The following is a 57671-nucleotide window of genomic DNA, read 5'->3' as shown; positions in this document are numbered from 1 at the left end:
GCGACCGGAGAGCGTGAAGAACGCTCAGACGACTCGGATCTTGGTGGCACCATGCGACTGGGTGCTCAGGATTGTGTGCTGACAGAGGGCTCGAACATTGCCAACTGCTACGGCAGAAGAACTATCCGCGAACGTCATCGCCACAGATATGAGGTGAACAATCACTTCCTGCCACAGCTCGAAGCCGCAGGTTTGGTTGTTTCCGGTCGTTCGACTGATGGTAAGTTGGTAGAAGTGGTAGAGGTGGCTGACCATCCCTGGTTTGTTGCTTGTCAGTTCCACCCGGAATTCACTTCGACACCCCGCGATGGCCATCCGTTGTTCAAGGGGTTCATTGAAGCAGCGCTGGCGAACCGCAAGGAATCCTGATCATGGCTCAGAGCACCGTTACTGTTGCTGATATCGACATCGCCAACGACAAGCCGTTCGTGCTGTTTGGTGGTATGAACGTTCTGGAATCCCGCGACCTGGCGTTTGAGGTTGCTGAAAAATACGTTGAGGTGTGCACCAAGCTGGGCATTCCTTATGTGTTCAAGGCCTCCTTTGATAAAGCTAACCGCTCTTCGGTTAACTCCTTCCGGGGGCCGGGTCTTGAGAAAGGCCTGCAGATTCTGGCCGATATCAAAAGCAAGTACGGTGTTCCGATTATTTCTGATGTTCACGAGCCAGAGCAGGCGGCGCCTGCTGCTGAGGTGTGTGACATCATTCAGCTGCCGGCTTTTTTGAGCCGTCAGACTGACCTGGTTGTTGCTATGGCAAAAACCGGTGCTGCAATTAACGTCAAGAAAGCTCAGTTTCTTGCGCCTCAGGAAATGAAGCACATCATCACCAAGTGTGCGGAAGCCGGAAACGACCGGGTTATCTTGTGCGAGCGGGGCAGCAGCTTCGGGTACAACAACCTTGTGGTCGATATGCTTGGCTTTGGCATCATGAAGTCGCTGAACGTGCCTGTGATGTTTGATGTGACTCATTCGCTTCAAATGCCAGGCGGCCGTTCAGATTCCGCCGGTGGTCGTCGTGCTCAGGTTACTGATCTGGCGTTGGCTGGCATGACTCAGGGCTTGGCGGGGCTGTTTCTTGAGGCTCACCCGAACCCGGACGAAGCCAAGTGCGATGGCCCTTGTGCGCTGCGCTTGAGCCAACTTGAGCCGTTCCTGCAGCGAGTTAAGGCTGTTGACGACCTTGTGAAGAGTTTTAAACCTATCGACACCGCCTGAATGGCGGTGTTCGTGTTTTAGCCTTGGTGGCACGAGCAAGCCTTTATAAATGACCTTTGAAATTGTAAATCTGGAGACTTCCGAGAATGACCAAGATTGCCAACATTAAAGCCCGTGAGGTTATGGACTCCCGTGGGAACCCTACTGTCGAAGCAGACGTGATTCTGGAAGACGGTACCCTTGGCCGCGCTTGTGCACCCTCGGGCGCTTCCACCGGTTCTCGCGAAGCGCTGGAATTGCGCGATGGTGATGCGTCTCGTTACCTGGGTAAGGGCGTACTGAAGGCAGTTGCGGCTATTAACGGCAAGATCAACGATGCTCTGAAAGGCAAAGATGCTGCAGACCAGCGCGGGCTGGATAACGTCATGTTGGAACTCGACGGTACTGAAAACAAAGCCAATCTGGGTGCGAATGCCATTCTGGCGGTGTCGCTGGCAGCGGCAAAAGCGGCGGCTGAGTCTCTGGGCAAGCCACTATATGAGCATATTGCAGACATCAACGGTACTTCCGGCAAGTTCAGCATGCCTGTGCCTATGATGAATATTCTGAACGGCGGCGAGCACGCGGATAACAACGTCGATATTCAGGAGTTTATGATTCAGCCAGTTACCGCCAAGAGTTTTTCAGAAGCTCTGCGCATCGGTGCTGAGATTTTCCATAGCCTGAAAAAGGTTCTGCAGGCCCAGGGCCTGAACACGGCTGTAGGCGATGAGGGCGGTTTTGCTCCTGACCTGCCGTCGAACGAAGCAGCCCTGGCTGTGATTAAAGAAGCCATTGAAAAGGCGGGCTACAAGCTGGGCACCGATATTACTCTTGCTCTGGACTGTGCTGCGTCTGAATTTTACAAGGATGGCCAGTACGTTCTGGCTGGAGAAGGCAAGAGCTTTGATTCTGAAGGCTTTGCTGACTATCTTGCTGGCCTGGCTGAGCGCTATCCCATCGTATCCATCGAAGATGGTATGGATGAGAGTGACTGGGACGGCTGGAAAGTGCTGACCGACAAGATCGGTGACAAGGTACAGCTGGTGGGTGATGATCTTTTTGTTACCAACACCAAGATTCTGAAGCGAGGCATCGACACAGGCGTAGGCAACTCCATCCTGATCAAGTTCAACCAGATTGGTAGCTTGAGCGAAACCCTGGATGCCATCAAAATGGCTCAGGATGCCGGCTTTACGGCGGTTATTTCTCACCGTTCTGGTGAAACCGAAGATACGACAATTGCGGATCTTGCAGTTGCTACCTGTGCCGGTCAGATCAAAACTGGCTCGCTTTGCCGTTCAGACCGGGTCGCCAAGTACAATCAGTTGCTGCGCATTGAGGAGGCCCTGGAAGGTAAGGCGCCTTATCGCGGGCTGGTAGAAATCAAAGGGCAAGGCTGAGCTATAGCCGCTTTTGGTTGTGTGTAGCATCCTCGTAGTTTGAGGTGGCGAAAAGTTTAAGGCCGTCGTGTTTTGAATGAAAATTCAGTCACGATGGCCTTTTTGCCCAATCGGTTAGAAGAACTTGTTGCGAATTTGCTCTAAGGTCTATACTTATCGTCCGGTGTCTGATTTTTGATCGTATAACTCCTGAACGGAATCGGTATTAATGAAGTTGCTTTGGGCCCTCATGGTTGTTCTCATTCTCCTGCTGCAGGTGCGCCTGTGGGTCGGGGAGGGCAGCTTTGCGCAGGTATGGGCGCTAGAGCATTCTATTGCCGAGCAGCGTGAGGAGAATGCTGAGCTATCTTCCCGTAATGAGCGTCTTTATGCGGAGGTGCGCAACCTTCGCAATGAGCAGGGTGCTGTTGAAGAGCGGGCCCGGATGAATCTTGGGTTGATTCGTGATGATGAGACCTTTTTTCTTGTTGTTGAGCAGTAATTTTCGGGTTTGGAGTTCAGAGCGTCGGATAGACCTTTTCCGGGAAACGCTACGAGCACATCCATGTGCGCTTGACGGTGGCCATCCTTGGCCACCGACATTCCCGGAAAAGGCCTATCCGCCACTCTCCAGGCATTGTGCGAAATTTCTATGACTTCTCCAAAACTCTGGTTGATTGTTCCCGCCGCAGGCATTGGTCAGCGCATGCAGGCTGAATGTCCCAAGCAGTACCTCCGTATTAACAATCGCTTTATTCTGGATATCACCTTGTCTCGCATGCTGAATTCCGGTCTTTTTGCCGGGTGCATGGTGCCGTTGAACTCAACGGATAGTTGGTGGCCAGAGTCTGATGCCAGTAATGATGACCGTATTCAGACCTGTGGCGGCGGTGCTGAGCGGGCGGATTCTGTGCTCTCGGCACTGCACGCCCTCAAAGAGCAGGTGGCAGCCGACGACTGGGTGCTGGTTCATGATGCGGCTCGTCCTTGTGTGCATCCGGCCGATCTTGCGAATCTTGTTTCAACACTGGCGGATCATCCAGTGGGTGGCCTGCTGGCAGCTCCGGTTGCGGATACGCTTAAAAAAGCGGAGTCACGAGATTTGCCAGAGGTTGTCGAAACGGTGGATCGCAGTCAGCTTTGGCGAGCGTTAACGCCTCAGATGTTCCGTTATTCCATGCTGGTTTCGGCATTGGAGAGGGCACTGAAGGATAAACAGCCGGTTACGGATGAGTCCTCGGCTATGGAGTTTTCCGGTAATATGCCGGTTCTTGTGGAAGGTCGGCCGGATAATATCAAGATTACCGTGCCTGCTGACCTGGATCTTGCTGGCTTTATTCTCAGCCGGTTCTGAGTTTCTGGATTTTCCCGGAGTTGATTATGCGAATTGGTCAGGGCTTTGATGTTCATGCCTTCGGCGAGGGCGATGCCGTTATTATTGGTGGTGTTTCCATTCCTTACAGTCAGGGCCTGAAAGCCCATTCGGATGGGGATGTGTTGCTGCATGCTTTGGCAGATGCCCTGTTAGGAGCGGTTGCTCTGGGCGATATCGGGCATTTGTTTCCGGACACCAGTGCTGAGTGGGCGGGCGCAGATAGCCGCGATCTTTTGCGTCAGGTTATGGCTCGTGTCGCGGAGGAGGGGTTTAGTGTGCTTAACGTAGATACCACGATTATTGCGCAGGCACCCAAAATGGCGCCGCACATTGAGGCAATGCGTCTGAATATTGCGGATGACCTGGGCATCCCGGCCAGTCGTGTAAGCGTAAAGGCAACCACCAGTGAGAAGTTGGGATTTACCGGTCGGGGCGAAGGGATTGCTTGTCAGGCAGTGTGTCTGCTCGAGCCGGTGACGGTGTGAGTAAACCTGAAGCTAATGTAAAAAACTGGCGGCTGGACTGGCCAGTATCCGGTGGCGTGCGGGTAGCCCGTGCTCAGTTGAAAACCGTGCCGGAGGATTTTCGGGTTAGTGAGGTTTTGGAGGAGTTCCCGGAACAGGCGGAATCATCCGGTGTTTTAAGCGTTACTGGCGAAGGCGAGCACCTGTGTTTGCGTATCGAAAAAGTCGGTGACAACACGGAGTTTGTAGCAGGGGAGCTGGCCGCTCTCGCGGGCTGCCGTTCCTTCGATGTGGGGTTTTGCGGGCTTAAAGATCGCCACGCGGTAACCAGTCAATGGTTCAGCCTTTATCGTCCCGGTATGATGAGTGATGACATGGCTCTGATCGAACAGGTTTCAGAGCGCTGGTTGGTGAAATCGGCTCATCGCAGTGTGCGCAAGCTGCGCCGTGGTGATCATCAAGGTAACCACTTTGTGATTACACTCCGGCAGGTTAATGCTGATCGCGAGTGTGTTGAAGATGCGCTTGGCCGCCTGAAAGTTCAGGGCGCGCCAAACTACTTTGGGCCCCAGCGGTTTGGCTTTGCCGGCGGTAATCTGGATCGGGCGGTTCATATTGACCCTGCAGCATTGAATCGTGGTGGCGGGCAGGGTAAGCGCAGAGGTCGGGGGCGCGGCGCGGGCAAGTCAGGCGGTGGCAGAGACGACCGGAAAAACGTATTGTACTTTTCGGCCGCCCGATCCTGGTTGTTCAATGAAGTGCTCGCGGACCGGGTAGCAGAGGGAAGCTGGACAGTGCCTTTGCCAGGCGAGCCTTCGGAACACCCAACGGGCCCGTTGTGGGGCGATGGCGGAACTGGCGCCGGTGGTGAGGCAGAGCAGCGCGAGCGGGAAACCGTGGCCCAAACTCCTGAGTTGGCGTCTTTGTTTCTGGCCACTCGTATGAAGCCCGAGCGTCGACCGCTGGTCGCCATGGCAAAAGATTTGAGTTGGAACTGGCTCGATGATGGTGATTTGGAGCTGGATTTCTTTCTTGAACCGGGCCAGTACGCCACCACGGTTTTAGGTGATATTTTTGAGCTTGAGGACATGAGCCTCGGCCAACATAACAAACAACACGGCTAACCGTTGACGGTTGGTTAGTGTGCAGCTGGCAAATATCTGGAGTGTACTTTGCGTATTCTGTTGTCTAACGATGATGGTGTTCATTCACCGGGGCTTATTGCCCTGTATGAAGGCCTCAAAGGCTTGGGTGATCTTGCGGTAGTTGCACCGGACAGGGACCACAGTGGGGCGAGTAACGCTTTGACACTCAATCGCCCCCTTACGGTTGAGCGCCACCCCAATGGTTTTCGGTCAATCGATGGGACGCCCACAGATTGTGTGCATCTGGCGGTAAACGGGTTGTTCGATGAGCCTTTCGACCGGGTGGTTTCAGGTATAAACACCCACGCCAACCTGGGTGACGATATTATCTATTCAGGTACCGTGGCTGCCGCTACTGAAGGCCGTCATCTCGGTTTGCCTGCTATTGCGGTCTCTCTGGTTAGTGAGGGGCGTAATCATTACGACACAGCCGCCAGAGTCGTGCGCATGCTCCTTGAAAGCGAACGTCCTTTTGTTTTGGGGCCGCGCTCCATTCTGAATGTGAACGTGCCGGATCTGCCATGGGAAGAACTCTCGGGTTTCCGAGTCACCCGCCTGGGCGATCGGGAGCGAGCTGAGGGCGCTGTACCTATGACTTGCCCAAGGGGCAAGGAGCGTTACTGGATTGGTGCTGCGGGGAAGGGTGGTGATGCCGGGCCGGGAACCGATTTTTATGCCGTTGCGCAAGGTTACGTTTCTCTTACGCCAGTCCATATTGATATGACTCGCCATGAAACACTTGTGTCGCTCCGAACCTGGGTAGATTCGCTCCAGGCATCCATGGGGGATGATGTGTGAGTGGTGAGCTTCAGGGTATAGGGATGACGTCCCGGCGCACACGCATGCGTCTGGTTCAGCGCCTCAAGGAATCAGGTATCAGTTCTGATCGTGTGCTGGAAATAATGGGGCAGGTACCCCGTCATATCTTTCTCGATGAGGCATTGTCCCATCGTGCGTATGAAGACACAGCCCTGCCTATCGGCTATGGGCAAACGCTGTCGCAGCCCTACATCGTTGCTCGAATGACCGAGCTGCTTCTACGGCATGAGCCAGCCAGAGTGTTGGAACTGGGTACAGGGTCGGGCTATCAAACGGCGGTCTTGTCGCAATTGTTTGACCAGATTTACAGCGTTGAGCGGATCAAGCCGCTCCAGGATCGTGCCCGCGATCGGTTGCGGCAACTCAATATCCGGAATGTCATGCTCAAGCATGCAGACGGAGGTATGGGGTGGCCAGACAGGGGGCCATTTGACGGCATTATTGTAACCGCTGCCCCTGTTGAGATCCCCACAGAGCTTTTGGACCAGCTTGCTGACGGGGGAGTGCTGATAGCACCTGTCGGTGAAGAGCACCAGGTACTGGTTGAGGTGATACGCAAGGGGGATCAGTTTGAGCGGCGAGAGTTAGAACCTGTTCGCTTCGTGCCCTTGTTGGGTGGGGTTGTCCGTTGATCGATCAGCAACAGGAAGGCCAAGTAAAATGTTCGGCCCACACGCAACACCCCGCCTCAGTGTTTCTCAGAGGCATGGCGATGGGAGCGGCGGATATTGTTCCTGGTGTATCCGGGGGCACCGTGGCATTCATAACCGGCATTTACTTCCGGCTTTTGGAGGCGATCAATGCTGTTCCGGGAGCTGTGTTCAAGGATCTGCTCCGGGGCAATGCAAGGTCCTTCTGGCAGGCTTGTGATGGCACTTTTCTCGCTACGCTGCTGCTGGGCATTCTTGTCAGCATTGTGACTCTGGCCTCCGGGATCAGCTACATGCTGGCCGAGTATCCAATCCTGATCTGGAGCTTTTTCTTTGGGCTGATCGTTGCGTCTGTCTGGCACGTTGGGCGTCAGGCGAGGCATTATCGGGCATCGCTGGTCTGGCCTCTTGTGTTTGGTATTGCCGCCGCATGGTGGATCACAACCTTGTCTGCAGGCCAGGTTAATCCATCGGCGCTGACGTTTTTCGCTGCTGGCGCTGTCGCGATATGCGCGATGATTCTGCCCGGCATTTCTGGCAGTTTCATTCTGGTTATTATCGGTATGTACGCTCCGGTTCTTGCAGCCATTAAATCCCTTGAGATCACCGTGTTGCTCTTGTTTATGGCAGGTTGTCTGGTGGGGCTCCTGTCTGTTGCAAGGCTCATCACATGGGCTTTCCACAAGTACCACGACCATGTTTTGGCCTTGCTTACCGGTTTTATGATCGGCGCATTGAACAAAGTCTGGCCCTGGAAAGAAACGCTTAGCTGGCGAACCAACAGCTCGGGTGAGCAGGTGCCCCTGACCGAGGTCAGTATCAGCCCTTGGGAATTTCTTGATCTGACTGGCACAGACCCGCAGATTTTCATGGCTTTGGCAGCAGCCGCAACAGGCCTGGCGCTTGTTCTTCTGATTGAGTGGCTTGGAGGGCGTAAGCCGAAAACTGAACAAGTGTCAGGCGATCGCAGTTGTTAAGTCGTGTTACCTTTTCAGGCATGCTGTTGTTCCCAGCCGTAACAAAGGGCGGAGCAGGTAACAGAGATAGCCGGTAAGTAACTTGGAATTGATTTTAAAATGTGTAATAAATTAGCGAGTTACTTTTGAAACTTCAGGATCTTCTTTGATCAGATTCAGAGCCTGTAAAGATTATTCCTAACCGAGCTGGTGCTATTCCTGTGAGATCATTTCGTGGGTCAGCTAAAGCCGCACAGTCGGCTTCCCCGCGGTTCCTCGTTGGTGCCCAGTTAACCTTGTGGGTTTCTCAAAACAGTCGAACCTGCCTGTTCCTGTTAGGGCTCTTGTTGCTCTCGGGTTCCTTGTCTGGTTGTAATACCCAAGCCATTCATCAGGATGATATCTATAATCCCCCGGTGTATTGGGGGCGCCATGTGGTGCGCCCGGGCGAGACCTTGTACGGGATTGCCTGGACTTATGGTCGCGATTACCGCGAACTGGGAAGCGCCAATGGCATCAGTTCGCCCTGGACTATCCGCGCTGGGCAGGTGCTTCGCCTGGACCTTCGCGGTACAGCCCAACCCAGCAGCAATTCACGGGTAGCAACACAGCCAGCCAGACCAACTGCGACTACCTCGGCTGGGGCTTCTCGGGCAAAGCCCCCTGTGCCAACTCCTGCAAATACCCGGAAGCCTGCAGTTACTCGAAAGCCTGATACCTCTGCACCATTAGCGACACGAACCCAAACTGTGGCAGGTGTTTCATGGCGCTGGCCACACTCTGGCACCGTAATTGCAAGCTATTCAGCATCCGGAAAAGTCAACAAAGGCGTTGATATTGCGGGGAAAGCCGGGGATGCTGTTAGAGCTGCCGCAGATGGAAGTGTGGTCTATGCCGGCAATGGTTTGCTCGGATACGGCAATTTGATTATTGTGAATCATAACGAGCGTTATCTGAGTGCTTATGCTCACAACCGGAAAATACTGGTCAGCGAAGGAGAAGGTGTAAAAGCCGGGCAAGTCATAGCAGAGCTTGGTAGTAGTGGTGTAGATAGGCCCAAGTTACATTTTGAAATTCGTAAAAATGGAAACCCGGTTGATCCAGCACACTACCTTCCGCCGCGCTAGTGACAAATTCGGTGCGACAAATAACAAGAAAAGGTGGCTGTAGCTCATACAGGCCATTGAAGAAGTCCTGAAGAAATGCGAAGTATCCAATGCCCGCAATAAAAAGAAGTATCGGGCGAAAACCAGGATTGTTGAAAGGCGGGGTAAGAGATATGTCAGCAGAACAAGAAGATATCATTATTGATCGCATAACAGATGTTGATGGCTCTACAGACGTTGAAGACTCTGAGGAACAGCTTCTCGCAGAAGAAGAAAACGATAAGGTAGCTCCAGAAGCTACTGAAGTTGAAGGGAAGTTCTCTACCAAAGGTAGTTACTACAGTAATGCCTCCAAGCAGCTGGATCCTACACAGCTCTATCTTAACGAAATTGGTTTTTCACCACTCCTGACCCCGGAAGAAGAGGTCTACTTTGCACGCCTTGCGCGCAAAGGGGAGGAGTCCGGCCGTAAGCGAATGATTGAAAGTAACCTTCGGCTGGTTGTGAAAATAGCACGGCGCTATGTGAATCGCGGCCTGACCCTGCTTGACCTGATTGAGGAGGGTAACCTCGGCCTGATTCGTGCGGTTGAGAAGTTTGACCCAGAGCGAGGCTTCCGTTTCTCTACCTATGCAACATGGTGGATCCGTCAGACCATTGAGCGGGCCATTATGAATCAGACCCGCACCATCCGGTTGCCTATTCACGTGGTTAAAGAGCTAAACCTTTACCTGCGGGCGGCTCGAGAACTGACACAGAAGCTTGATCATGAGCCTACGGCTGAAGAAGTTGCCCAGTTGGTCGGCAAACCAGTCAATGATGTAAAACGAATGCTTGGCCTGAATGAACGTGTTGCCTCCATGGATACACCCATTGGCCCTGGTGGCGAGAAATCCCTACTTGATACGGTTGCAGACGAAGGCGCGACTGACCCTGCTGATGTGTTGCAGGAAAATAACATGACCGCCTGCATTGGAAAGTGGATAGACCAGCTAAGCGAAAAGCAGCAGGAAGTGCTGTCCCGGCGATTTGGTCTTCGGGGTTACCCGGTTAGCACGTTGGAAGAGGTTGGTCAGGAAATTGGTCTGACCCGGGAGCGGGTTCGCCAGATTCAGGTAGAAGCATTGAGGCGTCTACGTGAAATCCTGGAAAAAGAAGGGCTCACAGGAAATCTGCTATTTAAATAGCCTTTCTGACGCAGCACCCTGAACGCCGGCCATGCATCATGGTCGGCGTTTTGTGTTTTACTGGCGCTGAAAAGTAGTTCTGCAAAAATAGCTCGCAAAAAGTAACCCTGCAAATGAGAACCAGGTGGCGCTTCACCTCGCGCGGTCGTTGGTAGAATAGCTGCGCCGGGGCTAAGGATTTGTACTTGGTGACGAATGAATTCTCATAATAATGACTGAAAAGGAAAGGACTATGAAAAAAGCGTTTTTGACAGGCTTTGCATCTCTTATGTTGGCGGCCACACTCTCAACACCTGTTGCAGCACTGACGGTTGGCGGTGTTGATGTTCCGGATACTTATACCGCTGGCAGTACTGAGCTGCAGTTGAACGGCGCGGGTACCCGGTCCAAGTTTTTCATGGATCTGTATGTAGGCAGCCTTTATGTGCCCCAGGCGCAGAATGATGGTACTGCCGTTGTTGAAGCGGATGAACCCCAGGCTATCACGCTGCACATTATCTCTGGCATGATCACCAGCGACCGCATGACTGAAGCAACCATGGAAGGCTTTGAGGCCTCAACAGATGGTGATATGTCATCGGTTAAAGCCGATATTGATCAGTTCATGTCTGTGTTCAAAGAAGAGATCAAAGAAGGTGATGTGTTTGATCTTGTCTATGTGCCTGGGGAAGGCGTTAAGGTACTGAAAAACGGCGAGCAAAAAGATACTGTGGGTGATCTGGCGTTCAAAAAGGCGTTGTTCGGTATCTGGTTATCGGATGCTCCCGCACAGAAGAGTCTGAAAAAAGAGATGCTCGGCAAGTAAGAGCAGAGCTACTTCAGCATCCCACTAAAAAGCCGGCAACTGCCGGCTTTTTTGCACAAAACGATTGTTTACTGGTAATCGTTTTTATCCTTGAACTCGCATAGATCCTCAATAATGCAGGCACCGCATCTGGGCTTTCGAGCTACGCACGTGTAACGTCCATGCAGAATCAGCCAATGGTGGGCATCCAACAGGAACTCCTTGGGTACAAGCCGCATTAAACGCTTTTCCACTTCTAATACGTTTTTACCCGGAGCGATACCCGTGCGATTGGATACCCGGAATATATGGGTATCGACAGCCATAGCCGGCTGCCCAAAAGCCGTGTTCAAAACTACGTTTGCCGTTTTTCGGCCAACACCTGGGAGGGCTTCAAGGTCCTCCCGGTTATCAGGGACAACGCTGTTGTGCTTCTCAACCAGTATGCGGCATGTCTTGATTACGTTTTCAGCTTTGGTGTTGAAGAGCCCGATGGTCTTGATGTATTCCTTCAAGCCATCCACGCCAAGCGCAAGTATCGCTTCGGGTGTATTGGCAACAGGGTAGAGTTTGTCTGTGGCCTTGTTTACGCCGACATCCGTTGCCTGGGCCGACAGAATGACGGCAATGAGCAGCTCAAACGGGTTGCTGTAGTTCAGCTCAGTTTCTGGTTTGGGGTTGGCATCCCGAAAGCGAGAGAATATTTCAATACGTTTTTCTTTATTCATGGTGTTTCGTTACGACTCCGATGATAAATCATGAGACGTTTCCGGTTACGCGCACGCGTTTGCTGCCGGGTGTTGCTGCAGGCTGGAGCGTCTTTTGACGTTCCTTGAGATGGTGGTCAATGCCATTTTTCATGGCGATCAACAGACCGAGACCGACGAATGCGCCGGGCGGCAGTACCATGAATAGCATGTCCGGATAGTTTGCAAAGGGCTTTATAACCCAGTCTGACGCCATGGGGCCCAGTAGCAGGTGCATATCAACAAACAGTGTGCCTTGGCCGATCAGTTCGCGCATACCGCCGAGAATGATAAGCACGACAAGAAAGCCTGCGCCCATCATTGCACCGTCAAGCAGTGCAGGGCCTGGCGCATTGCGTGAGGCAAAAGCATCGGCCCGGCCAAGGATGGCGCAGTTGGTGACTATGAGAGGGATAAAAATACCCAGAATCTGGTATAGCTCGTAGGTGTAGGCCTGCATCAGCAATTCCGCACAGGTTACGAACGACGCAATAATCATCACGAATGCAGGTAGCCGCACGGACTCACCAACGAAGTTCCGGATCAGCGATACTGCGAGGTTCGAACCCATCAGCACCATCAGAGTGGCAAGCCCCAGGCCAATCGCATTAACGACAGTGCTGGTAACTGCAAGAAGCGGGCACAGCCCCAGTACCTGAACCAGGGCAGGGTTGTTGTCCCAAAGCCCATCGCGAATGATCTCACTGGAGGTTTTAGTTGCCATGATCAGAATTGCTCCACGTTCAGGGATTCATCTGTCAGATCTCCGGGCGTAACCACCGGGCCTTGTCCGGAGGGGGCACTGTTCAGTTGCGCCTGGATTGCCTGCTGGTTCTGCCGGAAGTAAATCAAGGATTTCTGTACGGCTTTCACCACGGCTCTTGGCGTGATGGTGGCTCCGGTAAATTGGTCAAAAACACCGCCGTTCTTTTTCACGTTCCATTGCTTTGGTGCGGGGTTTCCAATGGAGCGCCCTTCAAAATCTTTAACCCAATCGGATTTCCGGGTTTCTATCCGGTCGCCCAGCCCCGGGGTTTCCTTGTGTGCTATAACCCGAACACCCAGAACCTTTCCTTCAAGATCGATACCGACCAGCAGCTTGATAGTGCCTGAATAGCCGTCTGGTGCAACCGCTGGCATGATCATACCGACTGGCTCTCCGTCCTGGCGAGCTACCCATACTGTGACCGGCCCTTCGGTGGCCAAGCGATCACTGGCAGGCAGGACCAGAGTATCCCGGAGCAGATCGTTGTTGTGGTCACTCTCCGGGATAATCTCAAACAGTGCTTTGGCTTCTGCTCTGGCAGCCTGCTCCTTGATACGTTCACTGGTCAACGCCTGAGTAAACGCAATAGTACCGCCAGTAATGACTGCAAATATGCCAAGGCCAATGGCGCTGCGACGAATTGATTGAATCATGGTCGCCATGGTCAGCTCCTGTCTCCGCCAGAAAAGCCCCTGCGGGCCTTGTGATGGCCGTAGGTCCGTGGCGGCGTGTAATGATCGATAAAGGGCACGGCAAAGTTCATAAGCAACACGCTGAATGCAACGGCATCCGGATAGTTACCCCAGCTACGGATCAGATAGACAAGTATTCCAATACCCGCGCCATAACTCAGTTTTCCCTGGTGGCTGGTTGCTGCAGAAACCGGGTCGGTGGCGATGAAAAATGCGCCAAGCATGGTGCCGCCGGCCAACAGGTGCAGTGGAAGTGGCGCAAACTCATCAGCATTGCTCCCAAAGGCCAGGCTCATAACAATCAGTGAACCCAAAAACGCAACTGGAATGTGCCAGCTGATTATTCTGAGGCCGATCAGCACAAGCCCACCCGCCAGGAAGGCGGCATTAACCCACTCCCAGCCCCTGGCAAAACCATTGCCGAACGTGGGGTGGGCAAGAACTTCCTCCGCAGTGTGGGTCGCAATTTTATGTTTGTATTCGTCAAGTGGGGTGGCCATGGTCCAGCCGTCAACCGCGGTTTGCTGTCCTGAGGCAATGGTTGCCAGCGTATCTCCGAAGCCAGGAGCCTTGTCCCAGAGCAGCGCCGGTTCAGCCCAGTTGGTGGTCATGGCCACCGGGAACGAGATCAGCACCAGCGCGTAACCCACCATGGCGGGATTGAAAGGGTTAGAACCCAGCCCACCATAAAGCTGTTTGGCAATCACGATTGCGGAAATGACCGCCACAGCAGATACCCACCAGGGTGCAAACTGTGGCAGGGAAAGCCCCAGCAGCAGCCCGGTTACGGCGGCTGTGTTGTCCTTGAGAACAAACGTAATCGGTTTGCTGCGCAATTTGAGAACAGCTGCTTCCGAAGCCAGAGCGATGGCGATGCACCAGACAACGTTGATGAGGTTGCCCCAGCCGAAAAACAGGGTTTGTGCCAGCAACCCGGGCAAGGCCGCGAGTATGACCCACAGCATCACCTTAGAGGTTGGGCGAGCCTTGTGAGCATGGGGTGAAGACTGTTGAACAAACGCCATGAAAATCGGGCCTGATTCAGATTATTTGATGGATTGTGGTTCAGTTTGGGCTGCCAGCGTTTTGCGTGCATCCGCAAGGGCTTCTTCTGCCCGCTTGACCCGGTCGTGGTTCTTGGCAACAGCTCGTTCAAGCTTGTCCACGTTGTCTGCTTGTTGTGCTTTTGCATCTTCAAGCATGGCCTGCATGGTTTCCAATTTGGACTGCGCCTGAGAGAACTGTTTTTCCAGTGCATCCAAATCGGGCGCTTCCTGCTCTGCCTCTGAGGGAGGAGCTGCCTTTGCATTGCTGGCTTCAGCGCTGGCTTTTTTGCGTGCCAGGGCCTGCTCCACCAAAGCAGATTTCGCTGCTCGCTCGTCGACAGCCTCTCCGCTCGCTGCAGACTGCTCCGCTTCTGCTTTCTTTAAGGCCTGAGCTTCCGCAGCGGCTTTGGCGCGCTCTTTGCGGCGCAGTTCTTTCTCCTGCTGTTCGCGCTCAAGCCTTTGCTGGCGGGCTTCGAAACGCTCCCGAGCTCTATCTGCTTTCAGCTGTTCTGCCCGCTGTACGCGGATCTCGCCCTTGGCGTAGCGATAGTACTGCACCAGCGGGATGGAGCTGGGGCAAACGTAAGAGCAGGCACCGCACTCTATGCAGTCGAACAGATTCAAATGCTCTGCTTTTTCGAACTCTGCAGCTTTGGAATGCCAGAACAATTGCTGCGGTAGCAGTTCCATTGGGCAAACCTCTGCGCATTGGCCGCAGCGTATGCACGCTTGCTCCGGTGGCGGTGCAGGAAGCTCACTGACGGTCGCAGCAATGATGCAGTTACTGGTCTTGATAACCGGCACCGCTGTGGTGTTCAGGGTGTAGCCCATCATGGGGCCACCAAGTACCAGGCGACTGACCCGGTCTTGCTGCAAGCCTGCCTGTTCCAGTAGGTAAGCAATGGGTGTGCCCAGCAATACCTCAAAATTGCCCGGGCTTTCAGCGGCTTCACCGCTCACAGTGACCACCCGGCTAATAAGCGGCGAACCCTCGAAGACAGCATCAGACACGGCTACGGCGGTACCAACGTTCTGGCACATGACACCTATATCTGCCGGAATGCCGCCACTGGGCACTTCCATGCCGGTGAGGACCTGGATTAGCTGCTTTTCGCCTCCAGAGGGGTATTTGGTCGGGATAACCGCAATTTCAATTTGCGTGCCTTGAATGGCTTCGCGCAGCGCTGCGATAGCTTCCGGTTTGTTGTCCTCTATGCCGATCACGCAACGCTCGGGTCGCAGTATCCAGGCCATTATCTTTAGCCCGGCAACGACCTTGTCGGCTCGCTCGCGCATGGTCATGTCGTCGGCAGTAATGTAGGGCTCGCATTCCGCGCCGTTGAGAATCAGCGTGTCAACCTTGCGGTCCCTGGGTGGTTTCAGTTTGATATCTGTAGGGAATCCCGCGCCGCCCATGCCGGCGACACCGGCTGAGTGAATCACGCCAAGCACCTGATTCCGCTCAAGAGTGCGGTAGTCGCTGATCGGGAAGCGCTCGCACCACTCGTCCTTGCCGTCTGGCTTCAAAACGATGCATTGGTCTGTCATGCCGGAAGGGTGAGGTACCGGGTAGTCACCAATGCTCTCGATCACGCCAGATGTAGGTGCGTGCACTGGAACGCCCATGCCATGGCTTACGTCGGCTATTTTCTGGCCTTTCAGGACAACATCGCCAACCGCCACTACAGGCTCCGCGGGCTCACCGATATGCTGCTGCAGTGGCAACACCAGTTGCCCGGGAATACCTGCGGTTTGAATGGGTCGGCGGGTTGAAACCTGCTTGTTCTCTGCGGGGTGAATGCCGCCGCTAAAGTCCCAAAGCTTGATAGTTGAGGGCATCAGGAGTTGGCCTCCTGTTTGTCTGTAGTGATAATCCGGGGCTGCGACCAGGTCCATCCACGAATATCAGGCTCGATAGTGATCATGTCGATGCAATCAACCGGGCAGGGCTCCACGCATAGATCACAGCCTGTGCATTCACTTTCGATAACCGTGTGCATGTGTTTTGCAGCACCCAGAATCGCATCCACCGGGCAGGCCTGAATGCACTTGGTGCAACCTATACATTCATCCTCCCGTATCACAGCAACCCTGCGCGCCTGTTCCACTCCGTGTTCTGCATCCAGCGGTTGGGGGTCAACATCGAGCAGGTCGGCCAGCGCTTTGATAGTGGATTCGCCGCCGGGAGGGCATTTATTGATGGCACCACCCTCTGCAATGGATTCGGCATAGGGGCGGCAGCCGGGGAATCCGCACTGGCCACACTGGGTTTGCGGCAGCATTGCGTCGATCTGTTCCACCAGTGGATTGCCTTCTACCCGAAAGCGCTCCGAGGCAAAACCCAGCAAAGCGCCAAACGCCAGGGCAAGGCTCAGCAGAACCAGAACGGCGATAAGAATGCCTGTCCACATAATACTGCGTCTCCGTTAAACGCTGACCAGGCCGGTAAAGCCCAAGAACGCCAGTGACATCAACCCTGCGGTAACCATGCCAATCGCGGCGCCCTGAAAGGACACAGGGACATCAGACACGGCAATGCGCTCGCGCATTGCGGCAAAGAGCACCAGCACCAGCGAGAAACCGGCGGCAGCGCCAAAACCGTAGAGCACTGATTCAACGAAGTTGTTGTTTTTGTTCAGGTTAAGAAGTGCCACGCCGAGTACGGCGCAGTTAGTGGTAATCAGCGGCAGGAAAATACCCAGCACGCGGTAGAGCAGAGGGCTGGTTTTACGTACAACCATTTCGGTGAACTGAACCACCACGGCAATCACCAGAATGAAGGTGATGGTTTTCAGAAACACCAGATCCAGAGGCGCCAGCAGGTAGGTATAGGCAAGATAGCTGCATACCGATGACAGAGTCAGCACAAACGTGGTGGCCAAAGACATGCCCATGGCTGTTTCCAGTTTGCCTGAAACCCCCATGAAGGGGCACAGGCCAAGAAACTGCACCAGCACGAAGTTGTTCACCAGAATGGTGCTGACCAAGATCAGTAAGTATTCTGTCATTGTTGCATCACCGGATCGCTCTGCCTCGACCTTTGTTTACATCACACGCATGCCGGGCGTGGCACCCGAATCAGGAGACAGGATAAAAATATCCTTGCCGCCCGGGCCAGCCGCCAGAACCATGCCTTCGGACATGCCGAACTTCATTTTACGGGGTTTGAGGTTGGCTACCATGACCGTAAGACGGCCCTCCAGATCCTCAGGCTTGTAAGCAGACTTGATACCAGCAAACACGTTGCGCTCGCCTTGCCCCAGGTCAAGCGTCAGGCGAAGTAGCTTGTCTGCGCCTTCCACATGCTCGGCTTTGACTATTTTAACGACCCGCAGATCCACCTTGGCGAAATCATCAAACTCGATTTCATCAGCAATAGCTTCGCTGGTGTCCTGCTTGTCTGCCTGAGTTGGTTTGCCGATGGCTGCAGGCATCTCTTCTTTTGACGCATCCAGCATTTTTTCGATCTGTGCCATGTCTACCCGGCTCATCAGAGGGCTGAACTTGTTGATGCTGTGGTTTTCCAGCCGCTCGCTGCGATTGTTCCAGTCCAGCTTCGCGTTGAGGAAGTCCTCCGAAGCCTTGGCCGTCTCTGGCAGCACCGGAGCGAGGTAGGTCATCAACAGGTGGAACATATTCAGGGCGTTGGTGCAGATGGCCTGCAGTTTTTCGTCCTGACCTTCCTGCTTGGCTACGACCCAAGGCTGCTCATCGTTAACATACTGGTTGGCAATGTCTGCCAGCTCCATGATGCGGCGCATGGCACGCCCAAACTCACGAGCCTCATAAAAGGCTTCCAGCTCTTCGCCCGCTTCAATAAATTTCTTCAGCTTGTCGTGCTCAGTTACCTGGCCAAGCTTGCCGTCAAAACGCTTGGTAATAAAACCGGCACTGCGGCTGGCAATGTTGACTACCTTGCCAACCAGATCTGAATTCACTCGTGCGGCAAAGTCCTCGAGATTCAGGTCCATATCGTCCACGCCGCCAGTCAGCTTGGCTGCAAAGTAGTAGCGCAGATATTCCGGGTTCAGGTGGTCCAGATAGGTGCGGGCCATAATGAACGTGCCCCGGGATTTGGACATCTTCTTGCCGTTAACCGTTACAAAACCGTGGGCCCAGACCGCTGTTGGCGTGCGGAAGCCTGCATCGTGCAGCATGGCCGGCCAGAACAGGGCGTGGAAGTTGATAATGTCCTTGCCGATAAAGTGATAGACCTCGGCAGTGGAATCTACCTTCCAGAAGTGTTCGAAATCCACGTCTTCCCGGTTGCAGAAGTTTTTGAAGCTTGCGAGGTAGCCGATAGGCGCATCCAGCCATACATAGAAAAACTTGCCAGGGGCATCGGGAATTTCAAAACCAAAATAGGGCGCATCGCGACTGATGTCCCATTCCTGGAGACCTGCATCCAGCCATTCAGCCAGCTTGTTGGCGACTTGAGGTTGCAAGGCGCCACTGCGAGTCCACTGAGTCAGGAATTCGGTGAATTCCGGCAGTTTGAAGAAGTAGTGCTCCGAGTCTTTCTCTACCGGCGTGGCACCGGACACAGCAGAGCGAGGGTTGATCAGCTCGGCCGGGGTGTAGGTTGCGCCGCAAGCTTCACAATTATCGCCATACTGATCGTCGGTTTTACACTTGGGGCAAGTGCCCTTGATGAAGCGATCCGCAAGAAACATGTTCTTCTCAGGATCGAAGAACTGGGTGATGTCACGAGTCGCGATATTGCCGTTTTTCTGTAACTGGCGGTAGATGTACTCAGAGAAGTACCGGTTTTCTTCCGAATGGGTGGTGTAGTAGTTATCAAAGCGGATGTGGAACCCGGAGAAATCCTGCTGATGTTCTTCACGGATCCGGTCAATCAGCTGCTCGGGCGTGATGCCTTCCCGCTCGGCACGGAGCATAATGGCGGTGCCGTGGGCATCATCGGCGCAAACGTAGTAGCAAGTGTGGCCTCGCATATTCTGATAGCGCACCCAGATATCGGTCTGAATGTATTCCAGCAGATGGCCCAGGTGAATGGGGCCGTTGGCGTAGGGCAGTGCGCTGGTAACCAGAATATCGCGCTGTTGCTTTGAACTCGCTTGCGTCATGGTGTATCCGAACCTTTCATCAGAGTAAGGGTTGTATGGTCAGAAACGGGCACAGATGATACCTTTTGAACAGATAATTTTCACCCGAAACACCTGTTTTCATGCTGAAAACCCGCATGAGCTTATTTCCGGAGAGCCAGATGACACAAATTTCAGAGCAGGCCCTGCAAGCGGCCGTGCGTGAATACCGAGATCCGTACCTGGAAAAGGATCTTTATGACCTGGGTGCCGTAAAGTCACTGGTAGCTGATGAAGCAGGCAAGGTTACGGTAATGATAGAGCTGCCATACCCGTCAAAAGGGATCGCAGGTGGCTTGAAGCAGTTAGTTGCCAATGCGCTGGAAAATGTTGACGGGGTTGAATCTGCTGAGGTTCATGTGGCTCAGAAAATTCACTCCTACAAGGTGCAAAAAGATCTGCCATCTGTTCCCGGTGTCAAAAACATCGTAGCTGTCGCATCGGGCAAAGGCGGCGTGGGTAAATCCACAACAGCCGTCAATCTGGCCCTCGCACTCCATGCCGAGGGTGCTCGTGTAGGCGTTCTTGATGCCGATATATACGGCCCCAGCATTGGCATGATGCTTGGGGTCCCCGAAGGCAAGCGCCCGGACGTGCGAGAAGAAAAGTATTTCGTACCCATGGATGCCCATGGCCTCCAATGCATGTCCATGGCCTTCGTGACCACCGACAAAACCCCTATGGTATGGCGCGGCCCGATGGTCAGTGGCGCTGTTATGCAACTCTTGCAGCAAACCCTGTGGGATGAACTTGACTATCTGATCGTCGACATGCCCCCAGGTACCGGCGACATTCAGCTCACCCTGGCACAGAAAGTCCCGGTTACCGGTGCGGTGATCGTCACCACTCCTCAGGACATAGCACTTCTCGACGGCAAGCGCGGTATAGAAATGTTCCGAAAAGTTGAAATCCCTGTGCTGGGTGTTGTGGAAAACATGAGCGTGCACATCTGCAGCAACTGTGGCCATGCAGAGCACCTCTTCGGAGCTGGCGGTGGTGAACGCATTGCTGATGAATACGAAACAACCCTGCTGGGCCAATTGCCCTTGCACATGACCATTCGCGAACAAACCGACGGCGGTATGCCCACTGTGGTTGCCGTACCTGAGTCCGAAGTGGCACTCCGTTATCGCGACATCGCCCGCCGGGTTGGGGCAGAGCTTTCCACAAGGGAGCGAAACCTGAGCGGGGCTATTTCTAGTGTGTCTGTGAAGTCACACTAGATAAGAGCTGGGGGCTGGTTTGCGCAGCGGACTGCTCGGTGGTCTGATCGCAGTCACGGGAAAGGCGGTTCAAAAATGTCGTAGGCCAGGGATGGCCGGAGACAAGCCCACATGGATGTGCTTGAAGCGGTTTTTGAACCGCCTTTCCCGTGACTGCAGCCCCCAAAACCAGAACCCTCTGGGCGGCACAGCGAGGCTTCGACAGAACCCAATCGAACAGGTAAACTACGCCCCAATTTTCCCAAGTAGAAACGAGATTTCGCCATGAGCATCAAAGCTGACAAGTGGATTCGCCGAATGGCTGAACAGCACCGCATGATCGAGCCCTTCGAAAGCGGCCAGGTTCGTGACGGTGAGCAAGGCCGAGTTATCTCCTACGGCACCTCAAGCTACGGCTACGACGTACGTTGCAGCAACGAATTCAAAATCTTCACCAACGTGCACTCAGTCACCGTCGACCCCAAAAATTTCGACGAAAAAAGCTTCGTAGACTTCACCGGCGACGTTTGCATCATCCCACCGAACTCCTTTGCCCTTGCGCGCACCGTCGAATACTTTCGAATTCCGCGCAGCGTACTCACCATCTGCCTCGGTAAATCTACCTACGCACGCTGCGGTATCATCGTAAACGTCACGCCGCTGGAACCAGAGTGGGAAGGGCACGTAACCCTGGAGTTTTCCAACACCACCAACCTACCGGCGAAAATTTACGCCAACGAAGGCGTCGCTCAGATGCTATTCTTTGAGTCTGACGAAGTTTGTGAGACCAGCTACAAAGACCGAGGCGGAAAGTACTTTGGCCAGACCGGCGTAACGCTGCCAAAAACATGAACGCCAACCAGTTTCTTAAAGCTGTAGCCCAGTTGCAGGGATGGCGTGAATGCGCCTTCCTGCTGGCACTTGCCGAGCGATCATTTCCTAATTACGCGCTCTTTGCCGAAGCGGTTGACCTGAAAACCGGCGGCAAAATGCACCAGATACTCGATCTTGCGTGGGGCACACTCCAGCAGGATGCAACCGAATCTGCCATACCGCAACTGCTGGTGAAACTCGAAGCCTTATCTCCGGATGTTGAGGCCTACGACGCCTACGGCGTCTACCCGGCGTTTGATTTCTGCCAGTTGCTGGAGCAGGCACTGCTGAATCGACTGAATCCCTCAAAACATCGGGCCACAGAAGCCTCACAACTGGCAACAAGCACGGTGATGAGTTTTATTGAGTTGTCTGAAGGTGAAGGGCTGGAAGAATATGAGCTGGTTCGCTTGCTCGACTCACACCCCCTGATGAAAGAAGATAAAGCCTTCCAGCGCAACCTGGTGCTTGAGCTGAAACGCCAGCGCACGCCAGTAGAGCAGTTCATCTCCGAAATCAGGGAAATGGCTGCCAATGAGGGCGTCAGCAATCTTGGTATCTCGCCAGGAGACTGAATCCCTCCCGTTTTCAGAACAGGCTTACATTAATCCCGCTAAATGTTCAGTTCCGACCTATGGAAGCAACCCCATGAAACTCTCCACTTTTGGCCGTAAGTTCACTGCCGACGCAGGCATCACCTCATTGATGGATGACCTGGGTAATGCGATGGCGTCGGGCGACGATATGATCATGATGGGAGGCGGAAATCCGGGGCACATCCCTGAAATTCAGGCGCGGGTGCAGGAAATTCTGGCGGATATGAGTAAGAGTGAAAACGATGTTCGCCGACTGGTGGGAATATACGATCCCCCTCAGGGAGAAAAGCAGTTCATTGCGTCACTGGCAGACCTGCTAAGCCGAGAGTATGGCTGGGATCTTAAACCGGAAAATATCGCCCTGACCAACGGCAGCCAGGCTGCCTTCTTCATGTTGTTTAACATGTTTGGTGGCGATTATGGCGAAGGTCACCGCAAGCATATACTGCTGCCGCTGGCGCCAGAGTATATAGGTTACGCAGACGCCGGTATTGAGCCGGGATTGTTTCACGCTGTGCAGCCTGACATTTCGTTCACCGATGCTCACGAATTCAAATACCGTGTGGACTTTGACGCGGTAGAAGTCACGGGAGAAACAGGTGCCATCTGTGTCTCCCGGCCAACCAACCCGACCGGCAACGTGGTGACTGACGAAGAGTTGGCCAGATTGGAGGAGATGGCGCGCCAGCACAACATACCTCTGATTGTGGATGGAGCTTACGGTACACCTTTCCCAAGCCTGTTGTTTGTAGATGCCAAGCCCACCTGGAACGAACAGATTATCCTGTGCCTGAGTTTGTCCAAGCTTGGCTTGCCGGCAGCTCGTACCGGGATTGTGATTGCTGCAGCGCCCGTCATAAAAGCCTTGTCTGGAATTAACGCGATCATGAACCTGGCCACGGGGAGCTTTGGTGCCATGCTGGCCGAGCCGCTGGTTCGTTCCGGAGAAATTCTGTCATTGAGCCGGGATGTGGTTTGCCCATTTTATAAGCGGAAGATGGAGCGGGCAGTAGCAGCGTTTCGTGAGGCTATGGGTGAAGACAGTTGCCGCTGGTACGTACACAAGCCTGAGGGTGCCATGTTCCTGTGGTTGTGGTTCCCGGAGTTGCCCATTACCAGCCTGGAGTTATACCAGAGGCTAAAGGCCCGTGGGGTACTGGTGGTTTCGGGGCATTACTTCTTCCCCGGTTTGCCTGAGGATGGCTGGAAGCATCGCGATGAATGCTTGCGCGTGACCTATTCCCAGGACGATGAGCGGGTGGCGCAAGGGCTGCGAATTATTGCGGACGAAGTTAAGGCTGTGTGGGCCGAAGTGGATCGGGAGGTTTAACCTCCCAGGTCCACACTCTTGAGCTTGAGTTCGTACTTGCTGCCGTCTGGTTCCACCTGGAGCAGACGCACCAGTACGAATTCGCTGTCCGGATCAAACCACATCAACGTCTCTCGTTTGGAGTTTTCACGAATCTTCTCGGCTTTGAGGAGTGAAGAACGGGAGTCATCGGTGCCACTGGCATCATCATTCACAACGGCAAACCGCTCGCTGTCGATTTTGCCGCGATCCAGAACCTGATACTCCATCTCACGCTTACCGTTCAGAACATCCTGGTGCAGTTGTACCTGAAATCCAAGAGGGTCGAGAATACCTTCCTGCAGCTCCACCTTGAATGATTTGCCTCTGTAATCTCCCGTAGCTACTCCGGCCTTCCAGTCGAAATCGATAGACTGCTTTCTGTCCTTGATAAGGAGGCCGGACAGGCGATACCGGTACCTGAGGGGAACAACCTTGCCATCTTCCCATTTCAGTACCAGGGATTCGTCCAGGTCTGCTATAAAAGACTTCACCTCTGTTCGGTAGAGCCATACATCATTGCCTTGGGAGGTGAGGATGCGTTTCGCGCTGCCATTAAGGGAGACGCCCTTTTCCATGGAGGCGCCATAACTGACCTCAAAAGGAAATAGATCCGGGGCCGACTCCGCCTGCGCAGCGCTCGTCAGCAACAAAGCCAGCGTGCACAGAAGGCTGGCTGCGATGTTTCGGCTTGTTTTCAGGGCGTGCACAGTACTTCGAGTTGGGAGCATTTCGTTGACCTCGAATCCTTCAAGTATGATGAAAGTCTAGCGGGTCGGTGGGCACTGTGTGGTGACAGTCTGGTAAGGTGCGCCTTAATTATCGGGGAGGCGCATGGGCGTTTTCATTACCTGGCCGTCGAACAGCACAAAATCGCTGCCCAGCTGAATCCGGCCTTCGCAAAACCAACGCACAACTATCGGGTACAACAGGTGTTCTTTGCGTTGTACCTTTTCGGCAAGGGTTTCACTTGTGTCGTCAGGCGCCACAGTTACTTCCGCTTGAGCGATTACGGGGCCGCCATCCAGCTCTTCTGTCACGAAGTGAATAGAGACGCCGTGTGTATCATCGCCGGCATCCAGTGCTCTTTGGTGAGTATTCAGGCCGGTGTACTTTGGTAAAAGTGACGGGTGAATATTCAGCAGCTTGCCGCGGAAGGCCTGCACAAAGCTCGGGGTGAGGATGCGCATGAAGCCTGCAAGCACTATGACATCCGGATTGTAGCGCAGAATGTGGGCGATTAAGGCTGCGTCGAACTCGTCTCTAGAGCCAAATCCCTTATGGTCAACGACAAAGGTCTCAATGTTGGCCTGGGCTGCGCGTTCAAGGGCAAATGCTTTGGGCTGGTTGCAGCCCAACGCGATGACCTGGCCGGGGAAATCCCGTTCCCGGCTAGCGTCTACCAAGGCCTGGAAATTGGTACCGCTGCCGGAGGCCAAAACCAGAATTTTGGGTAGAGTTGGTTGGTCTGCCTTCATTCTGAAAGCAACCCCGGCGCGTAGCGCACTACCGCCTCTTCTTCTGCGTTTTCAGCGCGCTCAATAACGCCTACCTGCCAGGCAGTCTCTCCGAGCACCTTCAGTGTATCCAGGGCCAGGTCTTTCTGACTATGCGGGACGCAAACGATCATGCCAATGCCGCAGTTAAAGGTGCGGTACATTTCTTCAATGGCAACACCGCCGGCTTCTTTAAGCCATTGGAATACCGGGGGCAGCTCCCAGCTTGCGGTATCGATAGCGGCAATCATACCCTTGGGCAGAACCCTGGGAATGTTCTCTGGTAAACCGCCGCCCGTAATGTGGGAGAGGGCGTTTACATCCACCTGTCGGATAAGCTTCAGCACGTTCTTGACGTAGATCCGAGTGGGCTCCATCAGGGCGTTTTCCAGAGTGGTGTCGCCAACAGCTTGTTTGAGGTCGGCGTTACTAACTTCAAGGATTTTGCGAATCAACGAGTAACCATTGGAGTGAGGGCCTGAAGAAGCCATCGCCAGCAAAACATCGCCTTCGCGCACATTACTGCCGTCTATTATTTCGCTGCGCTCTGCTACGCCAACGCAGAAGCCGGCCAGGTCGTAATCGTCGCCTTCATACATGCCCGGCATCTCGGCTGTTTCGCCACCTACCAGTGCACAGCCTGCTTGTTCGCAGCCTTCGCCGATGCCCGCCACTACCTTTGCGGCGATGTCTATATTCAGCTTGCCCGTGGCGTAGTAGTCGAGGAAGAACAGAGGCTCTGCGCCACCCACAATGAGATCGTTTACGCACATGGCGACCAGGTCGATACCAATGCTGTCGTGCTTTTCAAGTTGCATGGCCAGTCGGAGTTTGGTGCCCACGCCGTCGGTGCCGGACACCATGATTGGCTCTTTGTACCCTGGGGGAATCGCGACCATGGCACCAAACCCGCCAAGCCCTCCCAGAACCTCAGGGCGCCGGGTACGTGCGGCGGTTTCCTTGATGCGGCTGACAAGTTCATTACCGGCGTCAATATCAACGCCGGCATCGCGGTAGGTCAGGGAAGGCTTCTGTTCGCTCATGGGGATCTTAACCATTAGGCCAGTGGGTCAGGCGGCGGATTTTAGCAGGTGCGGTGTGGGGGTCCAAGTGCAATTGCTGCGAGCGGGTGCAGATTCGAGTAACTGGGCGGTCCGGCGCGGGCAAGATTGCATTTCAGCAACCCGGGTCGGCTACTCAGGCTCCGGGCCATGGTGTATCCTATGCGCCATTCATGCGAACAGCAGGGTGTTTCATGCCAGTACCAGACCAGAACCGGGCTCTAAAGTCCTTATCAGCCCTTTGGCTTGCCATTATTTGTGCGCTTATGGTGGCAGTATCCACACCCGCGACAGCCGTTACGGTGTCAGGGCTTTATACTGTTGAGGTTCCTGTGACCGGCTCCGGCCCGGATGCTCTGGCGCAGGGCTATGCAGACGGGTTAGCCCGGGTTTTTGTGCGAATTTCTGGCACCCGTGAGGTGCTTGCACTGGACGGCGCCAAGGCTTTGATGGCAGATGCCGAATCCCTGCTTCTGTCCTATCAGGTGCTCCGTGGTGAAAATGGCGATAGCCGTTTGAGTATGGCATTTGGTGCAGTGGGTGTTAACCGTGCACTGGCGTCGATTGGTGCCCCTGTTTGGGGTGCAAACCGTCCTCTGACCTTGGCGTGGGTCGCCGTAGAAGATCGCGGTGTTCGCAAGCTCGTGACTGGGACGGGTGAAGGACTTGCCGACACCGGAGACTCCGGAATCTGGACTTCCGCATTTGCCCGCGCGGCTCAGGAGCGAGGGCTTCCGGTGACGCTGCCGCCAGCCGGGTTCAGCGATAATAGAGAGTTGTTATCGGACATCTGGGGGCAATTCACCGGTCGTGTCCGCACTGCCTCAGAGGGCGTTGAGCACGATGTGCTTGCTCTGGTTCGTGTCAGCCGCTCTGGTAGTCAGTGGCGTGCAGGCTGGGTGTTTGAAGGTGCAAAGCTTAATAGTAGTGAAGAGGCGGTCAGTGCCGATACGCGGGAAGCTTTGGCGGAAGCGTTGGTTAATCGTTGGGCAGAGTTGTACGCCAGCCGTTACGCAGTTGCAGCCGGCGAGGTTGGAGACTTGCCGCAGGTTGATATTGTTCTTCGCGGCGTTACCTCAGTTACGGACTATGGCAAGGCTACCCAGGTTCTTGAGGGGCTGACTCCGGTTGTAAGTGCAGGTGCGTCCCGGGTCAAGGGTGAGCAACTAACGCTCAGAGTGGCGTTTTCCGGTGAGTTGGATCAGCTCAGAGAATATATTGCTCTGGATTCCAGGTTTGTGCCGGTTGACGGTGAAGCTCAGGATATGCCGCAGCCTCGTTTGACGTCACCAGAAGCTCCTGCTAAGCCAGCTCAGACGCAACCCGGGCAGAACAGTCCGGAAGTAGCTCCAGAAACAGCTCCTGCTGAGCCGTCTATGTTTACCTACCAGCCATCTCCTGCAGATGAAGAAGAGGCTGAGCAGGCATTTGAGTCGCTCTATCAGGTCCTCTATTACCGCTGGCAACCTGTGCCGGTCATTGTGAATGATGGCGGGCAGTAAGCCGCAACCGGAGGCAGCACATTGAACACTTACGCCTGGCGCTGGATTCCCAATGCTTTGACGTTTGTGCGCATATTGCTGATTGCTCCTTTTGCCAGGGCGTTACTGGTACAAGAGTACCGCCTTGCGTTGTTTATATTTGCTGTCGCCTCGCTGACTGACGGTCTTGATGGTTTCCTCGCTCGGCACTTCAATTGGCGTTCACGCTTTGGTGCTGTGGCCGACCCTCTGGCAGATAAAGCGCTATTAATTACAGCCTATCTGGTACTGACCTACACTTCTGTCCTTCCGTTGTGGCTGTTCGCGCTCATACTCGGGCGGGATCTTCTGATTGTTGGTGGTGCACTGGTTTATCATTACGGTATCGGTCGCTTTGAAATGGAACCCAGCATGCCCGGAAAATTGAATACGTTGGTTCAGATTCTGGTGATTCTGGGCATTATTGTGATCATGGCCGGCTTGCCGGTACCGCCGGGGTGGCTGGATGCAGGAATCTGGCTGGTTGCGGCTTCAGCTGTGTTTAGCGGGGGCCATTACATGGTCGTCTGGGGTGCACGGGCAAGGAGGGCCAGGCAGTCGTGAGCGCATCGCAATTGGTTCTTGGTGTCCGCCTTCGGGATGATGCACGTTTTGATAATTTTCACGGGGATCGCAACCGGGAAGCTGCGCTGCGGCTTTTATCAGTGTTCAGTCAGCCTGAAGGGCTGCCGGTGGTAGTGGTGTGCGGCGATTCTGATACGGGCAAAAGCCACCTGTTGCAGGCAGCGTGTCACCATGGAGAGGCCGAAGGGAAAACAGCCGTGTGTATCAGTATTGCAGAACTGGAACCTTTCGGGCCAGAAGCGCTTGCCGGACTGGATACCATGGATGTTGTTGCCCTTGATGATCTTGACCGGATAGCCGGTAAGGCAGACTGGGAAGAGGCGGTTTTTCACCTTTATAACCGCCTGCACGACGGTGGGCGTATGCTCGTAGTCAGTCTCTCGGAGGTTCCTGGCTCCTTGCCCTTTGTGTTGCCAGATCTGGTCTCACGGTTGCATCACGGTGTTACGGTGCAGCTTGGAATTTACCGTGACGATGACCGGTTAAAAATTCTCATGGCCCGTGCCGAGCAACGGGGACTAACAATGACGGACGACGTTGCCGGCTTTATCATGCGCCGTGCGCCAAGGCGTCTCGGAGAATTGTTGAGTATTCTCGATACCCTCGATGAAAATTCCCTGCAAGCACAGCGACGTCTCACTATTCCGTTCGTGAAAACGGTCATGCAATGGTGAGTCAAAGGCACAGACATAACCAAACACAAAGACAGCAATCAAACGATAAGACGCTGAATAAAGCGCCAGATGGAGAAATGACATGAGACGGGTAGTATTCAACCAGAAGGGCGGAGTTGGAAAATCCAGTATTACCTGCAACCTGGCAGCGATCAGCGCGGCAAGAGGCAAGCGCACGCTGGTTGTTGATCTGGACCCCCAGGGAAACTCAACACATTATCTCTTGGACAAACCGGCCAGCGAGCTCAAAGATACGGTTGCAGACATGCTAGAGCAAACGGTGGCCTTCAAGGTGTTCAACCGGCGCCCGGAGGAATTTGTTCACGCGTCGCCGTTCAGAAACCTCTATGTGTTGCCCTCCAGTCCAGAGTTGGATTTTCTGGAGCGCAAACTGGAAGCAAAGCACAAGATTTACAAGTTGCGGGAAGCCCTCAAAAAGCTGGGTGAGTCCTTCGACGAAATCTACATCGATACAGCGCCCGCCTTGAACTTCTACACCCGCTCGGCACTTATCGCGGCTCAGCGTTGCCTGATCCCATTTGATTGTGATGATTTTTCCCGTCAGGCGCTTTATAACATTCTCAATGAAATTAAAGACCTGCAGGAAGATCACAATGAAGAACTTGTGGTGGAGGGTATTGTCGCCAACCAGTTTCAGCCCCGTGCCAGCCTCCCCAAAAAACTGGTAAGAGAACTGATCGAAGAAGGGCTTCCAGTGCTGCCAGTACGCTTGTCAGCTTCTGTAAAAATGAAAGAATCTCACCAGTGTCGGCAGCCGCTCATTCACATGGCGCCAAAGCACGCGCTTACAAAGCAGTTTGAGGATTTGTATCGCGTGTTGAACGGTGAGACGGTAGAGCTTGAGCCCTTGGCAGATTGAGGGGGGATATTTATGTCAGGCACAGGTGACGTTACAGGGCAGGTGGCAGATTGCCTTCTTGGTATTGAGATGGAACTGCGCAAACTCGATATGTGGGCGGTCGAGCGCCCGCCGATTGAAGCATTCGACAGCACCGAGCCCTTTTGCATCGACACCCTGGCGTTTACCCAGTGGATTCAGTTTGTGTTTCTTGAGCGCATGAAACTCATTGTTGAAAATGGCCACCCTTTGCCCAGGGTTTCAGGCATTGCGCCTATGGCAGAGGAGTACTTTCGTGGTCGTCAGGAATCAGGGCGGGGGTTGGTACAGGAGCTAGAGGCTGTTGATCAGCTACTCTCTGGTAGCTGATCACTGTTCTTTCAAACTGAGCCGCCCGGCTCAGTCCAGGCGCATGGAGAGGTCAATGGCTTTGACATCTTTGGTCAGCGCGCCGATGGAAATGTAATCGACACCGGTTTCTGCAATGGGAACCAGTGTGTCTGTATTGATGCCACCGGACGCTTCCAGCTTAGCTCGCCCCTCGTTCATGGCAACGGCTGTGCGCAGATCTTCCATGGAAAACTCATCAAGCATGATGATATCAGCTCCGGCGCTAAGGGCCTGCTCCAGCTCCGCGAGGTTTTCAGTTTCTACCTCTACAGGCTTGCCGGGGGCAATTCTGTGGGCAGCAGCAATAGCGTTGGCGATGGAGCCGCAAGCGGAAATGTGGTTTTCCTTGATCAGAAATGCATCCCAAAGCCCGAGACGATGATTGTGGCAGCCGCCGCAGGTTACTGCGTATTTCTGGGCAAGCCGCAACCCCGGCAGCGTTTTGCGGGTATCCAGAAGGCGTACGCTGGTGTGAGCAACTCGCTCAGCATAGCCTGCGCAGCTTGTCGCAACGCCTGAAAGGGTTTGCAGCCAGTTCAGAGCGGCTCTCTCTGCGGTCAAAAGGCTTCTGGCTGTGCCTTTCATGCGGAACAGGACCTGATTGGGGGAAGCGGATTCACCATCCTTGATCAGCCACTCCAGAGTAACTGAGCTGTCTACCTGGCGGAATACTTCATTCACCCATTCGCGCCCGGCGATGTGGGCTCTTTCCCGGGTAATAACATGACCGGTCGCCTGCTTCTCCAATGGAATAAGTTGAGCCGTGATATCGCCATCGCCGATATCTTCTCGCAGGCTTGCTGCGACGGATTCAATTCGTGACTGGCGTAGGCGTTCAGTGAATTTCATGGTCATGCATCCGCTTGTGTCTGGGGCCAAAGAGTTCTGAATCAGTTAAGGGGCACGATTCTATAGCCCGCTAGCGGTTTCGCCAAATTCTGCCAAAATTGTGATCTGGGTCTGCTCTACACAAAAGGTGACAATTTCTGACACAAGGTGACGCTACTAACTCGTATGATATGTAATCAGAGTAGTTTCAAAACGATGGTCAGGCGTTTCACATACCTTGGCTGAGGGGTGGTCAATGAAGCAGGAAAACAAGGTTGTCAGTTTTTCCGGGCAGAAATCGTTTTCACGGTTTGATCTGCCGCCGGCCCTTGTTCGCCTGCGAGACTCATCCGGTCAGTCCTTGAAGGGTGTGCTCGAACGTTTTTTCGAGCGTGCTGACGATGCCTTGTTTGAACTTGCGGATCGTGCCGGCTCCAACATGGATCAGACGGTCTATTTTGATGCCATGCGCGAATTGCGGCTGCGCCGCAAAGCCATGGTCGTTTCAATGCTGCAGTACGTCAGTCAGGCTTTTAATGATATTGGCAAATTCCGGCCCCGACAGACCGCAAGTGCGCTGGACGAAGTTGACCGGGATTCCCTGAGCCTTCTGGAACACTCAGATCTGGAGCAACAGGTAGCGATTGATAACCTGATCAATAAGCTACGAAATCAATATCAGGCCCCCATCCAGCTTTTGTCTTTGCGGGTGAACCATCTGGTGACGGGAGTAGATCTCTCCGGCAGTCAGATGCCTCTCAGTCCCGAGGTGCTCTGTGGCGGTATTGCGGAGGCTTGTGCTGATCTCGATATCGACATCCGTGCAAAGCTTATTGTTCTCAAGCTGTTTGATCGCCTGCTGGCAGATACGCTTGGCGATTTTTATCAGGAAGCGAACCGCACGCTGGTTTCAGAAGGTGTTCTTCCAGACGTTAAACGTCCACCAGCCCGTTCAGCTGGAGCCAGGTCTGCGACCTCTGCCCCGGTGCCGCCAAGCTCAGTGCAGCAAGGCGCGAGCGCAGGATCGGGTGACGTCAGCGGCGGCCAGTATTACAGTCATGACCAGATCCAGGGCGGTTCTTCCTATGCAACGTTTTCCGAATTGAGCGCGCTCCTGCATCAGCGAGGTGCATCCCAGACTATGTTTGAGCCGGACAGGGCTGATGAGGCCTACCTGGATACTGATGGCTTGTTGGCTCGCCTCAGCGAGGCGCAGACATCTTTCAGCCAGTGGGAAGGTGGTGAAGTTGCCTCTCTTGATCAGCGGCTTCAGCCGGTGCTCCGGGCGGCTAATGGTCAAAAAGCAAGCATCGGGCAGGTAGACAATGATGTCATCAACCTGGTCTCCATGTTGTTTGATTTCATCCTGGAAGACAGGCAATTGCACCCGGTTATGAAAGCGCTTATCGGGCGTTTGCAGATTCCTGTTCTGAAAGTTGCCCTCAGCGACAAGAACTTTTTTAACCGTGGCGGCCACCCGGTAAGGAAGTTGTTGAACGAGCTGGCACTATCCGCCATTGGCTGGACTGAAAAGCGGGCCGGTCAACGCGACCCCCTGCACGAAAAGATCGAGGCAGTTGTGGATCGGGTGTTGAGTGAGTTCACTAACAATGTGTCACTCTTTGAAGAGCTATTAAAGGATTTTTGCCACTTTACGGACCTTGATCGCCGCCGCCGGGAATTGGTAGAACAACGTTTGCGCGATGCCGAGGAGGGCAGGGCGCGGCAGGAGCAGGCGTCCCAGGTTGCTGATGCGCTGATTGCAGGGCATACAGCAGGCAGGGATATTCCTGAGCCTGTGCTCGAAATGCTCACGGAAGCATGGACAAAATACCTGCAGTGGGTGGTGTTGCGGGAAGGAGAAGAAAGCGAGCGCTGGGCAGATGCAAAAGAGCTGACTGGTCACCTTGTTTGGAGTGTGGATCCTCAACCGGTTGAAAGCTCTACCCGAAGCGACCTGCTTCGCGCAATCCCGGCTATTGTGGATGACTTCCGCATGGCGCTTCAGGAAATTTCCTGGGATCCATTTGCAACAGATACCGCAGTTAGGGATCTCGAACTGGCTCACGTGGATGTGTTTCAGCGACTGGCAACGGCCCCCTTGCGGGCCGCACCTGTGGTGGAAGACGAAGAGCCGTTTGTTGAAGCTTTTGTGGCACCCGAAGCCGGGACTGGACTGTCTGACACCGGAGCACAGGCTGAAACGAACGAGCAGCAACAACATGTGCTGTCAGAACTCGTGATTGAAGCGCCTGCACAGCAGGCAGTGGAAGAGGTTGCGGCTGAGTGGTTGAACCGGGCTGACAGTCTTCGTGTTGGCGCCTGGGTTGAGCTGAGCCGCGACGAGACCAAGCTTCGCTGTAAGTTGGCGGCTGTTATCAGGGCCACGGGTAAGTATATATTTGTTAATCGCAGCGGTGCCAAGGTGGCGGAGTATCATCGCCAGGAGCTGGCCTCTGCAATGGCGGCAGGTGCTGTGTGTATGCTTGATGATGGGCTTATCTTTGACAGAGCACTGGAATCCATCATCGACAACCTGCGCAATACCCGCAAAGATTGATCCGTGGTAACAGGTGTTACTTTGTGATTCAATCAGATCACAGTGTAATGCTCTGATAATAATGGATTCATCTTGCCCCATTCAGCCTGCGATCATGTTAGTACGACCATTTGCAGCGAAAACATAGAGACGCTTCGCGAAACCGGGCGTCTTGAATCTGCTCGCTGGTGCCCTTCGCCGAACTACGGCCCTCGCCCGGAAGGCACCACCATAAGCCTTCTGGTAGTGCACAATATCAGCTTGCCGCCCGGCGAGTTTGGTGGCACCTATATTGAAGACTTCTTCACCAATTGCCTGGATCCGGATTTGCATCCCTACTTCGCAACAATTGCCGGGATGCGCGTGTCAGCTCACGCACTGATTCGCAGGGATGGCAGCCTGGTTCAGTTTGTCAGCCTGTTGGAAAGAGCCTGGCACGCGGGGCGATCTTGCTTTGAGGGTGTAGAAGAGTGCAACGACTTCTCTATTGGAATTGAGCTTGAAGGCGCAGACGACATTCCTTACACGGCTGAGCAGTATCGGGCGTTGGCAGAAATCTCGATAGTGATCGGTTCTGCCTGGCCCGATATAACCAACAACCGCATTACTGGCCACAGTGATATTGCGCCCGGTCGCAAGACAGACCCTGGGCCTGCATTTGACTGGCAACACTTTCAGGCGTCTCTGCAGGCAGTTCAGACTGGACAAAAACAGTGCTGAACTGTCTCCCAAAGGAGCTGTTTAGATGATTCTGGTGGTATTTCTCATTGCCTACCTGGTCCGCAGGCGGCTTGATAGCCTGAACGCGATATCCGGGGATGAACTCTGGCGGCGCTGGTTTCGCCAGGGCACCGTTGTTAAAGCAGGACGCGAATCAAGTATTGGGGCTGGCCTTTTTTTGATCGTCGTACCAGCACTGCTCGCTGCCTTGGGCATATATGCACTGGGGCTATACGGCTGGCGGCTTGCTGCCTACCCGCTGGAAATTCTGGTGCTTGTGCTACTTATGGGGTCGCCTGGCTGGCGGCAAGTGCTTGAGCCTTATGCGGAAGCTTGGCGGGAGGGCGACATGCAGGCTGCCTGGCACTTTATACAGGAGCGGCTGCCTGCGAACGAGCGGGGCGCTGCCGCATCACCAGAAATCATGCACCTTGCCTTATCCAAAGCACTGATGCTGGCAGTTTTTCAGCGTTTCTTCCTAATTGCATTCTGGTATGTGGTGGGAGGCATAGGCCTGGCAATTTTTGTGCGGGGATTAGTCGCACTGTCTGAGCAGTGGCCGCAGGCAGGCGCCAGGCCATGGTATACCAAAGCATGTGAATGGTTTAGCTGGGTGCCGGTAAGAATACTGTCAATAACATTTGGGATTGCCGGTGACTTGTCGGGCTGGCTGCGTGAATCCAGAGCTGCGATGGCGGGTGTCACGAAAAAGGCGTCAGAGGTGCTCATGATTTCCGCCAATGGGTCGTTAACCGGGTATGCGCTTGATCCAGCCCGCTTTTCCCGGATTCACCAGGATGAGTGGGCCAGCTTTGGTGGCCGCAGTTTGAGTGCGGTGAGGGACCTGCTCAGCCGGAGTATGCTGGTCTGGATTTGCGCACTTGCTTTGCTCGTAATCGCAGGCGTTGTCTGAAACCTGGTTGGATAATAAAAATTACTTAAGTTTCCCCCTGTTTGGGCGATAATAAAAACAGAACATGCATTCATTGTTTGCATTTCAAAGAGAGGGTCGATGTGAAGCAACTCATTAATCCCGCAGTAGCACTGATGAACCGGTTGCCGATGCTGTACAAGTTCAGCCTGATCAGCATCCTGTTCCTCCTCCCGATTGGTGGGTTGTCCTGGCTTGTGATGACAGAACTCAACCGCTCGGTCGCGACCATGACCCGGGGTGTAGAGGGTCTTGAACAGCTGCGCCAGATCGATCGCCTTGTAGACGCGTCTATTGATTATCGGGATTATCGGGCGCCAGCAGTAGCCAAAGATGAAGCTAGTCTCAAAGCTCTTTCCGACAAGATCGCCAGCGAAATAGGCTTTATTCTTGATAGCCTGACTGCAGAGCCGCGTTCTTTTGATACCTCCGGGGCTTGGGCCGACCAGGTAGAGGCGCTCAAAGCGGAGTGGCAGAGCATTCGTGGGGATGATAACTATCAGACCAACTTTGATCCCCAGTTTAAATATTTTCAGGAATTTGTTCAGAAAACGCTTGCACTGATTCCCGCCACGATAGAAACGTCAGGCTTGGGCCAAGGCGCCTCGAGGGAAAACCTGCTCATTCTTGGTCTTATCCGTGAAACTCTTCCAGATGCCCGCAGCGAATTGGGGCGGGCACGTTCCTATGGCCTGTTCGCTCTTGTTGACGGTCAGTTAGGTTATGCCCTCAGCGAAAATCTGAATGAAATATATGATGCGCTGACTAATCGTAGTTCACTGCTTTCGCCTGCCTTGACCCTCGCGGCAGATGCGTCGCCGGCGTTTGCCGCCTCGGCGGGAACTGCATTGAAAGATGTTGATGAAAGTCTTTTGAACGCACGTGAGTTGCTTGAAGTTAATATTATTGCGCCAATGCGGCTGGAGATGGCATGGCCAGATTATGATTCGCGCATTTCTGCGAAGCTGGGGAGCTATGTTGAGCTAAAAGATGCAGCGTTTGATGTGGTCGATGCCAATCTGGGAGCCAGGCTGGAGCAAGAGCTAAGCCAGCGTCGCCTCATAGTAGTCGCGCTGATTGTTGTTTTGCTTTTTGTTGTATATCTCTATGTTGGCTTCTTCATGTCTGTGCGCACTGCCATCAATCGCTTTAGTGAAGCAGCGCGCAAGGTTGCTGCTGGCGACATGACGACCCGGATTTCCCTTGATAATCGCGATGAGCTTGGTGAGTTGACGGGTGAGTTCAACAATATGACGGATCGTATGGCTGAACTGATACGCTCTGTAGGCCAGACAACACAGGAAGTTGATCAGCAGGCCACGCGAGTGAAGGACACGGCTGCCGCTAACAGCGAAGCAGTAACGCGTCAGATGGCCGAGAGTGGCCAGATTAATGAGGCTATGAGCCAGATGGTCGAGGCGGTGAGTGAGGTTACTGAAAGCGCCCACCGGGTTGCAGACAGCGCCACCGCTGCAGAGCAAGATACGGAAACTGGCCGCGGCGTTGTTTCCGATACCGTTGAAACCATCAACCGTCTTGCGACCGAGATTTCTGGCGCTGTAGATGTGATCAACCGGGTGAGTGAAGACAGCAACAACATCAGTCAGGTTTTGGTTGAAATCAAAGCCATCGCTGAGCAGACCAACCTTTTAGCCTTGAACGCTGCCATTGAAGCAGCCCGTGCGGGTGAGCAGGGGCGTGGGTTTGCGGTGGTTGCAGATGAGGTGCGCTCGCTGTCCCAGCGCACTCATAAGTCGACCGAAGAAATTGAAGGCATGATTTCACGACTTCAGAGTGGCGTAAAAGATGCCGTAGCGGCCATGACCAATAGCCGTGACGTTACTCAGACAACCGTTCAGAAGTCGGGAGAGGTTACTGAGGCGTTGAGCAGAATTGCCAAGGGTATTTCGGTGATTGTGGACATGAGCCACCAGATTGCCCAGGCAGCGGAAGAGCAGTCGGCGGTATCCAAAGATGTGAACTCCAGCGTTGCCCACATTGGCGAGCTGGGTGCATCGACTGCCGCGAACGCTGAAGAGACTCTGGCTTCTTCCCAGGAGATGTCCGATTTGACGGCTTCTTTGCAGAGGCTTGTTGAGGCGTTTAAGGTTTGAGTTTTTAAGACGGCAAGGTGATCAGACGCTGCCTGACCTGATGTTGGAGCAAGCCGTCTCGCAGTTATAAAGGGTATTACATACCTGACTTCTTCTGATCCCACAGAATCTCTTCAGCGCCTTCCCGGCGCGCTAACACCCTTGAAGCTACGAATAACAGGTCTGATAAACGGTTCAGGTACTGGCGTCCCAGAGGGTTGATTGAATCCTCATGGCTGAGGGCTACCACTACACGCTCCGCACGGCGGCAAACGGCGCGGGCCAAGTGGCACTGAGCTGCAGCCGGGCTTCCGCCTGGCAGGATGAAGTTCTTCAGAGGCGGCAAGGGCTCGTTCATTTCATCCAGCAGATTTTCCAGCCAGCTAATATGATCTTCAGTAATCGCCTTGCTTCCGGGAATCGCAAACTCACCACCCAAATCAAACAGGTGATGCTGAATGCGGCGCATGGATTCCAGCATGTCATCATCACTGTCCAGGGTTTCGATCAACAGGCCGATATGGCAGTTCAACTCATCGGCCATGCCCATTGCCTCAACACGCTGAGCGTTTTTGGCAATACGATTACCATCGGCCAGGCCGGTGGTGCCATCGTCACCTGTGCGGGTGTAAATCTTGGAAAGGCGGTTGCCCATGATGTTGCTCCTGGTAGTTTAAGCTGATTGGTTAAAAGCCTTATAGACCTTGTACTCGTTGGGTCAGCATTTGGTTTACCGGCGTGGCAATGCTATGGCACCTTCCGCATTGCACTAGATAGCCGTTGATATAGTCAATCTCTGTTTTACGACCCGCTAAAACATCCGCGCGCATGGAAGACGTATTGCTGGCGGTGTTTCTCGCCACAGTTTCTATACGCTCCCGAAGAACCTCCGGCGCAATGGCTTCTGAGGTCTCAGCTTCCAACAAAACAGATATCTCCGAGCAAAGCTCATCAATGTTCTGCTGATAAAGAGGTGAGTTCAGAATGTCTCCGTTAGGGCAGTCGAGCAGGGCTGTAAACGGATTTATCCCGGCATTCACTACCAGCTTCTGCCAAAGCCGCTGCAGAATGTTCTCCTCAGCATGAACCCGCAAGCCGGTTTCAGCTAGTTGCTGAACAACACTCGCGGTGTGGTCAACGGCACTAGCCGTAAGCGCGCCCACCCAGGTATCTCCTGCTCCGGCGTGAACCAGAACATCCGGGGAAGGTCTGTTTGCGCCTTCCGTAGTGCTGGCAGCCAAAATCAGCCGCTCCGGCCACCGTTCAGCAACTGCTTGCTGACTGCCTAAACCGTTTTGAAATAAGACGATGGGTATGCCTGCTGGAATGTGAGGTAGCCAGGCTTTCAAAGCCGCAAGCGTATCACCAGCTTTAGTTGTTACCAGCATCAGCCTCAATACTTCAGTTGACTGAAGCCAAGGCAGACTAACCTGGATGCGGGCATCACCAGAGTTTGGCGAAGCCGTCAGGCGGGCCTCCCCGAAACCTTGTGGAGCCAGGGATGGCGGAACAGAGCGTACAAGGACGTATTCACAGCGTGTTTCGGGGAGGCCCGCCTGACGGCTGAAGCTCCCCCCAAGCCCAAATTCATGCTCAGACAAATCATTAGAGAGTCGAGGCAAGAAACCACAAAGAGCAGAAGGCAAAAGGGCGGCCCAAAGCCGCCCCAAAGAACCCGCTCCAAGAATGGCGATCACCCCGCCACCCCCGGAACGCTCACCCGCAGACACCATGCCTACATGGCCTCAATATCTGCACGCTGCTGCTGCAACCTACCCAGATTGCCCTGAACCTCAGCCAGCTTCTCCTGCTCCTTGGCGACCACTTCCGCAGGCGCCTTCGCAGTAAACTTCTCATTATTCAGCTTACCCTCAAGGCGTCCAATCTCCTTCTGCAAACGCTCCAGCTCCTTATCCAGCCGCTTCAGCTCCGCATCCTTATCGATCAGCCCAGCCATAGGCACCAACACTTCCATATCGCCAACCAACTGAGTGGCACTCATGGGCGCATTGCCACCCTCAAACCATTCCAGGCTTTCCAGCTTGGCCAGAGAGCTCAGGAACTGACGGTTTTCATTCATCCGGCGCTGACCTTCTGCACTGTTGCCACGGAACAGCACCGGAATTTTCTTCGCCGGGGAAATGTTCATCTCGCCGCGAATATTGCGCACCGCCACAATCACGCCCTTCAGCCATTCAATGTCTTCAACGGCCTTTGCATCGTGCTTGCTGGCATCCACCTGCGGGAATGGCTGCAACATGATGCTGTCACCGGATTTTCCAGCCAGCGGTGCAATGCGCTGCCAGATTTCTTCCGTGATAAACGGCATGATCGGGTGTGCCAGACGCAGAACGGTTTCCAGCACGCGAACCAGGGTGCGGCGTGTGCCGCGCTTCGCCTCAACACTGCCGGTGTCGTCGCTCAGGCAAGGCTTGGAAAGCTCCAGGTACCAGTCGCAGTATTCGTTCCAGATGAACTCATACAGAGCGTGAGAGGCCAAATCGAAACGGTATTGATCCAGATGGCGGGTCACGTCCTGCTCGCACTGCTGCAGGGCGCTGATAATCCAGCGATCCGCCAGAGACAGTTCTACCGGCTCACCATTCACGCCGCAGTCTTCGCCTTCCACGTTCATCAACACGTAACGGGCAGCGTTCCACAGCTTGTTGCAGAAGTTACGGTAACCTTCCAGGCGCTTCATATCCCAGTTGATATCGCGGCCGGTAGTGGCCATGGCTGCCAGAGTGAAGCGCAGGGCATCGGTGCCGTGGGCAGAAATACCTTCCGGGAATTCCTTTTCGGTCTGCTTGGCAATTTTCTTTGCCAGCTTGGGCTGCATCATGTTGCCCGTGCGCTTCTCGAGTAGCGTGGCAAGATCGATGCCGTCGATCATGTCCAGAGGGTCAATCACGTTGCCCTTGGATTTGGACATCTTGTCGCCGTGTTCATCGCGGATCAGGCCGGTTACATAAACAGTTTTGAAGGGGACTTGCGGGGTGCCGTCTTCATTCTTCATGAAGTGCATGGTCATCATGATCATCCGGGCAACCCAGAAGAAGATGATGTCAAAACCTGTCACCAATACATCGGTAGGGTGGAAGGTTTTCAGGCGCTCGGTAATTTCCGGCCAGCCCAGGGTGCCGAAGGTCCACAGGGCGGAGCTGAACCAGGTATCCAGAACGTCATCGTCCTGCTTCAGCTCGAAATCCGCTGCCAGGTTGTGCTTCTGGCGGACTTCTTCTTCGCTGCGGCCTACGTAGATATTGCCTTCGGCGTCGTACCAGGCAGGGATGCGGTGGCCCCACCAAAGCTGGCGGGAAATACACCAGTCCTGAATGTCACGCATCCAGGAGAAGTACATGTTCTCGTACTGCTTGGGCACAAACTGAATGCGACCGTCTTCGACCGCCTCAATGGCAGGCTCAGCCAGTTTTTTCGCATCGGCAAACCACTGGTCGGTCAGCATTGGCTCGATAATCAGACCGGATCGGTCGCCACGGGGAACGCTCAGTACGTGGTCTTCCACTTGCTGAACCAGACCGGCGGCTTCCATATCGGCCACGATCTGCTTGCGCGCGTCTTCCCGGGTCAGTCCCGCGTAAGCTGCGGGCAGGCTGGCATCCAGCTCGGTGTTCTCTGTGCCGTCACTATTGAATACTTCGGCTTGCTCACGTATGTCCGCATCCTGAGTCAGCACGTTCATCATCGGCAGGTTGTTACGCTTGCCTACGGCGTAGTCGTTAAAGTCGTGTGCTGGCGTAATCTTCACGCAGCCGGAGCCTTTCTCGGGATCGGCGTGGTGGTCGGCAATCACCGGTATGCGGCGGTTTACTAACGGCAGCATGACAAACTTGCCAATCAGATGCTGATAGCGCTCGTCGTCCGGATGAACGGCTACGGCGGTATCTCCCAGCATGGTTTCCGGGCGGGTAGTGGCGACGACCAGATAGTCTTTGCCATCCTGGGTGGTTGCACCGTCGGCCAGTGGATAGCGAAGGTGCCAGAAAAAGCCTTTTTCTTCCTTGTTCTCAACTTCCAAGTCGGAAATAGCGGTGTGCAGCTTCGGGTCCCAGTTCACCAATCGTTTGCCGCGGTATACCAGGCCGTCTTCGTACAGGCGAATAAATACTTCCTGTACAGCTTTGTAAAAGCCGTCGTCCATGGTGAAGCGTTCGGTATCCCAATCAACGGAGTTACCTAACCGGCGCATCTGGCCGGTAATAGTGCCGCCAGATTCTTCCTTCCATTCCCAGATGCGCTTGATGAAGTCTTCCCGGCCAAGGTCGTGGCGGGTTTTGCCCTCTTCCGCCGCCAGCTTGCGCTCAACCACCATTTGCGTGGCGATACCTGCGTGGTCACTGCCCACTTGCCACAGGGTGTTGTGGCCCTGCATGCGCTTGTAGCGAGTGAGGGTGTCCATGATGGTGTGCTGGAAGGCATGGCCCATGTGCAGGCTGCCGGTCACATTGGGTGGCGGAATCGCAATGCTGTATGCCTGACCTTCGCCGCTGGGGCGGAAGTAACCTTTGGATTCCCAGTTTTCGTACCACTGGCGCTCAATGTTTTCTGGCTGGTAGGTTTTTTCCATGGGTTTTTCTGGCGACCGTTTAATTGATTCACAAGGGGAAATTGAAACGCTGGATTATACATGGTCGCTTGCCTTCGAGCCATGGAGCTCGGCTTTGGCAGGCGTGTCCCACCTCCGAGCCTGCGAAATCGACATGTAGTCGTGGAAGATGTTAGATATTTTTCTCTATAATCGCCGGCTTTGCTGCGTGGGTGCGCTGCAATAAAACTCAGTCATAGCTGGCTCAGGTCTTGCGCTGTGCACTCGCCGGTCACTCTGTAAGCATCTTAACGAGGGAATACCATGGATTTGGTTTACAAGAACGAGAAGCCGTTGCTCAGGATAGCGGTCGTGTTTTCAGCGGTTATCTGGCTTGCGTTGTTTGTCGGGACGTTCGGGATTTTGTTGTTGTACTTGCTTTTGGGCTATGTGTTTTTTCTGTTTGCGCATTCGGCATTTATCTCCCACCTGAAAGGCTCGGGTGTGCGCATAAGTCAGGATCAGTATCCGGATCTATATGAACGGCTGGTTCGTTGTTCTGAAAAAGTTGGCGTCACAGAGTTGCCTGAGGCATACCTGCTTCGTACCGATTTTTTTAATGCGCTGGCCACCAAATTTCTCGGTCGTCATTTCGTGGTGCTGTTTACCGATGTCATTGACGCCCTGGAAGACCAGCCGGGCGCAGTCGATTTCTATATTGGCCATGAACTTGGCCACATACACCGCAAGCATCTTTCCTGGCGCGCGTTTGTCATGCCGGGCTCGCTGTTGCCGGTGGTTGGGCCGGCTCTGCGCCGCGCAGAGGAATACACCTGTGATCGCTACGGCGTTGCCTGTTGCCAGTCTTCAGAGGATATCAAATCCGCCATAGCAGCCATTGCTGCAGGGGATACCCGTTGGAAGACCATCAATGTGGATGCATACCTCAGTCAGATTCAGGCAACCAGTGGGTTCTGGATGTCGTTCAACGAACTGACCGGCGACTATCCGTGGCTGACCAAACGCATGGCGACCGCCTTGGCACTGGCACAGGGCAGGGAGGTAAAGCATCCTCGTCGCAGCCTTGGGGCCTGGGTGTTATCGATGTTTGTGCCCCGGGTGGGTGGTGGTGCGGGCGGAGCTGCATCCCTGCTGGTGACTGTCGCGATCATCGGTGTGCTGGCTGCGCTGGCAATTCCTGCTTACCAGCAGTATGTCGAAAGGGCACGTTATTCGGCTGCATACTCCATGGCTCAGGAGGTACAGGCTCGAGTCACTTCCTACGCCACTGAGAACCAGGCTTGGCCGGTAACCATGCAAGAACTGGGGTACCCGGAGTTAATCCTGGAAAATGACGTGCAGAACTATTCAATTGATGTATATGACGACGGCATGATCGGGGTCGAAATGGGCGTGGATGATTCCGGCGAGTCCAAATATATCGTGCTTGAACCTGCCGTCGATGAGGGCGAGATCAGTTGGACTTGTTACGGCCAGAATGTGAACGAAAAGCATTTGCCGGCGAGCTGTCGTTAATCACGTCGCATTCGCACTCTGGAAGCTCTAATTCAGCGCTGCCCGGCAGTGTATGATCACGATCGCGATCGTTGATCATACACTTGGGCCTCGATACCTAAAGCGCGCAACTGCCTGAAATGTGATCGAGCCTGGTTGAGAACGACAGGGTCGTTATGGGCCACCAGGGCGAGGCGTTTGAATTGGTCCGCGTTTGCCGGAAGGGTCTGGGAGAGGATGATTACGGTATCCCAGTCCTCTGCAATTGGCGGGCACAATAGTATTCCAACAGGATCAGTACAGGGTGTGGCAGCATCGGGTATGACGCTGTGCGGGATGAATGCATCCGGGCTGAAGTTCCAGATTAGTTCGTCCAGTTCATCAGCTTGCTGCTGGGAGTCGCACACGATGCACACCCGGTCGCCCTGCTGCCAGGCTTTGCTTACAAGCTTGGTGGCGTGCAGGTTACGGGCGGCGGGAGTGTCTTGCAGGAGAATATGAAACCAGTAACGCTGGTTTTTATCCTCCAGAGCAGACGCAGTCCGAGAGTTGCCGGCAGCAGGGCTGCCGGCTTGTGAGAGCGAATTACTTTCCATTATTTTCCAGCGTGGGACATCAGGTAGTCGACCAGCAGGGGAACCGGGCGGCCAGAGGAACCCTTGGCTTTACCCGAATGCCATGCAGTTCCGGCGATGTCCAGATGCGCCCAGCGGTATTCCTTGGTGAAGCGAGCCAGGAAGCAGGCGGCAGTAATGGTACCCGCAGTGCGGCCGCCGATGTTGGCCATGTCTGCAAAGTTACTGTCCAGCAGGGTCTGGTACTCCTCCCAAATGGGCAGGCGCCAAGCCTTGTCGTTGGCACGTTCACCCGCAGCCAGCAGTTCGTTTGCCAGGTCGTCGTTGTTTGCCATCAGGCCTGTTGTCTCGTGGCCAAGGGCAATGATGCAGGCGCCGGTAAGCGTTGCCAGGTCGATAACCACTTCCGGATCAAATTTCTTCACATAGGTGAGGGCGTCGCACAAAACCAGGCGGCCTTCAGCATCTGTATTGAGGATTTCAACCGTTTGGCCAGACATGGTGGTGACAATATCGCCAGGGCGGCTGGCATTACCGTCGGGCATGTTTTCAGCAGCAGCGATAACCGCAACCACGTTAATTTTCGGCTTGGTCTCTGCGAGTACTTGCATGGCTCCGAATACGGCAGCTGAACCGCCCATATCGTATTTCATTTCATCCATGCCAGCGCCGGGCTTGAGGCTGATGCCGCCTGTGTCGAAAGTAATGCCTTTGCCTACCAGAACATAAGGCTTGTCTTTAGCATTACCACCACGGTATTCCATGATGATCAGGCGTGGTGGTTGGGCACTGCCCTGACCAACGGCAAGAAGGGAGTTCATGCCGAGCTTTTTCATTTGCTTTTCATCAAGCACTTCGGTCTTGATGCAGTCGTGTTCAGTGGCCAGTTTGTTGGCTCGCTCTGCCAGCCATGAGGGGTGGCAGATGTTCGGTGGCATGTTGCCCAGATCGCGGGCCAGATTCATGCCGCGACCGGTTGCCAAGCCCAGGTTAAACGCTTCTTTTTGTGCTTTTCCGGCATCAGAAGTGGCGACCAGAACTTTGTTGAGCTTGCGCGCTGAAGGCTTTTCGCTCTTGAACTCGCTGAAGCTGTAGAGCTGCTCTTCCAGAGTACGGCCGATCAGGCTCAGTTTTGCCAGTTCGGAGCTAAGGCTGTCATCGCCAGTCAGGGCGGTATCGGTCAAGCTGATCAGCACACTCTTTGAAGGACCGTCCTTCAGGGCACTTGTCATGGCCGCCAGTGCCTTTCGGAAGTTTGCGCCAGTGCGCTCGGTGTCCTTGCCTGTACCAACAACAAGCAACCGATCCCAAGGCTGGTCGTTAAGTGGAATCAGGCTTGTTTCAGCGTTTTTGCCATTGATGTCACCGGCTTTCTGGAGTTTGGTGATCAGCCCGCCAAGTGCGCTGTCTGCCCCAGTGGTGGAGGCTGGCCAGTCGCCCTGTTCCGGAAGGGCGACGACCAGGCAGTCGGCTTTGGTGCTCGCAATGGCATTGCTGTTCAGGCTGAAGTTCATGGAAACTCCTATAGTTATCCGGGGAAAGCCGCAATTGTGAGCGGCGAGAATGATTTGATCCTGTACCACCAAGCATTGGGGTTTGGAGGCGGATTATCAAGTTAGGCGGGCTACACTGTTATTCAGCCCCAAGGTTACATAGAATACTCGCAGTTTCCTCATTCCTCCATGTTCCGGTTTACACGGGCAGAGAAACCGTTTTGAGCATTATTTTCCGCTATCTCATACGTCAGGTTATGGTCAGCATGGTTGCCGTCTCAGGCATTCTTCTGCTGGTGTTTATGAGTGGGCGCTTTCTCAAATACTTGGCCGGTGCCGCGGAAGGCAAGATTGCACCCGGCGTGCTGTTTGAAATTATGGCGTATCGCTTTCCCGGGTTTCTTGAGCTTATCCTGCCGTTGGGGCTGTTCATTGGCATACTGCTGGCCTATGGCCGTATGTATCTTGAAAGTGAAATGACCGTGCTTTCCGCCTGTGGTGTAAGCGACGGTCAGTTGTTGTCAAAAACCCTGGTGGGCAGCCTTGCCGTCATGCTGATTGTCGGAAGCATGAGCCTGGTGGTTTCACCATGGGGAATGCAGCAGGTTGAAGAGATTTTTGCAGAGCAGGCCAAGGCAACAGAATTCGATCTGCTGGCGCCGGGGCGCTTCCAGAAGCTTTCGTCGGGCGGCCGCGTTACCTACACCGAAGCTCTCAGTGATGACAAGCGCCAACTTCAGGGTGTGTTTATTGCCGAGTACGGGCAAGACGGAACCGGTGTAAACGTAATTACCGCCGATTCCGGCTCTCAGTTGATTGATGAAGAAACCGGTAGCCGCTTTCTTATTCTCGAAAACGGTGCGCGTTATGATGGGACGCCCGGAAAGCTGGATTATCAGATTACAAGTTTTGAAGCCTACGGCCTGAAGATTCGCAGCGGTAGTAGTGGTGATGTGGTTTTGGATGAGGGGGTTACTACCGGCCAGTTGATGCGATCGGACGATCCCCGCGACCGCGCCTTGTTGCATTGGCGCTTTTCGTTACCGCTGATTGTCCCAATAGTGACACTGCTGGCAGTCCGGTTGAGCCGGGTTAATCCGCGACAAGGGCGATTTTTCCATCTATTGCCTGCCATGCTTGTGTACGTTGCCTATCTTGGTTTGCTGATTGTCGCCCGGGATGCCATGGCAGATGGCAAGGTGCCTGAATGGTTGGGCATGCTCTGGGTACACGCCATCTTCCTTGCGCTTGGTCTTTGGCTGCATTTTGGTCCGGCCTGGCTTTATAAGAGAAAGCTGAAGCGGGAGGGAGTGGTCAATGCGTAAGATTGATCACTATGTGATGCGCAATGTGGGCGGTGCCATGCTGCTGGTGATGCTTGTGGTGCTGTCCCTCGATCTGATTTTTGCCTTTGTTGCCGAGCTGGATGATACCCGTAACAACTACCAGATTCTGGATGCACTCTGGTTTGTAGCCCTTACCTTGCCGCGCCGGGTATACGACTACCTGCCTCTTGGGGCTTTTATGGGCTGTTTGATTGGACTGGGTGGCATGGCCAGCTCTTCCGAACTTACAGTGATTCGCGCGGCCGGGGTTTCTATAAAGCGGGTTGTCTGGTCTGCAATGAAACCTGCATTGGTGATCGTTCTGGCGGGTGTTCTTATCGGTGAGTATTTGGCGCCTCCTGCGGAGCGTGCTGCCCAGAGTCATAAGGCGGTTGCTCTTGGTGCGGGCCAGAGTGTGGCTGCTGCCCACGGGGTATGGCACCGGGAGGGCAATGTTTTTATGCACCTCAATGCTGTGCAGCCAAACGGTGTGTTGCACGGTGTTTCTTTGTTTCGATTCGACGATCAACGGCAACTGATAGCAGCCAGTTTCTCGGAGCGGGCAATTTATCAGGGCGACCACTGGCTGCTGGAGAACTCCACGACCACGCGCCTTGAGGGTGAATCCACCAGGCGGGTAGATCATAAGAGCCTGCGTTGGGACACTGGCCTGTCCCCAAGTGTATTGAGTGTGCTGATTGTTAAGCCGGAAAACCTTTCAATGACTGGCTTGTATACCTACGCAAACTACCTTGGCGACCAGGAGCTAAATGGCTCTCCATACTGGTTGGCCTTCTGGAAGAAGGCTCTGATGCCGCTGGGCACAGGCGTGATGGTGCTGGTGGCGATTTCCTTTATCTTTGGGCCACTGCGCTCAGTTACTATGGGGTTTCGGGTGTTTACCGGGCTACTCGTAGGGCTGCTGTTCAAGTATATGCAGGACCTTTTGGGCCCCATGAGCCTTGTTTACGGGTTTAGCCCGGTTCTTGCGGTGATTGTGCCAATTGGGATCAGTGCGGTGTTTGGTGGTGTGTTGATGCGCCGGGCAGGATAGCTACCCGGCATACCGGTTCAGCCAGCCTTGGCTTTATGGGGAACACTAACAACCATGCTGTCTGAAAATCTGTCTGTTATGGACAGGCCGTTAATGGGGTAAAAAAGCCCTATCATGGCTGGAACAGACAGGAACAGCGTTGCCGAACCCAGATAGTAGCCTGCCAAAATGGCCACAAAAAACACGGCTGCCGCGCTCACATACCTACGAAGGGCCTGGCTCCAGCTCACTGAGGAGCCGTCCAGATTTTCGATGCGAATCCGCCATACCTGCATGCCCAGTGTTTGCCCTATCCGCGTCCAGAAGTACGCAAAGAACAGGTACATCACCAGAAACAATACGAACGTCAGGCCGGGGTCGCCGGATAACTGACCCGCTTCGGCTTTCTGCTCCATGCTGTCCCAGCCGGTAATCCAGCCAGTTATCATGGTGTATATCCATGTGGTAACCAGAAGTACGGCAATACTGATCAGGCCGTCGTAAATAATGGCGAGTGATCGTTTGAGAAACGTCGCTGGGGGTAGTAGTTCATCAGCGGCGTGGAAGCGGCGGGGCATGGGCTCTCCTGTGATTTTTCACGTTTTTCCTGTACTCAGCGTGTGCTAGAGTAGCCGATTTGCACACGCATGTAAGTATTCGTATTCAATCGCGGATCCCGCCGCTTCCCGGTGGGATTTCTGGAAAGGTATCAACGGGCTATGAAAACCGCAGAGTTGCGACAGGCATTTCTCGATTATTTTAAACAGCAAGGTCATTCCATTGTTTCAAGCAGCTCGCTGGTGCCGGCAGACGATCCGACACTGCTGTTTACCAATGCGGGAATGAACCAGTTCAAGGACGTATTTCTTGGCCGTGAGGAGCGTGACTACACTCGCGCAACTAGCTCCCAGAAATGCGTGCGTGCAGGCGGCAAGCATAATGACCTGGAGAACGTGGGTTACACAGCGCGCCACCATACGTTCTTCGAAATGCTGGGCAACTTCAGCTTCGGTGATTATTTCAAGCGCGAAGCCATCAATTATGCGTGGACCTTTCTGACCGGCGAGCAGTGGCTAAACCTGCCCGCTGAGAAACTCTGGGTGACCGTTTATGCCGATGATGACGAAGCCTACGACATCTGGAATAAAGAAGTCGGCGTGCCAGTAGATCGTATTGTTCGCATTGGCGACAATGGCGGCGCACCTTACGCTTCAGATAACTTCTGGCAGATGGGCGATACCGGCCCCTGTGGCCCTTGTACCGAAATATTCTATGACCACGGCCCGGACGTAGCGGGCGGCCCCCCCGGAAGCCCGGAGGAAGATGGTGACCGCTACATCGAGATCTGGAACGTGGTTTTCATGCAGTACAACCGCACTGCTGATGGCGAGATGCTTAAGTTGCCCAAGCCTTCCGTCGATACAGGCATGGGCCTGGAACGTGTTACAGCTGTGATGCAAGGCGTACACAGCAACTACGAAATCGATTTGTTTGATGATCTTCTCAAAGCGGCTTCAGCCATACTTGGCGGTGCGGCGACAACAGAAGCCAGCCTGCGTGTGGTTGCCGACCATATTCGCTCCTGTGCCTTCCTGATTTCCGACGGTGTTATGCCTTCTAATGAAGGTCGAGGCTTTGTTCTTCGCCGGATTATTCGTCGGGCAGCTCGTCATGGCAACAAGCTTGGTGCCACCGGCCCGTTCTTCTACAAATTAACCGGTGCTTTGGTTGAGTTGATGGGTGAGGCCTTCCCGCAACTTGTCAGCAGCCGGAAGCAGATAGAGAGAGTGCTGCTGCAGGAAGAAGAGCAGTTTGTAAAAACTCTGGATAAAGGCTTGCGCCTGCTGGAGCAGGATATTGCCGAGCTGAAAGGCGACGTGATTCCCGGGCAGACGGTTTTTACCCTGTATGACACCTATGGCTTTCCTGTGGATCTCACCAACGATATCGCCCGTGAGCGTGGCCTGACGTTGGACTATGAGGGCTACGAAAAAGCTATGGAAAGCCAGCGTGAGCGGGCCAGAGCTGCCAGCAAGTTTGGCATGGATTACAACGCAGCAGGCCTGGGCATTGAAGGTAAAACCGAGTTCACTGGCCACGAGCATGTTGATGGTCACGAGCGTATCCGTGCCGTCATCGTCAACGGCGAGCAGAAAACAGCAGAAGCCGGCGATGAAGCAATTGTGGTGCTGGAGCGCACACCGTTTTACGCTGAATCCGGTGGCCAGGTAGGTGATACCGGGCTGCTGACCTGGAGCGGTGGCCGCTTCAAGGTGACCGACACTCGCAAGGATGGCGATAACCATCTGCATGTGGGCACTCTTATAGAGGGTGAGCTGTTCGAAGGACTGGAAGTAGACGCCCGTATTGACCACGCACGCCGTGAGCGGGTTCGCCGTAACCACTCTGCCACGCACTTGCTGCATGCGGCGTTGCGCAAAGTGTTGGGTGAGCATGTAGGGCAGAAGGGCTCTCTTGTGGATCCGGACAAGCTGCGCTTTGACTTCTCGCATTTTGAAGCGGTTACTCCTGAGCAATTGAAAGAAATCGAACGCCAGGTAAACGAACAGATTCTCAGTAACACAGCGGTACAGACCGACATCACAGACATGGAGCAGGCGCAAGCAAAAGGCGCCATGGCGTTGTTTGGTGAAAAGTACGGTGATGTGGTTCGAGTGCTGAGCATGGGTACTGACAGCTATTCTGTAGAGCTGTGTGGTGGCACCCACGTAACTCGCACCGGCGACATTGGCCTGTTCCGTATAACATCTGAAAGCGGCATTTCTTCGGGTGTTCGTCGAATTGAAGCTGTTACCGGGTTTGGCGCCCTTGAGTGGGTGGACGACACAGAGCGCACTCTGCGTGAAGCGGCCCGACTGGTAAAAGGCAGCCGGGAAACGGTTATCGACAAGGTGCAACAGACCATTGAGCGCAATCGACAGCTTGAAAAAGATGTTGATGCCTTGAAGGCCAAGCTTGCCAGTTCCGCCGGAAGCGATCTGGCAGATTCTGCAGTAGAGGTTGCAGGCCTGAAAGTGGTTGCTGCCGAGCTGGAAGGTGCAGATCGCCAAACGCTTATGGAAACTGCAGACCAGCTTAAAAACAAGCTGGGAGAGGGTGTGGTTGTTCTCGCGAGTGTTGAAGATGGAAAAGTGACCTTGGTTGCAGGTGTTACAAAGTCTGCAACTGGTCGCATCAAAGCGGGCGATTTGATGAAGCACCTTGCGGCGTTGGTCGACGGCAAAGGCGGCGGTCGGCCCGATATGGCTCAGGGCGGTGGTAACGATGCCTCTAAGCTTGGGGAGGCCCTTGCCGGGGTGCCGGAGTGGGTTGGGAAAAATATCGCCTAAGCAACTATTTTTCAGAAGCGATCGGGGTTTATAATTCCGGTCGCTTGTTTATTGACGGGCAGGGTGCTCCGCCCTGCCATAGGCCTCGATTCGGATATTGGAAAGACAATGGCTCTGTTTGTTCAGAAATTTGGTGGCACCTCGGTGGGTACAACCGAGCGCATAGAGGCAGTGGCTGAAAAAGTAATTGGCTTCCGCAACGCGGGGCATGACGTGGTTGTTGTAGTTTCTGCCATGAGCGGCGAAACCAACCGGTTAATTGGGTTGGCCAGCGATATTATGGAAGATCCTGAGCCTCGTGAAATGGATGTGCTGATTTCTACGGGGGAGCAGGTAACCATGTCACTTCTCTCCATGGCGCTGCAAAAGCGAGGCTTTGATGCTCGCTCTTATACAGGTTCGCAGGTCCGTATTCTGACGGACAGCATGCACACCAAGGCCCGCATAAAACAGATCGACGAGCAGCGTATACGCGCAGATCTGGACGCGGGCCGTGTTGTAGTTGTTGCCGGGTTCCAGGGTGTTGATGAAGAAGGCAATATAACTACCTTGGGCAGAGGTGGGTCAGATACCACTGCGGTGGCTCTGGCGGCTACTCTGAAGGCGGATGAGTGTCAGATTTATACCGATGTGGATGGCGTTTATACAACGGACCCACGAGTGGTAGACAGCGCCCGTCGGCTGAAACAGATTACATTTGAAGAAATGATGGAAATGGCGAGCCTGGGATCCAAGGTTCTCCAGATTCGCGCTGTAGAATTTGCAGGGAAATACAACGTTCCGTTAAGGGTTCTTTCCAGCTTCGAGGAAGGTGAAGGCACCCTGATTACTTTTGAGGATAACAACGCCATGGAACAACCGGTCGTCTCCGGCATCGCTTTTAATCGTGATGAAGCCAAAGTCACTATCTCTGGAGTGCCTGATACCCCGGGCAGTGCGCTGCGTATTCTGAAGCCGGTAAGCGAAGCCAATATTGGCGTGGACATGATTGTTCAAAACGTTGGCGAGGATAACCGCACAGCTTTCACGTTTACCGTTCATCGCAATGATTTCAAGCGTGCTAAAGACGTCCTTCAGCGTGTGTCGGATGAATTGGGTGCCCGTGGTGTCAGCGGCGATACCAAGATCGCGAAGGTCAGTATTGTTGGTGTTGGCATGCGTTCCCATGCAGGTGTAGCAACTCAAATGTTTGAGGCACTGTCGAATGAAGGGATCAATATTCAGATGATCTCCACATCGGAAATCAAGATTTCTGTTGTGATTGATGAGAAATACCTTGAGCTTGCTGTGCGTGCGCTTCACAGTGCGTTTGAGTTGGATAAGCCTGGGGTGGAAGAAACCCTATAAAAGAGATTCATTTTCTGACCTTGTGCTCGCGTGTGTCCGTATAAGGGAATGTGCGTCTTATGGTTAGCCCGTGTTCTCACTATAAAAGTCGAACTAACTAAAACATTACTTGTCGGAACAGGTAGCTCAGGATAGGGAGTAAAGGATATGTTGATTTTAACTCGCCGTGTTGGCGAAACATTAATGGTTGGTGATGATGTCACCGTTACTGTGCTTGGGGTTAAAGGAAATCAGGTGCGGATTGGTGTAAATGCCCCGAAGGAAGTTGCTGTGCACCGTGAAGAAATCTATCAGCGTATTCAGTCCGAAAAGGGCGTGGATGAGCCGGAGCCGGGCAATAGCTGAGAAGTAAAAAGAAGCCGTCAGGGCTAAATTCTGACGGCTTTTTCGTTTTCGGGTAAAACGAGGTTTAAAAAAGTCTTGTCAAGCCTATGAAAACAGAAAAATTATGGTAGTATACGCCCCGTTCTGAAGGAGAGGTGGGTGAGTGGCTGAAACCAGTTCCCTGCTAAGGAACCGTACGAGCAATCGTACCGAGGGTTCGAATCCCTCCCTCTCCGCCATTTTCTTTTTATAAGAAAAGCGGAACAGGTTGAAGTTGCATTCAACCAACTAAAGTGATCAATGCGCGGCTGTAGCTCAGCTGGATAGAGTACTCGGCTACGAACCGAGCGGTCGGAGGTTCGAATCCTCCCAGCCGCGCCACTTTTTGTAAGACCCTCTCGGAAAGATCCTGTCTTATCCCGAGAACAAGATTAAAGATTATTGGCGGCTGTAGCTCAGCTGGATAGAGTACTCGGCTACGAACCGAGCGGTCGGAGGTTCGAATCCTCCCAGCCGCGCCATATTAAAATCAAAGCGCCTCAGTTTGTGTACCACACAGCCTGAGGCGTTTTGCGTTGTGCCCCCGCAATCATTCCCACCTATGGGAATACCCCTACAGCTCAACAACTCCCAATTGACCACCGTCAAGTTCCTCCATTCCGCCCTTGCTAGACTTTCGTTAGTTACCTTATTAATCCGCGTCCAGTGCTAATGGATGGAGATCTCATGGATAAAATTCGCCGCGCTCTGTTAGGGCAGATTGCCAAATTGACCGCTGGAGCAGCGCTTGTGCCCCTCAGCAGCATTGCCGCTGCTGGAATTAACGACCAGCCTGCGCGCCGAGAGGGAGATCCGGAGAAGCGCTATGCGATGCTGATCGATCTGAGGGCGTGCATTGGGTGCCAGGCTTGTACGGTTTCCTGCCATATTGAAAACGAGGCGCCTCTCGGTAGCTTCCGCACCATCGTCTCGCAATATGAAGTGGAGCACGAAGAAACGGGCAACACTGCCACCTTCATGCTGCCGCGCTTGTGCAATCACTGTGAAAATCCGCCGTGTGTTCCCGTGTGCCCTGTACAGGCAACCTTTCAGCGCAAGGACGGCATTGTTGTCGTCGACAACGAGGCTTGTGTGGGCTGTGCCTACTGCGTTCAGGCTTGCCCATACGACGCCCGGTTTATCAATGAGTACACCCAAACCGCTGACAAGTGCACCTTCTGTGCTCACCGCCTGGATGTGGGTCTTCTGCCAGCGTGTGTGGAATCCTGTGTGGGCGGCGCCCGTATTATCGGCGACATACGCGACCCCAACAGCCAGATCAGCCGCATGATGAAAGAGCACTACAACGAGTTGATGGTGCTCAAGCCGGAAATGGGCACAGCCCCACACGTGTTCTATTTGGGCATGGACGAGCGGTTCGTATCCCGGCCAGACGCCAAGCCCGCAATCTGGGATGTGCGTGACCAACAAGGTGAGGAGATTGGCTATGAATTCAGCGGTCATTGAGGTTCTGGCACCTCGTTATGGCATTGCCTGGTACCCATGGGCAGTCCAGTACTTTTTCCTGATTGCGATCTCATACTCGGCGCTGTTGTTGACGGTGCCGGGTTTGCTGTTCGGTAAGAAGAATTATGAGTCGCTGGCGAAAGTGGCCCTGTTGGTCACTGTGAGTTGCACTCTCGTAGGCCCTGTAGCTTTGTTGGCGGACCTGCATCAGCCGCTGCGGTTTTGGCATTTCTACGCGAACCTCACACCCTGGTCGTGGATGTCCATAGGCAGCTTGTTGCTACCCGTGTATCTCATACTGGTTGTGGCCTATGCATGGCTCGCATGGCGGCCGGCTATGCAGGTACAGGCTCAAGGGGAAGGGTGGATAGCTAAGCTCTCGGGCTGGGTCAGCTTGGGCCAGTGGTGTGCGCCTCGCTGGATGCTGGTAGTTGCGGGGCTTGGTGCGCTCGCCCTGTCTGTTGGCATCATGGTCTATACCGGTGCGGAAGTGGCGATCGTTAAAGCCCGCCCTCTCTGGAATACCCACTGGCTTCCAGTCATGTTCGTGCTGACAGGATTGGTCGCAGCGGCGGGATTGGTGATTCTGATTAACCGCCTGATGACTGGTAACGATCAGGAGGTTAACGAGCAGAGTCTTAAAGTGATCGTTGTAACCATGATTCTCTCTGCCCTGGTCGCGGCGCTTTGGATTTCTGAAGGTATTACCGGCTTTAGCCCCTCGGTTGAGCAGGCCTTTGCATCGCTACAGAGAAACCCTGAGTGGCGCGCAGTCGCGATCTACGGCTTGTTGGTGGGTATTGCTCTTACGCTCAGTGCCATCGCTATGCTGCGGCGCCCCGGCTGGATAGGGCGCTCCTGGATAGCAGGCTTGTTGGCCGTGCACATCGGCTGGACGTTTCGCTGGATGGTGCTGATGGAAGTGCAGACCGTGGCCAAAAACACGGCGGGCTACTACCACTATGCCATTGAGGCTGGTTCCAGCGGGTTGATGGGCATTATCGGAACCTTCGGGCTCTGGCTGGCCGCACTGCTGATTATTGACATTCTGGTGCCCTGGAAGAAAAGCCTCCAGGCGAGCAGCCACTGATTCACGTCTTCGGAGCAAAATAATGGACAAGAATCGTCGTAATTTCCTGAAAGGTGCAGCCGCTGCCGGCGGTGCTGCAACTTTCGCGGCGGGCTACTACGGCCCGCTGGAAAAAATGGGCAAAGGTCTGGTAAACGGTACTTCTGGTGTGGCCACAGCGGATCGGCTCCACGGCAACAGCCTGGCGCCTGAATATTCGGTTGATCCAAAAACCGGCCAGGTAACACTGAACCCGGACCAGCGCATCGCCTTTACCGTCTGCTACGGCTGCACTACCCAGTGCGGCGTGCGGGTGCGCATCGATAACAATGAGGAAAAGGTATTGCGGGTGTCTGGTAACCCATACCACCCGTTGTCCTCTGATGAGCATCTTGATGAGCAGACCCCGGTGCTGGAAGCTTTTCAGCGAATGAGCAATTTTCAGGATCAAGGCCAGCTTAACCGTTCTACCGCCTGCGCCCGCGGTAATGCGGCCATGTCTCAGCTGACCAGCGACCAGCGTGTACTGAAGTGCCTCAAGCGCACCGGCCCCCGTGGTGGCAATCAGTGGGAGACCATTCCCTTTGAGCAGTTGCTGGACGAAATTGTGGCTGGCGGCAACCTTTTTGGAGAGGGCGAGGTTGAAGGTCTGCGCTCTATCCGCGATGTAAAAACCCCGCTGGACCCGGAAAACCCGGAGTATGGCCCCAAGTCGAATCAGCTTCTGATGATGGAGGCAACGGATTACGGCCGGTCAGCACTTCTCAAGCGCTTCGCCTTCAACGCCTTCGGGACTCGCAACTACGGGCATCACGGAGCCTACTGTGGTTTGGCATTCCGTATGGGTTCTGGCGCTCTGATGAATGATCTGGCGAAGAACGCTCACGTGAAGCCTGACTACGCCAACGTAAAGTTTGCCTTGTTTATCGGAACCGCGCCCAGCCAGGCGGGTAATCCGTTCAAGCGTCAGGGCCGCTTGCTGGCGCAAGCCCGTACGACAGGCAACATGGAGTATGTACTGGTTGACCCTGCACTGACTGCGGCTGCATCCCATTCCGCCAGTGACCGTAACCGTTGGGTGTCGATCCTGCCGGGCACCGATACTGCCTTTGCCATGGCATTGATTCGCTGGATGCTGGTGAATGAAGCCTATGCCAAAGATTATCTGGAACTCCCCGGCAATATGGCGGCCAGTAAAGCAGGCGAGCCTGGCCACACCAACGCAACGCACTTGGTGATTGACGACGACAACCACCCCCGTGCCGGTTACTTCCTGCGCCTGAGTGACATCGGCCAGGCACAGGCAGGTGCCGACGATGATCACCCTGTTGTGGTGAACATGGCGGGCAACCTGGAAAGCTCTGAAGTAGCTGCGCGCGGCCAAATGTTCGTTGAGCGCACTGTGGAAACGAGCGCTGGCCCGGTAACGGTGCGTAGTTCATTGTTTAAACTACGCCAGGAGGCCATGCGATACAGTATCGAAGAATACGCAGAGTTCTGTGGCATTGAGCCTGATGTTATACGCAATCTCGCCAAGCGCTTCACAAGCTTTGGGCGTATGGCGGCAGCAGACACCCATGGTGGAATGATGTCGGGCTCTGGCTTCTATGCCTCATACAGCATCAATATGCTGAACCTGCTGGTTGGCAGCTTTAACCAGAAGGGTGGGGTGGCCAAAGGTGGCGGAAGCTTTAATGGTGTTGGTGCTGGCCCTCGCTACAACCTTGAAGATTTCCCCGGGAAAGTCGGGCCCAAAGGCGTGTTCCTGTCGCGATCCCGGTTCCCCTATGAAAAGACCAGTGAATACAAGCGCCGGGTGGCCGCGGGTGAATCTCCATATCCGGCGACAGCTCCCTGGCGCTCATTGGCCCCGCCGGTTCTCACTGAGCACCTGCTCTCTGGTCTGGAAGGGTATCCGTACAAGATCAAAGCAATGATAGGGGTTATGGCTAACCCCATGTATGGCCAGGCCGGCTTGACCTCCTTGTTGGAAGAAAGGCTGAAGGACCCGAAGAATATTGGTTTGTATGTGGCGGTAGACGGCTTCATTAACGAGACCAACCGTTTTGCAGACTACATAGTGCCGGATTCGGTTATGTATGAGGTTTGGGGCTTTACCGGTGCCTGGAGTGGCACGCTGACCAGGATGACCACGGCTTGCTGGCCAGTTGTTGAGCCTCGGCAGGCTAAAACCGCTGCGGGTGAGCCTGTATGCATGGATAACTTCTTTATTGAGCTGGGTAAGCGCCTTGAGTTGCCGGGTTTTGGTGATAATTCCATCAAAGGGGCAGATGGCCAGATGCACGGTCTGAACCGCGCCGAGGATTTTTATCTGCGCGCGGCGGCCAATATTGCCATGGCTGGAACGCCTTTACCGGTGGCCAGTGACGAAGACATCCACGCCAGTGGCATTGAGCCATTGCTGGGTCGAATCAAAGACACGGTAGCCGGGGA

Annotated in this window: 53 protein-coding genes and 3 tRNA genes (2 of these 56 running past the window's edge); 38 read left to right on the top strand and 18 right to left on the bottom strand. The window is 54.2% G+C overall.

Annotated elements, in window-relative coordinates; translation table 11 throughout:
• The 13 genes from pyrG to RKA07_RS08860 all read left to right on the top strand — a co-directional run.
• A protein-coding gene (gene pyrG, locus RKA07_RS08920) for a CTP synthase (protein WP_200370986.1) crosses the window boundary here: on the top strand, positions 1-369 show its final stretch. 1260 nt of this gene lie to the left of the window's left edge; the window shows 369 of its 1629 coding nt (coding positions 1261-1629); its start codon lies off the left edge, out of view; its stop codon occupies positions 367-369.
• Between the two features lie 2 nt (positions 370-371).
• Positions 372-1217, top strand: coding sequence for a 3-deoxy-8-phosphooctulonate synthase (gene kdsA / locus RKA07_RS08915; protein WP_200370987.1), 846 nt, complete (start codon positions 372-374; stop codon positions 1215-1217).
• Positions 1218-1303: 86 nt separating this feature from the next.
• Positions 1304-2599: a phosphopyruvate hydratase gene (gene eno / locus RKA07_RS08910; RefSeq protein WP_310966150.1), complete on the top strand. Its 1296-nt coding sequence runs from the start codon at positions 1304-1306 to the stop codon at positions 2597-2599.
• 208 nt (positions 2600-2807) lie between these two features.
• The gene (locus RKA07_RS08905) at positions 2808-3080 is read left to right on the top strand and encodes a septum formation initiator family protein (protein WP_200204172.1); all 273 of its coding nucleotides are present in this window, start codon (positions 2808-2810) and stop codon (positions 3078-3080) included.
• A gap of 150 nt (positions 3081-3230) precedes the next feature.
• The gene (gene ispD / locus RKA07_RS08900) at positions 3231-3932 is read left to right on the top strand and encodes a 2-C-methyl-D-erythritol 4-phosphate cytidylyltransferase (protein WP_310966149.1); all 702 of its coding nucleotides are present in this window, start codon (positions 3231-3233) and stop codon (positions 3930-3932) included.
• 26 nt (positions 3933-3958) lie between these two features.
• Entirely contained in the window at positions 3959-4438 is a 480-nt protein-coding gene (ispF, locus tag RKA07_RS08895) for a 2-C-methyl-D-erythritol 2,4-cyclodiphosphate synthase (RefSeq protein ID WP_200204177.1), read from the top strand.
• Entirely contained in the window at positions 4435-5541 is a 1107-nt protein-coding gene (truD, locus tag RKA07_RS08890) for a tRNA pseudouridine(13) synthase TruD (RefSeq protein ID WP_200370991.1), read from the top strand. The genes ispF and truD overlap by 4 nt, the downstream gene beginning before the upstream one ends.
• 48 nt (positions 5542-5589) lie before the next feature.
• Positions 5590-6360: a 5'/3'-nucleotidase SurE gene (gene surE / locus RKA07_RS08885; RefSeq protein ID WP_200370993.1), complete on the top strand. Its 771-nt coding sequence runs from the start codon at positions 5590-5592 to the stop codon at positions 6358-6360.
• Between the two features lie 23 nt (positions 6361-6383).
• The gene (locus tag RKA07_RS08880; protein ID WP_417539230.1) at positions 6384-7013 is read left to right on the top strand and encodes a protein-L-isoaspartate(D-aspartate) O-methyltransferase; all 630 of its coding nucleotides are present in this window, start codon (positions 6384-6386) and stop codon (positions 7011-7013) included.
• A 74-nt stretch (positions 7014-7087) separates the two neighbouring features.
• On the top strand, positions 7088-8008 hold the full coding sequence (locus RKA07_RS08875; protein ID WP_227715370.1) for a DUF368 domain-containing protein: 921 nt from the start codon (positions 7088-7090) through the stop codon (positions 8006-8008).
• 275 nt (positions 8009-8283) lie between these two features.
• Positions 8284-9114 carry a peptidoglycan DD-metalloendopeptidase family protein gene (locus RKA07_RS08870; RefSeq protein WP_310966147.1) on the top strand — a complete coding sequence of 277 codons (831 nt, stop codon included), beginning with the start codon at positions 8284-8286 and terminating at the stop codon, positions 9112-9114.
• A 152-nt stretch (positions 9115-9266) separates the two neighbouring features.
• Complete coding sequence (gene rpoS, locus RKA07_RS08865; protein WP_310966146.1) at positions 9267-10280, top strand: RNA polymerase sigma factor RpoS; 1014 nt, start codon at positions 9267-9269, stop codon at positions 10278-10280.
• Positions 10281-10512: 232 nt separating this feature from the next.
• Positions 10513-11085 (top strand): chalcone isomerase family protein, encoded by a 573-nt coding sequence (locus tag RKA07_RS08860; protein ID WP_200204188.1) that lies wholly within the window; start codon positions 10513-10515, stop codon positions 11083-11085.
• Positions 11086-11153: 68 nt separating this feature from the next.
• On the opposite strand, the gene nth is transcribed toward RKA07_RS08860, so the two are convergent.
• Genes nth through metG form a run of 8 tightly spaced genes read right to left on the bottom strand, consistent with a single transcriptional unit; the run spans position 11154 to position 19401 of the window.
• Entirely contained in the window at positions 11154-11792 is a 639-nt protein-coding gene (nth, locus tag RKA07_RS08855; RefSeq protein WP_200370995.1) for an endonuclease III, read from the bottom strand.
• A gap of 28 nt (positions 11793-11820) precedes the next feature.
• The gene (locus tag RKA07_RS08850; protein WP_310966145.1) at positions 11821-12534 is read right to left on the bottom strand and encodes an electron transport complex subunit E; all 714 of its coding nucleotides are present in this window, start codon (positions 12532-12534) and stop codon (positions 11821-11823) included.
• A gap of 2 nt (positions 12535-12536) precedes the next feature.
• Positions 12537-13238 carry an electron transport complex subunit RsxG gene (gene rsxG, locus RKA07_RS08845; RefSeq protein WP_310966144.1) on the bottom strand — a complete coding sequence of 234 codons (702 nt, stop codon included), beginning with the start codon at positions 13236-13238 and terminating at the stop codon, positions 12537-12539.
• A gap of 2 nt (positions 13239-13240) precedes the next feature.
• Positions 13241-14293, bottom strand: coding sequence for an electron transport complex subunit RsxD (gene rsxD / locus RKA07_RS08840; protein ID WP_310966143.1), 1053 nt, complete (start codon positions 14291-14293; stop codon positions 13241-13243).
• A gap of 21 nt (positions 14294-14314) precedes the next feature.
• Positions 14315-16153, bottom strand: coding sequence for an electron transport complex subunit RsxC (gene rsxC, locus RKA07_RS08835; protein WP_310966142.1), 1839 nt, complete (start codon positions 16151-16153; stop codon positions 14315-14317).
• Complete coding sequence (gene rsxB / locus RKA07_RS08830) at positions 16153-16725, bottom strand: electron transport complex subunit RsxB (protein ID WP_200204224.1); 573 nt, start codon at positions 16723-16725, stop codon at positions 16153-16155. The genes rsxC and rsxB overlap by 1 nt, the downstream gene beginning before the upstream one ends.
• Before the next feature lie 15 nt (positions 16726-16740).
• Positions 16741-17322, bottom strand: coding sequence for an electron transport complex subunit RsxA (gene rsxA / locus RKA07_RS08825; RefSeq protein ID WP_200204228.1), 582 nt, complete (start codon positions 17320-17322; stop codon positions 16741-16743).
• Between the two features lie 36 nt (positions 17323-17358).
• Positions 17359-19401: a methionine--tRNA ligase gene (gene metG, locus RKA07_RS08820; protein ID WP_310966141.1), complete on the bottom strand. Its 2043-nt coding sequence runs from the start codon at positions 19399-19401 to the stop codon at positions 17359-17361.
• Positions 19402-19541: 140 nt separating this feature from the next.
• On the opposite strand from metG, the gene apbC reads away from it, so the two are divergent.
• The 4 genes from apbC (at position 19542) to RKA07_RS08800 (ending at position 23420) form a co-directional block, all read left to right on the top strand.
• A complete protein-coding gene (gene apbC / locus RKA07_RS08815; protein WP_200371016.1) occupies positions 19542-20642 on the top strand; it encodes an iron-sulfur cluster carrier protein ApbC in 1101 nt (366 codons plus the stop codon).
• A 264-nt stretch (positions 20643-20906) separates the two neighbouring features.
• Positions 20907-21473 carry a dCTP deaminase gene (dcd, locus tag RKA07_RS08810; protein WP_200371017.1) on the top strand — a complete coding sequence of 189 codons (567 nt, stop codon included), beginning with the start codon at positions 20907-20909 and terminating at the stop codon, positions 21471-21473.
• Positions 21470-22069 (top strand): YjaG family protein, encoded by a 600-nt coding sequence (locus tag RKA07_RS08805; protein WP_310966140.1) that lies wholly within the window; start codon positions 21470-21472, stop codon positions 22067-22069. Before dcd ends, RKA07_RS08805 begins: the two co-directional genes overlap by 4 nt.
• A 73-nt stretch (positions 22070-22142) precedes the next feature.
• Positions 22143-23420 carry a valine--pyruvate transaminase gene (locus tag RKA07_RS08800; protein WP_200371019.1) on the top strand — a complete coding sequence of 426 codons (1278 nt, stop codon included), beginning with the start codon at positions 22143-22145 and terminating at the stop codon, positions 23418-23420.
• On the opposite strand, the gene RKA07_RS08795 is transcribed toward RKA07_RS08800, so the two are convergent.
• From RKA07_RS08795 to purM, 3 genes are all read right to left on the bottom strand, one after another.
• Positions 23417-24169 (bottom strand): DUF3108 domain-containing protein, encoded by a 753-nt coding sequence (locus tag RKA07_RS08795; RefSeq protein WP_310966139.1) that lies wholly within the window; start codon positions 24167-24169, stop codon positions 23417-23419. The genes RKA07_RS08800 and RKA07_RS08795 overlap by 4 nt on opposite strands.
• Before the next feature lie 84 nt (positions 24170-24253).
• Complete coding sequence (purN, locus tag RKA07_RS08790; RefSeq protein ID WP_200371021.1) at positions 24254-24916, bottom strand: phosphoribosylglycinamide formyltransferase; 663 nt, start codon at positions 24914-24916, stop codon at positions 24254-24256.
• Positions 24913-25977 (bottom strand): phosphoribosylformylglycinamidine cyclo-ligase, encoded by a 1065-nt coding sequence (gene purM, locus RKA07_RS08785; RefSeq protein WP_200371023.1) that lies wholly within the window; start codon positions 25975-25977, stop codon positions 24913-24915. Before purM ends, purN begins: the two co-directional genes overlap by 4 nt.
• Positions 25978-26189: 212 nt before the next feature.
• Here purM and RKA07_RS08780 point away from each other — a divergent pair, with 212 nt between their 5' ends.
• The 5 genes from RKA07_RS08780 (at position 26190) to RKA07_RS08760 (ending at position 30002) form a co-directional block, all read left to right on the top strand.
• Positions 26190-27497: a DUF2066 domain-containing protein gene (locus RKA07_RS08780; RefSeq protein WP_310966138.1), complete on the top strand. Its 1308-nt coding sequence runs from the start codon at positions 26190-26192 to the stop codon at positions 27495-27497.
• Positions 27498-27518: 21 nt separating this feature from the next.
• Complete coding sequence (locus RKA07_RS08775; protein WP_200204252.1) at positions 27519-28079, top strand: CDP-alcohol phosphatidyltransferase family protein; 561 nt, start codon at positions 27519-27521, stop codon at positions 28077-28079.
• Positions 28076-28774, top strand: a complete 699-nt coding sequence (gene hda / locus RKA07_RS08770; RefSeq protein WP_200371025.1) for a DnaA regulatory inactivator Hda — start codon at positions 28076-28078, stop codon at positions 28772-28774. Before RKA07_RS08775 ends, hda begins: the two co-directional genes overlap by 4 nt.
• Before the next feature lie 82 nt (positions 28775-28856).
• Positions 28857-29654 (top strand): ParA family protein, encoded by a 798-nt coding sequence (locus RKA07_RS08765; RefSeq protein ID WP_310966137.1) that lies wholly within the window; start codon positions 28857-28859, stop codon positions 29652-29654.
• 12 nt (positions 29655-29666) lie between these two features.
• On the top strand, positions 29667-30002 hold the full coding sequence (locus tag RKA07_RS08760) for a YqcC family protein (protein ID WP_200204255.1): 336 nt from the start codon (positions 29667-29669) through the stop codon (positions 30000-30002).
• Positions 30003-30032: 30 nt separating this feature from the next.
• On the opposite strand, the gene nadC is transcribed toward RKA07_RS08760, so the two are convergent.
• Positions 30033-30872 carry a carboxylating nicotinate-nucleotide diphosphorylase gene (nadC, locus tag RKA07_RS08755; RefSeq protein WP_200204257.1) on the bottom strand — a complete coding sequence of 280 codons (840 nt, stop codon included), beginning with the start codon at positions 30870-30872 and terminating at the stop codon, positions 30033-30035.
• A 235-nt stretch (positions 30873-31107) separates the two neighbouring features.
• On the opposite strand from nadC, the gene RKA07_RS08750 reads away from it, so the two are divergent.
• From RKA07_RS08750 to RKA07_RS08735, 4 genes are all read left to right on the top strand, one after another.
• Positions 31108-33411 (top strand): DUF1631 domain-containing protein, encoded by a 2304-nt coding sequence (locus tag RKA07_RS08750; RefSeq protein ID WP_310966136.1) that lies wholly within the window; start codon positions 31108-31110, stop codon positions 33409-33411.
• 72 nt (positions 33412-33483) lie between these two features.
• Positions 33484-34110: a 1,6-anhydro-N-acetylmuramyl-L-alanine amidase AmpD gene (gene ampD / locus RKA07_RS08745; protein ID WP_310966135.1), complete on the top strand. Its 627-nt coding sequence runs from the start codon at positions 33484-33486 to the stop codon at positions 34108-34110.
• A gap of 25 nt (positions 34111-34135) precedes the next feature.
• Positions 34136-35023 (top strand): histidine kinase, encoded by an 888-nt coding sequence (locus RKA07_RS08740; RefSeq protein WP_310966133.1) that lies wholly within the window; start codon positions 34136-34138, stop codon positions 35021-35023.
• Positions 35024-35124: 101 nt separating this feature from the next.
• Entirely contained in the window at positions 35125-37155 is a 2031-nt protein-coding gene (locus RKA07_RS08735; RefSeq protein WP_310966132.1) for a methyl-accepting chemotaxis protein, read from the top strand.
• A 76-nt stretch (positions 37156-37231) separates the two neighbouring features.
• Here the strand turns inward: RKA07_RS08735 and RKA07_RS08730 are convergent, their stop codons facing one another.
• Genes RKA07_RS08730 through RKA07_RS08720 form a run of 3 tightly spaced genes read right to left on the bottom strand, consistent with a single transcriptional unit; the run spans position 37232 to position 41722 of the window.
• Complete coding sequence (locus RKA07_RS08730; protein ID WP_200204267.1) at positions 37232-37789, bottom strand: cob(I)yrinic acid a,c-diamide adenosyltransferase; 558 nt, start codon at positions 37787-37789, stop codon at positions 37232-37234.
• Positions 37790-37829: 40 nt separating this feature from the next.
• The gene (locus tag RKA07_RS08725; RefSeq protein WP_310966131.1) at positions 37830-38867 is read right to left on the bottom strand and encodes a ketopantoate reductase family protein; all 1038 of its coding nucleotides are present in this window, start codon (positions 38865-38867) and stop codon (positions 37830-37832) included.
• A 2-nt stretch (positions 38868-38869) separates the two neighbouring features.
• Positions 38870-41722 carry a valine--tRNA ligase gene (locus tag RKA07_RS08720; protein ID WP_310966130.1) on the bottom strand — a complete coding sequence of 951 codons (2853 nt, stop codon included), beginning with the start codon at positions 41720-41722 and terminating at the stop codon, positions 38870-38872.
• Positions 41723-42004: 282 nt separating this feature from the next.
• Between RKA07_RS08720 and RKA07_RS08715 the strand changes: the two genes are divergently transcribed.
• Positions 42005-43216: a pilin gene (locus tag RKA07_RS08715; RefSeq protein WP_310966129.1), complete on the top strand. Its 1212-nt coding sequence runs from the start codon at positions 42005-42007 to the stop codon at positions 43214-43216.
• Positions 43217-43272: 56 nt separating this feature from the next.
• On the opposite strand, the gene RKA07_RS08710 is transcribed toward RKA07_RS08715, so the two are convergent.
• Positions 43273-43791: a DNA polymerase III subunit chi gene (locus RKA07_RS08710; RefSeq protein WP_200204292.1), complete on the bottom strand. Its 519-nt coding sequence runs from the start codon at positions 43789-43791 to the stop codon at positions 43273-43275.
• Positions 43791-45284, bottom strand: coding sequence for a leucyl aminopeptidase (locus tag RKA07_RS08705; protein WP_310966128.1), 1494 nt, complete (start codon positions 45282-45284; stop codon positions 43791-43793). The genes RKA07_RS08710 and RKA07_RS08705 overlap by 1 nt, the downstream gene beginning before the upstream one ends.
• Before the next feature lie 200 nt (positions 45285-45484).
• On the opposite strand from RKA07_RS08705, the gene lptF reads away from it, so the two are divergent.
• Positions 45485-46588 carry an LPS export ABC transporter permease LptF gene (gene lptF, locus RKA07_RS08700; protein WP_200371041.1) on the top strand — a complete coding sequence of 368 codons (1104 nt, stop codon included), beginning with the start codon at positions 45485-45487 and terminating at the stop codon, positions 46586-46588.
• Positions 46581-47642, top strand: coding sequence for an LPS export ABC transporter permease LptG (gene lptG, locus RKA07_RS08695; protein WP_200371042.1), 1062 nt, complete (start codon positions 46581-46583; stop codon positions 47640-47642). The genes lptF and lptG overlap by 8 nt, the downstream gene beginning before the upstream one ends.
• A gap of 17 nt (positions 47643-47659) precedes the next feature.
• Here lptG and RKA07_RS08690 read toward each other — a convergent pair whose 3' ends face one another.
• Entirely contained in the window at positions 47660-48199 is a 540-nt protein-coding gene (locus RKA07_RS08690) for an RDD family protein (RefSeq protein ID WP_200204300.1), read from the bottom strand.
• 141 nt (positions 48200-48340) lie between these two features.
• Between RKA07_RS08690 and alaS the strand changes: the two genes are divergently transcribed.
• From alaS to RKA07_RS08645, 9 genes are all read left to right on the top strand, one after another.
• The gene (gene alaS / locus RKA07_RS08685; RefSeq protein ID WP_310966126.1) at positions 48341-50971 is read left to right on the top strand and encodes an alanine--tRNA ligase; all 2631 of its coding nucleotides are present in this window, start codon (positions 48341-48343) and stop codon (positions 50969-50971) included.
• Positions 50972-51079: 108 nt separating this feature from the next.
• Positions 51080-52318, top strand: a complete 1239-nt coding sequence (locus tag RKA07_RS08680) for an aspartate kinase (RefSeq protein WP_200204305.1) — start codon at positions 51080-51082, stop codon at positions 52316-52318.
• A gap of 147 nt (positions 52319-52465) precedes the next feature.
• Positions 52466-52663 (top strand): carbon storage regulator CsrA, encoded by a 198-nt coding sequence (gene csrA, locus RKA07_RS08675; RefSeq protein ID WP_144780424.1) that lies wholly within the window; start codon positions 52466-52468, stop codon positions 52661-52663.
• 128 nt (positions 52664-52791) lie between these two features.
• A tRNA-Ser gene (locus tag RKA07_RS08670) sits at positions 52792-52881 on the top strand.
• Between the two features lie 65 nt (positions 52882-52946).
• Positions 52947-53023 (top strand) — tRNA-Arg (locus RKA07_RS08665).
• Positions 53024-53086: 63 nt separating this feature from the next.
• Positions 53087-53163: transfer RNA gene (locus RKA07_RS08660), tRNA-Arg, on the top strand.
• Between the two features lie 205 nt (positions 53164-53368).
• Positions 53369-54148, top strand: coding sequence for a sulfate reduction electron transfer complex DsrMKJOP subunit DsrO (gene dsrO / locus RKA07_RS08655; RefSeq protein WP_200204307.1), 780 nt, complete (start codon positions 53369-53371; stop codon positions 54146-54148).
• Positions 54129-55238 carry an NrfD/PsrC family molybdoenzyme membrane anchor subunit gene (nrfD, locus tag RKA07_RS08650; RefSeq protein ID WP_200371048.1) on the top strand — a complete coding sequence of 370 codons (1110 nt, stop codon included), beginning with the start codon at positions 54129-54131 and terminating at the stop codon, positions 55236-55238. The genes dsrO and nrfD overlap by 20 nt, the downstream gene beginning before the upstream one ends.
• 22 nt (positions 55239-55260) lie before the next feature.
• On the top strand, positions 55261-57671 hold the 5' portion of the coding sequence (locus RKA07_RS08645; protein ID WP_200371050.1) for a molybdopterin dinucleotide binding domain-containing protein. Its footprint extends 691 nt past the window's final position; the window shows 2411 of its 3102 coding nt (coding positions 1-2411); it begins with the start codon at positions 55261-55263; the stop codon falls past the right edge of the window.

This window comes from Marinobacter xiaoshiensis, assembly GCF_031631795.1.
GTDB classification, from domain to species: Bacteria; Pseudomonadota; Gammaproteobacteria; order Pseudomonadales; family Oleiphilaceae; genus Marinobacter; species Marinobacter xiaoshiensis.
The sequence above is the reverse complement of the archived record's forward strand: the minus strand, read 5'-3'. Positions and strand labels throughout refer to the sequence as shown.

Coding starts and splice junctions, on each gene's coding strand:
- RKA07_RS08740 (WP_310966133.1), top strand. CDS start 34,136: ATGATTCTGGTGGTATTTCTCATTGCCTACCTGGTCCGCAGGCGGCTT.
- apbC (WP_200371016.1), top strand. CDS start 19,542: ATGACACAAATTTCAGAGCAGGCCCTGCAAGCGGCCGTGCGTGAATAC.
- ispD (WP_310966149.1), top strand. CDS start 3,231: ATGACTTCTCCAAAACTCTGGTTGATTGTTCCCGCCGCAGGCATTGGT.
- RKA07_RS08720 (WP_310966130.1), bottom strand. CDS start 41,722: ATGGAAAAAACCTACCAGCCAGAAAACATTGAGCGCCAGTGGTACGAA.
- purM (WP_200371023.1), bottom strand. CDS start 25,977: ATGAGCGAACAGAAGCCTTCCCTGACCTACCGCGATGCCGGCGTTGAT.
- RKA07_RS08680 (WP_200204305.1), top strand. CDS start 51,080: ATGGCTCTGTTTGTTCAGAAATTTGGTGGCACCTCGGTGGGTACAACC.
- RKA07_RS08850 (WP_310966145.1), bottom strand. CDS start 12,534: ATGGCAACTAAAACCTCCAGTGAGATCATTCGCGATGGGCTTTGGGAC.
- RKA07_RS08760 (WP_200204255.1), top strand. CDS start 29,667: ATGTCAGGCACAGGTGACGTTACAGGGCAGGTGGCAGATTGCCTTCTT.
- lptG (WP_200371042.1), top strand. CDS start 46,581: ATGCGTAAGATTGATCACTATGTGATGCGCAATGTGGGCGGTGCCATG.
- RKA07_RS08905 (WP_200204172.1), top strand. CDS start 2,808: ATGAAGTTGCTTTGGGCCCTCATGGTTGTTCTCATTCTCCTGCTGCAG.
- RKA07_RS08875 (WP_227715370.1), top strand. CDS start 7,088: ATGGCGATGGGAGCGGCGGATATTGTTCCTGGTGTATCCGGGGGCACC.
- nrfD (WP_200371048.1), top strand. CDS start 54,129: ATGAATTCAGCGGTCATTGAGGTTCTGGCACCTCGTTATGGCATTGCC.
- nadC (WP_200204257.1), bottom strand. CDS start 30,872: ATGAAATTCACTGAACGCCTACGCCAGTCACGAATTGAATCCGTCGCA.
- rsxG (WP_310966144.1), bottom strand. CDS start 13,238: ATGGCGACCATGATTCAATCAATTCGTCGCAGCGCCATTGGCCTTGGC.
- nth (WP_200370995.1), bottom strand. CDS start 11,792: ATGAATAAAGAAAAACGTATTGAAATATTCTCTCGCTTTCGGGATGCC.
- dcd (WP_200371017.1), top strand. CDS start 20,907: ATGAGCATCAAAGCTGACAAGTGGATTCGCCGAATGGCTGAACAGCAC.
- csrA (WP_144780424.1), top strand. CDS start 52,466: ATGTTGATTTTAACTCGCCGTGTTGGCGAAACATTAATGGTTGGTGAT.
- rpoS (WP_310966146.1), top strand. CDS start 9,267: ATGTCAGCAGAACAAGAAGATATCATTATTGATCGCATAACAGATGTT.
- RKA07_RS08750 (WP_310966136.1), top strand. CDS start 31,108: ATGAAGCAGGAAAACAAGGTTGTCAGTTTTTCCGGGCAGAAATCGTTT.
- RKA07_RS08765 (WP_310966137.1), top strand. CDS start 28,857: ATGAGACGGGTAGTATTCAACCAGAAGGGCGGAGTTGGAAAATCCAGT.
- RKA07_RS08725 (WP_310966131.1), bottom strand. CDS start 38,867: ATGGTGTCTGCGGGTGAGCGTTCCGGGGGTGGCGGGGTGATCGCCATT.
- rsxA (WP_200204228.1), bottom strand. CDS start 17,322: ATGACAGAATACTTACTGATCTTGGTCAGCACCATTCTGGTGAACAAC.
- ispF (WP_200204177.1), top strand. CDS start 3,959: ATGCGAATTGGTCAGGGCTTTGATGTTCATGCCTTCGGCGAGGGCGAT.
- RKA07_RS08805 (WP_310966140.1), top strand. CDS start 21,470: ATGAACGCCAACCAGTTTCTTAAAGCTGTAGCCCAGTTGCAGGGATGG.
- RKA07_RS08800 (WP_200371019.1), top strand. CDS start 22,143: ATGAAACTCTCCACTTTTGGCCGTAAGTTCACTGCCGACGCAGGCATC.
- dsrO (WP_200204307.1), top strand. CDS start 53,369: ATGGATAAAATTCGCCGCGCTCTGTTAGGGCAGATTGCCAAATTGACC.
- RKA07_RS08715 (WP_310966129.1), top strand. CDS start 42,005: ATGGATTTGGTTTACAAGAACGAGAAGCCGTTGCTCAGGATAGCGGTC.
- eno (WP_310966150.1), top strand. CDS start 1,304: ATGACCAAGATTGCCAACATTAAAGCCCGTGAGGTTATGGACTCCCGT.
- rsxD (WP_310966143.1), bottom strand. CDS start 14,293: ATGGCGTTTGTTCAACAGTCTTCACCCCATGCTCACAAGGCTCGCCCA.
- RKA07_RS08690 (WP_200204300.1), bottom strand. CDS start 48,199: ATGCCCCGCCGCTTCCACGCCGCTGATGAACTACTACCCCCAGCGACG.
- RKA07_RS08860 (WP_200204188.1), top strand. CDS start 10,513: ATGAAAAAAGCGTTTTTGACAGGCTTTGCATCTCTTATGTTGGCGGCC.
- RKA07_RS08710 (WP_200204292.1), bottom strand. CDS start 43,791: ATGGAAAGTAATTCGCTCTCACAAGCCGGCAGCCCTGCTGCCGGCAAC.
- rsxB (WP_200204224.1), bottom strand. CDS start 16,725: ATGTGGACAGGCATTCTTATCGCCGTTCTGGTTCTGCTGAGCCTTGCC.
- RKA07_RS08730 (WP_200204267.1), bottom strand. CDS start 37,789: ATGGGCAACCGCCTTTCCAAGATTTACACCCGCACAGGTGACGATGGC.
- RKA07_RS08780 (WP_310966138.1), top strand. CDS start 26,190: ATGCCAGTACCAGACCAGAACCGGGCTCTAAAGTCCTTATCAGCCCTT.
- alaS (WP_310966126.1), top strand. CDS start 48,341: ATGAAAACCGCAGAGTTGCGACAGGCATTTCTCGATTATTTTAAACAG.
- purN (WP_200371021.1), bottom strand. CDS start 24,916: ATGAAGGCAGACCAACCAACTCTACCCAAAATTCTGGTTTTGGCCTCC.
- kdsA (WP_200370987.1), top strand. CDS start 372: ATGGCTCAGAGCACCGTTACTGTTGCTGATATCGACATCGCCAACGAC.
- RKA07_RS08795 (WP_310966139.1), bottom strand. CDS start 24,169: ATGCTCCCAACTCGAAGTACTGTGCACGCCCTGAAAACAAGCCGAAAC.
- RKA07_RS08705 (WP_310966128.1), bottom strand. CDS start 45,284: ATGAACTTCAGCCTGAACAGCAATGCCATTGCGAGCACCAAAGCCGAC.
- metG (WP_310966141.1), bottom strand. CDS start 19,401: ATGACGCAAGCGAGTTCAAAGCAACAGCGCGATATTCTGGTTACCAGC.
- RKA07_RS08880 (WP_417539230.1), top strand. CDS start 6,384: ATGACGTCCCGGCGCACACGCATGCGTCTGGTTCAGCGCCTCAAGGAA.
- rsxC (WP_310966142.1), bottom strand. CDS start 16,153: ATGCCCTCAACTATCAAGCTTTGGGACTTTAGCGGCGGCATTCACCCC.